Source organism: Chelativorans sp. (assembly GCF_031180965.1).
Classification (GTDB): domain Bacteria; phylum Pseudomonadota; class Alphaproteobacteria; order Rhizobiales; family Rhizobiaceae; genus Chelativorans.
The window spans coordinates 133,505-185,825 of record NZ_JAPSLH010000007.1 but is presented as its reverse complement, the minus strand read 5'-3'; the positions used below and the strand labels follow the sequence as shown (position 1 = coordinate 185,825).

The window sequence follows — 52,321 nt, the reverse complement described above, 5'->3', positions numbered from 1 at the left end:
TAGCCGGTCCCGAGACCATGCGCGCTCTGTCGTCGTTCAAGGTCGCGCCGGAGGAGGTTCCGGGCTCGCTGGGGCCGCTGGAGACCGAAGAGGCGAAGCAGGGCGGTGCGGCAGTCGTCACCGGGGCTGGTATTGAGACCGCGCGCCAGCAGATAGACATTGCGGCGGAACGGCTTGCCGGCGTTCCCGGCCTCGAATGGCTGTCCGGGGCGCTCACCATCATCGCGGTCCTCCTCGTGCTTGGTGGCCTCTCCTGGGCCGCTTACGGCTGGTGGAAAAGCCGGCAGACCGACGAGGGCGACGCCATTCCGGAGGCGGTGTGATGTTCGGCCTTGGAACATGGATCAAGCTGGGTGCGGCGCTCGCAGTGCTGGCGGGTCTCGCCTGGTCGCACACCGCAGCCTACCGCGCCGGCGCCAATGACGAGCGCCGTGCCGCGCTCGAGCGCTCCGTCGACCTTCTCCGCGAAAGGAACTCCACCGATGAGACAATTCGCAATCTGGACGATGCTGCTCTTTGCCGGGCTCTCGGCGGCCGGATGTCAGACGACGGCACCTGTGAGTGAGTGCGACGGCTGGCGCAAGCTGACGCCGGCAGCACCGACGCGCGATTTCATCATCCGCAATGACCGACCCTTCGCAGAACATGTGGCGGCTCACAACACGTTCGGGGCGGGGAGAGGATGCTGGAGATGATCGTTCTTCGCCTGGCGACAGGCATCCGTGAGCACTTTCCTCAGCGTGTTTCGGAATGGGTGCTGACCGGCGCCATACTCGGCTGGGCCGCGGTTCTCTCCGGTGACGGAAACACCTTCGCGAATGCGCCCTCCTTTTCCGAACTGGCGCGCATGGCGGATGAGGACACTTGGGCCGTGATTTGCCTCGTGGTGGGGCTGCTGCGCCTCACCGCGCTGGTCATCAACGGCACCTTCCGAGCTTTCCCATACTCGCCGCACATGCGCGGGCTTGCCTCTTTCGCGGCCTGCATCTTCTGGGGACAGGTTGCGTTGGGCATGATGCTGGCGTGGCTCAACCATGGCGCAGCCGGGACCGGTATGGTGATCTACCTCGCCGCCATGGCGCAGGACGCGTGGAACCTCTTCAGAGCATGGGCAGACGTCGGTGCTTCACAGCAGGCGAGGGTGGTGAAGCGCGATGAACCTGGACTCTGAACAGATCGTCCCGATTGCCCAGCTCATCGGCTACGGCGTGCTCGGGATCCTCGCAGCCTTCGGCTTGTGGTGGGGCCAGCGCCGGAAACCGCCCGAAGAGCAAACGATGGAAATCGCGGGAGCGCTGATCGATAGTGGCGCGGTCAAGCAGCTCGCGGCGGCAATCGAAGCCAACAATGTCGAGCAGGTGCAAAACCGTCAGGCGGCGGAGCGCAACCGTGCCGTGCTTCACACCATCTGCGAGAACTCCGAAGACTTGGCGCGGGAGATCGGAGAGCTCCGCCGCGAGATGCGCGAGCTCGGGAACGCGATCCGGAAGCGGTGAAACTTTTCCCCGGCACTTCAGTTAGGATGACCGGAGCCCCTCACCCCGGGATCCCTTTCAGTACCAATTCGCCCCGCTGGCTCCGGCCGGCGGGGCTTTTTTCGTTTTGGAACATCCCTCGCGTTCTGCCGTTCCGGGTGCATGCACGAAGAAGCAGCTTACGACGAGGAATTCCAGGCATCGTTGCCCCGGTCGGCGACCATGGAAGGCGATGACCTTACGGTAGCCGATGTGCGCTCAGACGGCTTGGTGATCGTGACTGACGGGGAGAGATCGGCGCCCTACACGCCCCTTCAAGGGGAGCCGCTAGAGGGCAGCGATCTGAAGATAGTCCCCAGGTATGTCGAGGCGGGAGCCTTCACAGAGGCAAACTGCGTCTCGCTGACCGACGGCAGGAGAATTGCCGTCTATGTCCCGGTTCGGTCTGCTTGACCGCTCATTAGGAATGCAGTTGGTTTTGCGGCGGCTGCGCATCGGACGGCTGCATGCACTCGCGGATGTTTCTCAGAACCGCAATGAACTCGTCCAGATCGTCGCGGGTGAGGGTGACTGTCGCGCCGTCGAGCTCGGGAAACTGCAGGGCGACTTGCGTGTCGTCCTTGTTCAAGAATGCGTTCAGGGTGATCATCTCAGCCTCCGCTTTGGCAGACGAGCAATGGTGAAGGCATCCGGTCTCATCCCTCGGTCAATGTCGCGCCACGTGACCGGAGCGGCGACCGGAAAGCCGGACCTCGCCCGTGGCGAATAGGTGCCGATCGCGGTCGTGCCCCGGCCATTGCGGAGATAGTCGATGAAGAGCTTCCCGCGACGCGCAGCCTGCGCGGAAGTGGTGTAGCGGTCGTCTGTTCCGGCGAACTCCTGAGCCAGTCGCTTGGCGTAGGCATGCACTGCGTTGTGCGTCATCTTCTCCGGCAGCGGCGCCATGAGATGAACGCCCTTGCCGCCGGTCAGCTTCGGCCATGTCGCGAAACCTTCCTGCTTCAGCCGATCGCGCAGGTTCAGCGCGGTCTCGACCACGAACTCCCACGCAATGCCCTCGCCGGGATCGAGGTCGAAAATCAGCGTGTCCGCATGCTCTATGTCGTCGATCGCCGCCGCCCAGGGGTGCACTTCGACGACACCGATGTCGACCAAGCCCAAGAGGCCGGCAAGATCGTCCACCCACAGCCGCACGCCTTCGCCGCCCTCGCGCTTCTGGATGCGCAGCTGGTGCACCTCCGGCGGGATCGGGGGGAGCGGCCCCTTGTGATAGAACGTGGTGCCGTGAACGTGCCGCACCAGCTTCAACGGCCGGCCGCCGAGGAATCCCAGTGCGCGGTCCGCCACCCGCGTCCAGTAGTTGGCGAGCTGCTCCTTTGACGGCACGACCGCGTCCGGCAGCAGCTGTAGAATGTTCTCCTTGGGCACGCCGCTACGGGTTGCCGCGACTTTCGGGGCCTTGCGTACGGGCGCCTGGCTCTCCTCTACCAAACCCTTGAAGACCGCCTCCCGTAGCAGGCCGTCATCCGTCTCTGCGCCATACGCAATGTCGGCCTCGACAATTGGCTCGACCCAGGTGGCCTTCGGCTTCTTGATCGGATGAGACAACGGGCTCTTGCCGGTGATGTGCGGGTCGAGCCTTTCCCTGATTGCCCGCGCGGCGGCCATTGTGTAGCCGGTTTCAGCCTTGCCGGCATAGACCAGGCGGTCTTCCTCCCATCGGCCGAGATAGAGCGAGGCAATCCGGCGCGGGCGCGCGCCCAGCTTCTCCACAAATGCGATGATCGGGAAAGAGGCCCGTTTGGCGCATTTGGCCTTGATCCAGATTTCCTGCCGCCCTGATCGGTAAGGCGCGTCCCGACGTTTCGAGACGATGCCCTCCAGGCCCAGTTTGCAGGCGTGCCGGTAGACCTGATCGCCTTCCTCCAGCTCGAGGAAATCGACATAGGCCAATGTGCCGGCCTGCTCGCCAAGGAGGTCCTTCAGGAGGGCCTTCCGATCGACCAGCGGGAGGTCGCGCAGATCATGTCCGTCGAGGTAGAGCAGATCGAATGCCTGGAAGGTCAGGCGGGTCGAGCTTCGCTTTCCCAGCTCACGCCGCAGAGCCTGAAAATCCGGCAGGCCAGTCTTGCCGAAGACCGTCGCCTCTCCATCCATGATCAGCTGGCGACCAGCAAGGACCTTTGCCGCTTCCGCGATCGGCGCGAAGCGCTCCGTCCAGTCCAGGCCTGTGCGGGTGTAGACCCTCACCTTGCCGTCATTGACGTGCAGCTGCGCCCGGTACCCGTCGATCTTGATTTCATGCACCCAATCATTGCCGTTGGGCGGCCGCTTGCGCAGCGTTGGGTGGCATGGTTCTATGAAGCCGGGGAAGGGCGCTCGTTTCGCGTCGCGGTATTGCTCCAGCCAAGACGGCGGCCGGTGCGCCGGTTCAGATCGAACCGCCCGCTCCGCACGAAGGGCACTTGTACGCCGCCCGATCGCCAAAACTCGAACTCCCGGTACTCAAAACAGACCGGACTCAATCTTCGATGGGGTGATTCGTTCCGGGGGGGGGGCGCTCAGCGCTGCCGCTTTGACGGATCGAAGGGTGGGTTCAGGATCTGCATGAGCTCGGCTCGCGCCTCTATCCAATCACGACGCTCCTCCTCGGTCGCCTCTTCCCACTTCTTTCCCTTGAGCGCTTCAAAATCCCTGATCACTGGCTCATCCTGTGTCACTTGCTCTTCCCCTCCAACTCAAAGCGGGTTGACCGGCTCTATGCATTTCGGACCCTTCGCCTTGTTCGAATTAACCTCCCGGCCGACGCGGTAGAACCGCAGCTGAGAGTCGATATTCCTTTCGAACAGCAGCGGCTTCAGCGTCTCGCCAGGCGTGGAAGGGTCCAGCCATTCGTCATAAGCGGCCGGGTCCAGAATGGCGGGCTGACGATCATGCAGCTGCGAGATCGGCTCAGCCGCCGCCATGGTGATGATCGTGCAACTCGTCACGTCCAGCCTCTTGTTATAGGCCCAGAGGCCGGCGAAGCTGAACGGCTGATGATCTGGCAGGTGAATGTGCCAGGGGTCGCGGCCGTCGTCGCCGGGGTTCTTTGTCCACTCATAGAAACCATCGGCTGGGATCAGACAGCGCGTCGTCCTCCATGCATCCTTGAAGGCGCCGGAGCTGTCGGCCGTCTCGATCCGCGCATTGAACATGGCTGCCTTGGGCATCTCCTTCGCCCACCATGGCACCAACCACCAGCGGCCCAGGTGAAGCTTTTGCGCGCCGTTCTCGCCGGCTGTGACGAAGGGCACCTCGTCAGTAGGGCAGACGTTGTAGTTCGGCTCGTCATTGCGCTGCTTTTCCCAGTCGAGCGTCAGGCGGTAGAGGCCGTGGATCTCGGACCAGGTGAGGTATCGGGTGAAACGGCCGCACAAATGTCACTTCTCCCACAAAATTGTTACCTTGCCGGTCTCCGGGTCCACCCCTCCGGTCTTTGCCGTCCAGACGATTCGCCCCTTCTCGCAAAGTTGAACGATCGAATAGGAGCGCATTTGGAGCGCCTTCTTGTAGGCGACATATCCTATGCCGAAATTGGCGCACTGGGCCAGTTCCTCGACAATCTCGAAATTCTCGTCAACCGAATAGACGGAAGCAGGCCAGTCCTGCCGCGGTGGCCGTAGGGGCATATGCTTCTCCCCTCTAGGCTACGTGCTGCGTTTTCGTAACAACCGATATGGTAACTGATCCGCCCTTGTGACCGCACCGCTCGCAGCGGATCGCATTCCTGAGCCTGTCGTCTCCGATACAGGAATAGTCCGGTCCGAAGGTGGCGATCATCTCCTTCAGGTCCAGCACCTTGTGGTGGCCGCAGAACGCCGAGCCACAATGGGCCGTGAGCTGCATTTCGTGGTCGACCAAATCCTGAAGGGTGCGGATGATGTAGCGGCGCATGACCGTTCCTCGTGTCTTTGGGCGCCGCAATGAAAGGGATATATTCCTGTTTTGTTCCGGGTGTCAACCGCACCAGCTGACACGCTTCCCCGGCCGCCAGGGCAGGGCATAGCCCTCGCGCAGAAGCACTTCGCCGACGTCCTCTCCGTTCGGCATCCTCACCCACACCAGCGGCCGGCGGTACCGGTCGCGCACCCCGCTGTCCTCGATCCTCACCTCCTGCCGCAGCAGTTCCTCGAGGCGGCGCTTCGCCTGCTCGCCGAGGAAGCGCTCGGCTTGGCACTGCGCGTTCCCGATCTCAGGCGTGTCGATGCCCGACTTGTTCGGCTGGCCGGGGCCGAGCAGGCGCATGTTCTCGCCGTCGCAGCGGATGCTATCTCCGTCTATGGCCATGAGCGAAGCGCAAAAAATGATCGTTGCGGCGGCGCTCATCGAGTCGGCCTTATCGGTGGCGCATCAGAATTGAGGTGTCTCCACGAATCCCCGCGGAGGGCCTGCCGGATCGCAGAATCGGACACCCCTCTAGATCGCGCTCGCTCGATCGCTTCTTTCTTCCCCGCCCGCATCGCCCTTACCTCATCGGCGCGTAAGCGCGCGCGTCCTGCCATCTCGCCGCGAGCTTGGCGCTCCTTCTTTTGACGGTCAAGAAGGTTCACGGTGTTCGTAGCGAGGAACAGGTGATCCGGGTTTACACAGGCTGGGTTGTCGCAGGTATGGCAGACGAGCAGGTTGCCAGGCTCGTGGTCACAATAAAGTCGAAAGGCAACACGATGCGCCTTGTCGACCACGCGTGCTGACCCTTGGCCGGAACTGAAATGGCCGTAGCCTTTCCCGTGTTTGGTTCCGGTCCATTGCCAGCAAGTACCGTCGGGTCCGTGCCCGGCTGATTTGTCGACCTTCTCTTCAAAGCGGCAAAGCTCGCTGCAGTGGACCGACTTGGGCTCGTTGGTTCGGTAGATGACGCCGCAATGCACACACGACTGGTCGCGCATCCGGCCGGTGTTCCCATATCTTTTTAAAGCAAGCCAGTGGTTGCGGCACACCGTTTGTGTGCAATAGGCGGCCTTGCCGCACCCTTCGACCGAGCAGAGGCGGGTCATAGCGCCTTCCCGGCATACCACTCTAGTGCCTCTCGCTCTTCACGCGACAGTTTAGATAGCGCTGCGTCGCGGAGCCTCTTGCGTTCTAGTCCTCTCGCGCGGTGCTCCTTCATCATGGCATAATCAGCGTCCGCCGGAACCGACCATGTGAAGCTCTCCCAGCGCGCCGTGTTCGGCTTGTGCGGGCCAACAAGGCTGATCTCGACAGGCTCGAACACGCTTCTGTCCGGCGCGTGATCCGCTGCGTAGCGATCGATCTTGGACTGGTCTTCCGGACTTGCTGCTCGTGAACCGTCATGCCGGAGCATGTCCAGCGGGAACGGCCATGCCCCTCGAACCGTGTAGCAAACTTCCTTCATGTTCTTGCCTCCTTAGGTGATATCTTCTATTTAGGTGATATCAGGTATCGCCGTCAATAGGTGATATCTCTTTTGGAGGCGAGATTGACCGAATTGTTGATATCAGGTAGCCACCGACCGGTGGGCAGGAAGCAGATCAATCACGAGCAGATGCCGGCGCGCTTCCCGGAAGGAACGCTCGCGCGAATGGATGCCGTATTGAAGCCGAAGGAGAAGCGTTCCGACTTCATCCGTGAAGCCGTCGAACGCGAACTGGAACGCCGGGAAGCTGAGCGGGACTCTTAGTCCACAGCGGCGAGGTGTAAGCAGGTGATGACGGTGGCGGCGGCGAGGGTCAGCATGCCAAAACCTTCCCAATCATTGCGGAAACATTGCGTGGCCGGATGGGGAGGTCTGTAGCTTTCGGGTAAGCCGTTGATTTTTCTGGTCGGAGTGGCAGGATTTGAACCTGCGACCCCCTCGTCCCGAACGAGGTGCGCTACCAGACTGCGCTACACTCCGCGACCAGACGGCGGGCTTATAGCCGCCGCACAAAGCCTTCGCAAGCCGAAAGGTCGGCAGGCGACGATTCAATAAGGGCTGGAGACGTCGCCCGTCTCCACATAGACCGACTTGATCTGGGAGTAGTGGTCGAGCGCCGCAAGGGCGTTCTCCCGGCCGATGCCGGAACTTTTCATCCCGCCGAAGGGAAGCTCCACCGGGGTCAGATTATAGCTGTTGATCCAGCAAGTGCCCGCCTCAAGCTGTGCGATCACCCGGTGCGCGCGCGCCAGATCGCGCGTGAAGACGCCCGCGGCAAGGCCGAATTCGGTATCGTTGGCGCGCTTGATCGCCTCTTCCTCGGTCTCGAAGGAAAACACGCACATCACCGGACCAAAAATCTCCTCGCGCGCGATGCGCATGTGGTCCTGCACGTCCGTGAAGATGGTGGGCTCGACGAAGAAACCGTTCTCGAACCCCTGAAGGCGAGGGGCGGAGCCGCCAAGATGAAGGCGCGCACCCTCCGCTTTGCCGGTTTCGATGTAGGAGAGAACCCGGTCGCGCTGCGCGGCGGAAACGAGCGGGCCCAGATGCGTCTCCGGATCGAGCGGGTCGCCCAGCCGGATGGCGCGGGTCCGCTCGGTAAGCCGCCCGAGGAACCGGTCATATATTTCCTTCTGCACGAAGACGCGCGTTCCGTTCGAGCAGATCTGGCCGCTGGAATAGAAATTGCCGAGCATCGCGCCGCCGACCGCGTTCTCCACATCGGCATCGTCGAAGACGATGAGCGGCGACTTGCCGCCGAGCTCCATCGTGGCCGCCTTCATATGTTCTCCGGCGAGCGCCAGGACCTTCTTTCCCGTGGCGACCGAGCCGGTGAGCGATATCTTTGCGACGCCCGGATGGCTGGCGAGCGCGGCTCCCACCTCGCCGGCGCCCTGGACGACGTTGAAGAGGCCGTCGGGAAGGCCGGCCTTGGTGAAGATTTCAGCCAGCGCCAGCGCCGAGAGCGGCGTGTTTTCCGACGGCTTGAAGACCATGGCATTGCCGGCGGCAAGTGCCGGCGCCGCCTTCCAGGCCGCGATCTGGATCGGATAGTTCCACGCCCCGACGCCCACGCAGACGCCGAGCGGCTCGCGCCGCGTATAGCCGAAGGGGCCGCCGAGCTCGATATGGTCGCCGTGATGGGCCGCGACCGCGCAGCCGAAAAATTCGAGCGCGTCGGCGGCGGAAGCGGGGTCCGCCACGCGCGTCTCCTGGATGGCCTTTCCCGTATCGAGCGTCTCGAGCCGCGCCAGCTCCTCATTGCGGTCGCGCAGGATCTCCGCCGCGCGGCGCAGCACGCGGCCGCGCTCCGTGGGCTTCAGCCGCGCCCAGGAGGCCTGCGCCTCGCGCGCCGCCTCGACGGCGAGCTCGACGATATTGGGAGTGGCAAGGTGCAGCCGGGCGATGCTTTCCGCGGTCGCCGGATAGATCACCTCAAGCGGCTCTCCTTGGGTATCCTCAACGAAACTGCCGTTGATGTAGTGCGAGGCCTTCGGCTGTGCGCGCATTACTCGCCCTCCTTCAGCGGTCGGAAACCTGCCAGCGCGGGTTGATCCAGGGCTGCAGATTTGCAGGAGGCAGCAGCGCTTTGTCCAGAATATGGTCGGCCGCCTTCTCGCCCACCATGATCGTCGGCGCATTGAGATTGCCGTTGGTTATGCGCGGAAAGACCGAGGAGTCGGCCACGCGCAAGCCCTCGACGCCGATAACCCTCAGTTCGGGGTCAACGACGCTCATCGGGTCGTCGCGGCGGCCGATCCTGCAGGTGCCGCAGGGGTGATAGGCGCTCTCCACATGCTGGCGGACGAAGTCGTCCAGGGCCTCGTCCGATTCGACGTGCTTTCCGGGCGAGATCTCGTAGTCGCAGAACGCCTCGAAGACCGGCTGCGAAAAGATCTCGCGCGTGAGGCGGATGCAGCGGCGGAAGTCGATCCAGTCCTCCTCATGCGACATATAGTTGAAGCGGATTTTGGGCGCTTGCCGGGGGTCGGGCGAGGCAAGCGTGACCGAACCCCGGGATTTCGACCGCATGGGCCCGACATGGGCCTGGAAGCCGTGGATCTTTGCGACGGCCTTGCCGTCGTAGCGCATCGCCGCCGGCAGGAAGTGGTACTGGATATCGGGATAGTCGACGCCGGCGCGCGAGCGCACGAAGGCGGCTGCCTCGAAATGATTGGTGGCGCCGAGCCCGGACTTGAAGAACAGCCACTCCGCGCCGATCAGCGCCTTGGAGAAGAGGTTGAGCCTGGAGTGGAGCGTGATCGGCTTGCGGCAGGCCTGCTGGATATAGAGCTCCAGATGGTCCTGCAGGTTTTTCCCCACGCCGGGCCGATCCGCCACCACGTCCAGCCCCAAGCCGCGCAGTTCCTCCGCTGGGCCGATGCCCGAGAGCATCAGGAGCTTGGGCGAATTGATGGAGGAGGCGGCAATGATCACCTCACGCCGCGCTTTAACCACTTGAATCGAGTTGCGAGCTTCGATCTCGACGCCGGTGGCGCGTTGATTCTCGATCCTCACCCGCCGCGCGAAACCTCTGACGAGACTCACATTTTTTCGCTTGAGGGCCGGGCGCAGATAGGCGTTGGCGGCTGACCAGCGCCGGCCCATATGGATCGTCTGCTCCATCGGCCCGAACCCTTCCTGCTTCGAGCCGTTATAGTCCTCGGTGATCTCGAAGCCTGCCTCCCGGCCCGCCTCGATAAACGTCTGGTAGAGCGGGTTGAGGCGCGAGCCGCGCTGGACGTGGAGCGGCCCGTCCGTGCCGCGCCAGCCTTCCTCGCCGCCCTTCACATTCTCCATGCGCTTGAAGTAAGGGAGCACGTCCGCAAAGGCCCAGCCCTTGGCGCCCGCCTCGGCCCAATGGTCGTAGTCGCGCGCATGGCCGCGCACATAGACCATGCCGTTGATGGAGGAGGAACCGCCCAGGACCTTGCCGCGCGGCGTGGCGAGCGTTCGGCCGCCCAGATGCGGCTCAGGCTCGGTGCGAAAACCCCAGTCGTAGCGGCGCATGTTCATCGGGAAAGAGAGGGCGGCAGGCATCTGAATGAAGGGCCCCATGTCGCTGCCGCCATATTCGATGACGATGACCGAATGCTTGCCGCTCTCGGAAAGCCGGTAGGCGAGGGCGCAGCCCGCCGAGCCTGCGCCGACGATGACATAGTCGGCCTCAAGCATGGCGGCTGCCTCCAAGGCGCAGCGCGAGATAGTCCTCGACCAGGGCTATGGCGGACGCGGCGTCCGGCGCGCCGTCCTTGAGCGCGTGGCGGATATAGAGCCCGTCGACGAGCGCGGCGATGCCTTCGGCGGTGCGGGCGGCTTCCGCCGCCGGCATCAGCGGCCTCAGCGCGAAGAGGAGGTTTGAGTTGAGGCGCCGGGCATAGATGCGCAGGAGGCGGCGGAGCGATGGCGAGCGCTGCGCTTCGACATAGAAGGCAAGCCAGGCGGCTATGATCTCCGGACGGAACTGCTTTGGCGAGAAGTTGACCTCGATGATGGCGCTTATGCGGGCCGCGCCAGACAGGCCGGCCACCGCCTCCCGCAGGTCCCGCCCGAGCTCCGCCAGGATGTGCCGCATCGCGGAGAAGAGCAGGTCCTCCTTCGCGCCGAAATAGTGATGCGCCAGCGCCGGCGTGCCGCCGCCGCGGCCGGCTATGTCCGACATGGTGACATCGAGCGAGCCGCGCTCGCCGATTGCGCTTATGGCGGCGTCTATCAGAGCGCGGCGGCGCAGCGGTTCCATTCCGATCTTCGGCATGGGTAAAGCTTATTTTTGATTGAGCCATCAATCAATAAAAAATCGCGGAACTCTTCGGACCCTCTGCGTGCGCTGCGGCTGAAACCAGGGGAAAACCTGGCTGCGGCCGTGCGGCCGCTTCATGTAGCACGACGAAACACCGCCGATATGCTATCCAAGAGGCGAGCGGAGGAGAGGGTGCGTGGCAGGGCTCTCCCATAGGACAGCGCTGAAATGACCGAGGTGGCCCTCGTCACCGGCGGCGCCTCGGGGACGGGGCTTGCCGTGGCCGAGCGCCTGCTGGGCGATGGCTGGAAAGTGGCGATCGTGGATGCTGACCGGGCGGCGCTCGCCGAGGCGGAGGACATGCTCGCCGGCGAGGAGGCCATCTTTCTCGCCGCGGATGTGACGGACGAAGACGAGATCGCGGAGATTTTCGACCAGGCGGTGGACGCGTTCGGGCCAGTCACCGCCCTCGTCAATGCTGCCGGCCTTCGCCGGGAAGCACCATTCGAGGAGATCAGTGCGGAACTGTTCCGTCAGATCCTCGAGGTCAATCTTGTCGGCTCCTTCATCGCCGCCGAAGCCGCGCTGGAGCGGATGGGTGATGCGCTCGCCGTCGTCAATCTCGTCTCGGTCAGCGGCCTGCGGGCCAATAGCGGCCATGCCGCCCTGGGAGCCTCGCAGGCGGGCGTCAGGATGATGGGCGAGGTGATGGCGCTGGAGCTTGCAAGCCGTGGCGTGCGCGTCAACGCCGTTGCCTGCGGGCTCGTCGAGGCGGCAGACAGCCCGGCTCAGTTCGGGGCCGAGGGCGCCTGGCTCGAACGCACACCGCAGCGCCGCGCCGCAAGGGCGGCGGAGGTCGGTGCTGCGGTGGCCTACCTACTTTCCGCCGAGGCGGGCGCCGTGACCGGTCACACGCTCGTGGTGGATGGCGGCTTTTCCGTTTCCGGCTTGCTGCGCGACGGCTGAGCGGCCGCCGGCCACAGATCGATCCGGCCAAGGCCGGGAAGCTTTATCGCCGGATGCAGGAAGTCGAGGCCCGCCACCAGGCCGAGGAAATTGAACTCGAGGCCGAGATCGAGGCCAAGCGCGAGTCCCGCATAGCCGCCGAGCGAGAGGCGGAAATCCGACCAGTCCGCATCATGCTCGAAGACCAGCCAGCCGGGCCGGAAGTCGCGGCCGATGGCGTTGGGCGGCATCAGCGCGCCGAGTTCCGGCACTTGGCTTACCACATGGGCGACGAAGGAGTTGGAATTCGGGCCGGGCCAGATGGAATAGTCGCCGCGCGCGGCATAGGGATAGCTTTCGATCGCCGCGCGCATCTTCGGGATGAGGCGCTCGGCGTCGGTGCCGACAAGCGCCTTCACCACATACGGGCGGTTGGAATACCAGTGTCCGTCAGGCGGATAGGCGTTGCGCCGCACCGGATTGCCCCATCCCACTTTGTCGTAGCGCTCGTAGTCCGCGCCCCCCGGCTTGAGCACGATCCAGGTATGGACGGCGAGCGCGCCCTTCAGCCCGCCGGTGCGGGCGGCCAGCACATAAATGGCAGGTTCCCGGCTTTCCGTGGCGGGAGGAAGCAGGCCGGAGGAGCTCCACTCGGCATCGCGCCAGGAGCCGGGCCGGTCCTGCAGCGCCCACCAACCGGCGAAGCTGCCGGCCGGCAGCAGGAAAAGGACCAGGATAAGGCTGAGGAGGAGCTTGATTTTACGCACGGCGCTCGATCTTAAGTGGCTTCAACGGCGGATCGGATTGCAAGAAGTTGGTGAGAGAATGGCGAACCCGGTGCTGGTCGAAGTGCTGCGCGGCGGGGTGGTGGAGAGCCGCCATCGCGGCGCGGTAGCCGTGGCCGATGCCGACGGCAGGCTGGCACTCGAGATCGGCGATGTGGGTAGGCCTGTCTTTCCCCGTTCGGCCGTGAAGGCGATCCAGGCGCTGCCGCTTCTTGAAAGCGGTGCCGCCGATGCCTTGGGCTTCGGGAACCGCGAGATCGCGCTCGCTTGCGCCTCCCACTCAGGGGAGCCCGCGCATACCGAGTTGGCGCGCACAATGCTCGCAAAGGCTGGGCTCGACGAGGACGCCTACGAATGCGGCGCCCATTGGCCGACGGGACACAAGGCCCTCATCGAGCTTGCGCGATCGGGCGGCGAGCCTGGGCAGATCCACAACAACTGCTCGGGAAAGCATGCCGGGTTTCTCTGCACTTGCGTGCATCGGGGCATCGACCACCATGGATATGTGGGCCACGCTCATCCGTTGCAGGAGATGGTTCGCGAGGCGCTGGAGGATGTGACCGGGGCCGCGCACACCAGCGACATGCGAGCTACAGACGGCTGTTCCATCCCCACCTATGCGGTGCCGCTGAAGAACTTGGCGCAGGGCTTTGCGCGCATGGCGACCGGCGCGGGACTGTCACGCGGGCGGGCGGCCGCCGCCAGGCGGATTCTTTCCGCCTGCATGGCCGAGCCTTTTTATGTGGCCGGCACCGGGCGGGCCGATACGGCGATGATGGAGGCCGGGAGGGGGCGCATCTTCACCAAGACCGGCGCGGAGGGTGTGTTCTGCGCCGCTATCCCCGAACTTGGACTGGGCATTGCGCTCAAATGCGACGACGGGGCAGGGCGGGCGGCGGAGGTGATGGTGGCCGCCGTCCTGCGTCTCCTGCTGGCCGCGGATGATCCGCTGCGGGCGGCGCTTGCCGTCATGGCCCGGCCGGTGCTGAAGAACTGGCGGGAGATCGAGGTGGGCCTCATGCGCCCCGCTGGCGCCTTGGCCATCGCGGACTAGCCGGCGCGGTTTCCCCGCACCGTCAGGTGGGCAAAGCCGCTTTCCTCCTGCAGCGCCAGATCCCGGGTCACGGCTTCCGCCCAGCGGTGGCCGACAATGGCGCCGCGCTCGGCGCCTTCGATGATGTTGTCGGTGATGAGCGCCGAGCCGCTGCCCTCGACCACGGAGACGCCGATGCCGAGGCCCGCCTTGCGGATGACATTGCCGGTCGCGATCACGTTGCGCAGGAAAGGACCCCAGCCGATCTGCATGGCCCAGGCGGGCGCGTTCTCGATGACATTGCCGGTGACGGTGCTGTCCGCCTCGACGGAGATCCCGCAACCGAAGCCGGGCGGGCTCGGCTCGTACGGCCCTTCCGTGGTGAGATTCCGGACGATGTTGCCGGTACAGGTCGCCATTCGCCCGCCCTCGTTGAAATTGACGATGGAAATGCCGTTGGCGGCGCCGTCGACGATGTTTCCTTCGATCACCGCCCCCTCGAAGGAGAATTCGCTGTAGATGGCCGTTTCGCCCGAGCGGAGGCAATGGTTGCCGCCGATCAGCACATTGCTGCCGCTGTTGGAGCGGATGGCGGAGAAGGCGCAGTCGGCGATATGGTTGCCGGTGACAGCAACGTCATGGGCGAGATAGACATTGATGCCGTTGCCATGCTGTCCCGTGCCGCCATTTTCGGCCCTGACCCGCCTGACGCGGTTGTTCGTGACCATGGAGCCGTCGCTGCCCGCCTGCCAGCGGTGGACGAGAATGCCGCCGTTGCCGCAGTCCGACACCGAGTTCCCGTCAATCGCGATTCCCGTCGCGTCGATCGAGTGGATGCCGATATCCGCTGCGTGAGAGACATCCGTCCTCTCGACCCGCCCGGCCGCCCGCTCCAGCCGGATGGCGCTTCCGCCGCTGTCGAGGACGGTGCAGTCGCTGATGGCGACATGCTCCGCGCCGCGCAGATCGAGAAGTGCCTTGACCTCGCCGGCAAGAGCCGCATGCGCGCCGTCGAGCACCAGCCCCGCGAGGGTCAGGTGCTCGATCTCCCGGCCGCTGAGGAGCGCGCCGCCGCCATTCACAATCCGGCTCGCGCCGGCAACGCCGAAGAGGCGCACGCGCGGGGGCAAGTCGATATCGGAGACGATATAGTTGCCCGGCGGCAGGAAGATCGGCATGTTCTCCGCGCTGGCCCGCTCCAGCATTCTTGCGAAGGCGTCTCGCTGGTCATCGGCGGCACCGGGTCGGACGCCGAATTCTTCCGCATTGATAGAGCCGCGGATTGACCGGAACAGCGCCTCCTGGCCGAAAGCTGCCCGTGGCGCCGCAAGGCCGAGAACGGCAAAGCCGGCGCTGGCTTTGAGGAGATGGCGTCTGTTCATCGCGTACCCCGTAGCTGCCGAAACGAGGATAGGTGCCGCTACTCCTCTTCGCGCCTCACCGTATAGTCGCGGAAGAAAGCGGCGGCGCCTTCCTCGTCGATCTCGCCTGCGGCGAGCATCGTGACGAGCTGGATCACGTCCTCCTGGCTTGCCTCGAGGCTGAGGCCGTTGAAATAGAGGAAAAGATCGGCAGCCGCGAAGCCGGTCCGCTTGTTCCCATCCACAAAAGGATGGTTTTTCACGATTCCGTACAGATATGCCGCGGCAAGCTCGCAAAGATCCGGCTGGCCGTAAGCTTCTTTGTACAGCGGCCGGCTGAGTGCGGATTCGAGCGCGCCTTCGTCCCGCAGACCTGCTGCGCCTCCGTGGAGCCGCAACTGCTCCCGATGGAGTGCCTCCACGAAGGCGCGGCTGTGGAACTCCGTCACTTGGCCAAAGCCCGATAAGCCACCTCATACTTCTTCATGCGTTGCCGAGCGATCGACATCTTGCGCTCGAACTCCTCCGGATCGTCCGCGAGGGGGCGAAGGCGCAATTCGTGACCTTCCTCCAGCACATTCAGCACGTCGCCGGCTTTGAGGTTGTGCCGGTCGAGCAGTTCTTTCGGCAGGATCACGCCTTCGGAATTGCCTATTCTGCGGATGGTGACGTTCATCGCTCTGCTCCAGATGTTATAACACATGATATAACATCGGAGGTTCACTCGGCAAGGGGACGATGGCCGGCTGGACGATGCGCTGTGAACCCCAGGCGCCTACTGGGTCTCCCGTTGCGGCAGGTCCTCAAACGCGCTGGCCGCCCACGGGATGGCCGAACGGCACCACATCTGCCGCTTCGGCGAAAGCCCACGGCGCTGGTTGATGCTGCCCCAGCGGATGCCCCAGTCGCCCTGATCGGGATCCTCGCCGCATACGAAAACCGGCGAGCCGCATTCGGGACAAAAATACTGTCGGCGCTTCCGGCCGCTTTCCCCCGTCTTGGTATAGACCCTGGGCGGATTTCCGGTGAGGCGAATATCGCTGCGCGCAGCCTGCACCGAGACGCGGTAGGGCGAGCCCGTGAGCCTCTGGCAGTCGTCACAGTGACAGATATGGACGCGCTCCGGGTCGATCTCCGCCTCGTAGGTCACGTGACCGCAATGGCACTGCCCGTCGATCTTCATCGCTCTCCTCCGGGTTGCCCAAACTCTATCAGAGCCAGCCCTTCCTGCGGAAGAAGATCAGCGGCAGGATTGCCGAAAGCACCATGGCGATCAGAGCCGCGGGATAGCCCCAGACCTCGTCGAGTTCCGGCATGAAGTGAAAATTCATGCCGTAGATCGAGGCGATGAGCGTCGGCGGCATCAGCCCGACGGCGGCCACCGAGAAGATCTTGATGATGGCGTTCTGCTCCACCGTGATGAGCCCCACGATGGTGTCGAGCAGGAAGGTGATCTTGTTCGACAGGAAATCGATATAGTTCTCGAGCGAGCGCGTGTCGCGCTCCACCGAGGCAAGCCGCGAGCGTGCTTCCTCGCGGAGCGGCCCGTTTTCCATATTGGCGATGACATAGGCGAGGAGCCGGCCTATCCCCGACAGGCTCTCCCGCACTTTCGAGAGGAAGGCGCCCTGGCTGCCGATGCGCGTCAGGATGCGCCGGAACTCCTTCGTGCTCATGGGGCGCTGCTGCTGGTGGCGGTGCAGGATCATGTTGGAGGCGGACTCGATCTCCTCCGTGACGTGTTCGAGGATATCCGCGAGCCGGTCGGTGATCGCCTCGAGCAACCCGATCAGGACCGACAGCCCGGTGCAGTCCGCCTCCACGAGCCCATTTCCCGGCTTGGTGGCGCGGTTGAGGAAAATCGAGAATGCCTTGGGCTCGCTGTAGCGAACCGTTACCAGCCGCTTGCCGGCGAGGATGAAGGAGATTGGCGAGATGACGCGATGCTCGTTGACCGCGTGCAGGATGGGCGCTGTGAGGTACTGAACCTTTTCTTCCATGTAGAAGCGGCTCGATTCTTCGATCTCCACCATGTCCTTGTCGGTGGGGATCGGCGCGCCGATCCATTTCTCGACCGTCGTGTCCTCCTCCGCGGAAGGATTGAGCAGGTCGATCCAGAGCGCGCCTTCGGGAAGCGGCTCGCCCGGCTTTATTTCGGCGCCCCTGAGCCGGTCGCCATCGGTGGTGTAGACTTTGATCATCTGCTGGGTACCGGAACGGAGAAGTGGGAGACGCTTTATGCAGCCGAAAGGTTTCGCGCGGGATCCAGCAACCTGTCGACCAGCCGCTCCGCCGCTTCGGCAATCACGGTGCCGGGCGGGAAGATTTCGGCCGCGCCCGCTGATCGAAGAGCATCGAAATCATCGGGCGGGATGACGCCGCCGACTGCGATCAGGATGTCGTCGCGGCCGAGCCGCCTCAGCGCCTGTTTCAGCTCCGGCACCAGCGTGAGATGCCCCGCGGCGAGCGAGGATACGCCGACGACATGAACGTCCCTCTCGTCCGCCAGCCTCGCCACCTCGTCCGGCGTCTGGAACATCGCCCCGACACTCACCTCGAAACCGAGGTCGCCGAAGGCCGTGGCGATGACTTTCTGGCCCCGGTCGTGGCCGTCCTGGCCGACCTTGGCGACGAGGATGCGCGGCGGGCCGCCGGTGCGCTCGCGGAAAAGGGCGACCTTGTTTTCGGCTCGCAGGACGGCCTCATTCTCGCCCACTTCCTTCCGGTAGACGCCTGAGATGGTGCGGATGTCGGCTACGTGACGGCCGAAAACCTTCTCCAGCGCGTAGGAAATCTCGCCCACCGTCGCCTGGGCGCGCGCGGCGCGAATGGCGAATTCGAGCAGATTGGCGCCGCGCTCCGCCGCCTCGGTGAGTTCGCCCAACGCCGTCTCCACCCGCGCCACGTCGCGCGTGCCCTTCAGCTGCTGAAGCTTTGAGAGCTGGCGCGCCCGCACCTCCGCATTGTCCACCTTCAGCACATCGACCGTCACGTCCTCCTCGGGACGGAACTGGTTGACGCCGATGACGGGCTGCTCGCCGGAATCGATATGCGCCTGGGTGCGCGCCGCCGCTTCCTCGATGCGCAGCTTCGGCACGCCTTTTTCGATCGCCGCCGCCATGCCGCCGAGGCTCTCCACCTCCTCGATATGGGCGAGCGCGCGGGCGGCAAGGTCATGCGTGAGGCGCTCGACGAAGGCCGATCCGCCCCAGGGGTCGATGATGCGCGTGGTGCCGGACTCGACCTGCAGCACGAGCTGCGTGTTGCGGGCGATGCGGGCGGAGTGGTCCGAGGGCAGGGCCAGCGCCTCGTCGAAGGAGTTGGTGTGCAGCGACTGCGTGTGCCCCTGCGTCGCCGCCATGGCCTCGACCATGGTGCGGACGATATTGTTGTAGGGATCTTGGGCGGTGAGGGACCACCCGGAGGTCTGGCAATGGGTGCGTAGCGCCAGCGAGCGCTCGTCCCGCGGCGAAAAATTCTTCTTGACCAGGGCCGCCCAGATGAGGCGCGCGGCCCGCATCTTCGCCACTTCCATAAAGAAATTCATGCCGATCGCCCAGAAGAAGGACAGACGTGGCGCGAAGCGGTCGATGTTGAGGCCCGCGGCGAGACCCGCGCGGATATATTCGATGCCGTCGGCGATCGTGTAGGCAAGCTCCAGATCAGCGGTCGCGCCAGCCTCCTGCATGTGATAGCCGGAGATCGAGATGGAGTTGAATTTCGGCATGTGCTCCGCCGTGTAGGCGAAGATGTCCGAGATGATCCGCATGGACGGTTTTGGCGGATAGATATAGGTGTTGCGGACCATGAACTCCTTCAGAATATCGTTCTGAATGGTGCCCGCCAGGTCCTCCTGGGCAACGCCCTGCTCTTCCGCCGCGACGATATAGAGCGCCAGGATCGGCAGAACCGCGCCGTTCATGGTCATCGAAACCGTCATCTCGCCCAGCGGGATGCCGTCGAAGAGCTGGCGCATGTCGAGGATGGAATCGATCGCGACGCCCGCCATGCCGACATCGCCCGCCACGCGCGGGTGGTCGCTGTCATAGCCGCGATGGGTCGCAAGGTCGAAGGCGATGGAGAGGCCCTTCTGGCCGGCCGCCAGATTGCGCCGGTAGAAGGCGTTCGATTCTTCCGCCGTCGAAAACCCGGCATATTGGCGGATCGTCCAGGGCCGCTGGACATACATCGTGGGGTAGGGGCCGCGGATGAAGGGAGGCAGGCCGGGATAGGTGTCGAGATAGGGCAGATCCGTGATGTCGGCCGCACCATAGGCGCGGCGGATGGCGATGCCCTCGGGCGTCTTCCAGCGGCCTTGCGGCCAGCCGGGCTCGATCCCCGCCGGCGGCGACCAGGCGACGGCGGAAAAGTCCGGGATCATGCGGGCTCTCCAAGGCCCTCGTCGATGCGGGCCGCGGCAAGCGGGATGCAGGCCACCGCGCCGTCGGTCGGGATGGGCTGGCGCTCGGCGGAGAGCGTCGTGAATGGCCGCTCCTGTGCGAGCTTGTAGAGCGTGGTGCCGACGATGTTGCGGTTGCCCTCGCGAAACTCGGCAAGGCGCCTTGCCCGGGCGGCGTCGATGCGGCTCTGGATATGCCCGTGGGCAAGGCTGCGCAGAACCCCGCCCTCCTTCTCGATCTGGCGGAATTCTTCCCACGCCTTTTCGCACAGGCTGTCCGTCAGCGCCTCGATCGCGCCGGAGGCGGCCGCCGGATCGGCGACGAAGTCGAGCCGGCTCTCGCCGGCAAGGATCAGCTGCGCGTTGCGCGCGAGCCGGCGCGCAAAGCCGTCCGGCAGGCCGTGCGTGATGGTGTGCGGCAGAACGGAGATGGAATCGGCACCGCCGCAGGCGGCCGCGAAGGCGGCGATGGTGGTGCGCAGGATGTTGGTTTCCGGATCGCGCGCCGTCATCATGCGGTAGGAGGTCTCTGCGTGGACAGTGGCGGGCGAAGGTCCTATGGAGCACGCCTCCAGCATGCGCGCCCAGAGCTTCCGCAGGGCGCGGATCTTGGCCATGGACAGGAACTGGTCCTGGTCCACGCTCAACGCGAAGCCGATATGCGGGACCGCATAGACAAGCGGCTGGCGCGCCTCCTCGAACATCCTCAGATGCGCGACGGCGGAGGCGAGCATGATGCCCAGTTCCTGCGCCTCCGTCGCGCCGGCATTGTGGAAGACGCGCCCGTCCGCCTCGAGCAGGATTCCCGGCAGCGAGAGAGCGAAATAGCCGGCCAGCGACGGCGGCATCGAGGCTTCCAGCGCTTCGATGGACATGCGCAGCCGGCCCGTTCCGGCGAAGAGCGAGGCCGGATCGATGCCGAAGGAGAGGTTGAGCCGCGCCGGATCGGCGCGCTTCTTCGTCAGGATGTCGACCAGCCAGTCCACGGAGGCGCGGCTCTGCGGATGGACGTCGATGCGCAGGTGGATGTCCTTGAGCGGCAGGTCGGCAAGGGCGGTCTCGAGCACCTCCGGGTTCGACGGAAGGCCATAGCGGAATGCGTTGGGCGCGCCGGCAAAGACCAGCGACAAGCCCTGCGCCCCCTGCGCCAGGTCCTCCCTTGCTTGAGCATTGGCGCGGACGGGATCGGGATCGTCCATGCGCTGGATGAGCTTCCATGGCGAGGCCGGATCGCGGCGGGCGAGCGGCGAGGGGTTGGAGCTGCGCTCGTAGAGCGGCTCGACAGGGATCCCGTCGTCCGTGTGGCGGATCAGGGATTCATAATCGGTATCCTTGCCCAGTGACCTCGCGACAAGCTCCAGCCACTGCCCTCGATCGACAGCGGGGAAATCCGCATTGCTCAGGATCGAGCGATCCATCAAGGCTCCCTTTCTGCGCACCACGGGCCAAGTTTAGGATGACCTCACGCCTGTCGCAATGCGCCGTTTCGCCCTCGCATCCTTTTCTTCCGGCGATGTGCAGAATGTGCAGCTGCCGGAAGAATGCGTTGTGCGGCGATGCCGCTCTGACTATACCGGATCGGTGCTGCGGCGGAGAACGAGGAGGGGCCATGACGGCGGACGATAGCATTTTCATCGGTGCGAGCCGGCACAAGGACGACAGCTATCAGCGGGCGGAAAAGCTGCTGCTCGGCTATGGCAACCGGCACGGCCTGGTCACCGGCGCCACCGGCACCGGCAAGACCGTGACGCTGCAGATCCTTGCCGAAGGCTTCTCCAAGGCCGGCGTGCCGGTCTTCGCCGCCGACATCAAGGGCGATCTTTCCGGCGTGGCGATGCCGGGCGAATTGAAGGATTTCCTCGTCAAGCGGGCGGCCGATGTGCGGCTCGACCCCTATCAGCCAGAGCAGTTCCCGGTCGTCTTCTGGGACCTTTTCGGCGAGAAGGGCCATCCCATCCGCGCCACGGTCTCGGAGATGGGGCCGCTGCTCCTCTCCCGGCTCATGAACCTCTCGGAAGCGCAGGAAGGCGTGATGAACATCGCCTTCCGCATCGCCGACGAGGAGGGCCTGTTGCTCCTCGACATGAAGGACCTGCAGGCGCTGCTGTCGAACATCGCCGAGCGGGCGGATGAGATCGGCGCGCGCTACGGCAATGTGTCGAAACAGTCCGTCGGCGCCATCCAGCGCTCCCTCCTGATCCTGGAGCAGCAGGGCGGCGAGCATTTCTTCGGCGAGCCTGCCCTGCGCATCGCCGACCTGATGCGCACGACGAGCGACGGCCGCGGCGTGATCAGCGTGCTTGCGGCTGACAAGCTGATGATGAATCCGCGGCTTTACGCGACGTTCCTGCTGTGGCTTCTGTCGGAACTGTTCGAGGAGCTCCCGGAGGTCGGCGACCCGGAAAAGCCGAATCTGGTCTTCTTCTTCGACGAGGCGCATCTCCTCTTCGACGAGGCGCCCAAGGCGCTCATCGACCGGGTGGAGCAGGTCGTGCGCCTGATCCGATCCAAGGGCGTCGGCGTCTATTTCGTTACGCAGAACCCGCTCGACGTGCCGGAGACGGTGCTGGCGCAGCTCGGCAACCGCATCCAGCATGCGCTGCGCGCCTATACGCCGCGGGAGCAGAAGGCGGTGAAGACGGCCGCCGAGACCTTCCGTCCCAACCCGGAATTCGATTCCTTTGAGGCGATCACGCAACTCGGCACTGGCGAGGCGCTGGTCTCGACCCTGGAGGAAAAGGGTGTCCCCTCGATGGTGCAGCGGACGCTCATCCGCCCGCCGTCCTCGCGCCTCGGCGCCATCACTGATGCCGAGCGGCGCTCGATCATGCAGGCAAGTCCGATGGCCGGTCAGTATGATCAGACGGTCGACCGCGAATCGGCCTTCGAGATGCTGCAGAAGCGGACGGCCGCCAAGGCCGCGCAGGCCGAACAGGAAGCGCAGGGAGGCGGGCAGCAGAGCGGATCGGGGTGGACGCTGCCGGATTTCGGAAGCTCGAGCGGCCGTCCCGCCTCGCGCGGCCGTGCCAGGAGCTCCAGCCGCCAATCGGTCACGGAAGCTGCCGTCAAGTCCGTGGTGCGCTCGGTAGGAACCACGCTCGGCCGCGAAATCATCCGCGGACTGTTGGGAAGCCTCAGGAGAAGGCGGTAAGAGAAGAGGGGAGGCACGGAGCTCCCCCTCGATCGATAAAGCGTGCCGTTCAGGAGAGCCGAAGCGCCCGACGCGCTACACCGCCCGCAGCCCGCTGGTGACCAGCACGGGCGTCCCTTCGGGAACCCGGTCGAAAAGGTCGATCACGTCCTGATTGATCATGCGCACGCATCCCGAGGACACTGACTTGCCGATGGTCCACCATTCCGGCGAGCCGTGGATGCGGTAGAGCGTGTCCTTGCCGTCCTGGTAGAGGTAAAGGGCGCGAGCGCCGAGCGGGTTCATGATCCCGGGATCCATGCCACCCAGCCATCGGCCGGTCGCCTTGTCATAGGTCGTGCGGTATCTCTCCAGCTCCGGCTGCCGCAGGATCATTTCCTCCGGCGGATGCCATCTCGGCCACATGGTCTTGCGCTCGATCTGGGCGCGGCCGGCCCAGGCAAAGCCCTCGCGGCCAAGGCCGACGCCGTAACGCAAGGCGCGGCCGCCGCCGCGGACGAGATAGAGGAAGTGCTGCGCGGTATCGACGACGATGGTGCCCGGCGCTTCCCCGGTAGGGTCAAGGACCTCCTGGCGCAGATAGCGCGGATCGATCTTCTCCACCGGAACGGCGGGGATTTCAAAGCCGTTGTCGACAATCGCGCCGTACATCATGGATGCGGCCTGCGGGGCGAATGGCGGCGGCGGTGGGGCCGGCCGATAGGCGATCGGCGGCGGCTCCGACGGCACATTCGCACAGCCGGACAAGACCGCGACGCCGGCGAGGGCGCCCGATAGGAATGCGCGGCGGGATAGGGTGGAGGGTTGATCGGATTCGGACATGTTCTCTTGGTCTTTAGGGGATGCGGCCCCGTCGCAGGCCGGACGCGGATGAAACGCGAAAGACTCTTTGCCGAGGAGACTCGTCATGGTGAATCCAACCTTGTGGCGCTCGACGCAAGGTGGAGAAACGGGCGCGAGTCCATATTGTTCGCCCGCTATTGCAATTCTGCAACGCTTCTCAGGTCACGGTTTCGTCAGCGCGCCGTGAGCAGGCCCTCGAGCGAGGGAAGGACCAGTTGCGGCTGGTGCCGGACGTATTCGTCCGGTTGGCCGCTGCGGTTGATCCAAACCGTGCGGAAGCCGAACTTCGTCGCGCCCGCCACGTCCCACCGGTTCGACGACTGGAAGGAGATCGTATCGGGATAGACGCGGAGCGCGGTAGTCACCAGCTCGTAGACGGCCGGATGCGTCTTGAACCTGCTCACCATGTCGGCGGAAAAGATGTCGTCGAAGAGCGTGTCGAGGGCGGCCGACTTCACCGCTGCTTCGAGCATGGCTGCCGAGCCGTTGGAAAGGATCGCGAGCCGCGCGCCGCCGGCCTTCAGCGCGGCGAGAACGGATGGTACCTCGGGATAGCAGTCGAGCCGCCAGTAGGCATCGAGCAGCTTCTGCCTGAGCGCCGGATCGACCGAAGGCACCTTCCGGAAAGCGAAGTCGAGCGCACGTTCGGTCAAGGTCCAGAAGTCGGTATAGTCCTCCATGAGGGTTCCGACCCATGAATATTCGAGCTGCTTGGCGCGCCAGATTTCCGACAGGAGTTGCCCCTCGGGGCCGGCCTCCTCCGCGTGGCGGCGCACTGCCGCATGCACGTCGAAGAGCGTGCCGTAAGCATCGAAAACGAAAGCAGAAAACCGCATACGCTCTGGGTCCTGAAAGGGGCACTTTGACCGCATAGGCCATTGCCGGTCAAGCACCCTGGACCGACGCTTTGCGCGACCTGAAGGTTGACGGGGCGCCCGCAGGCGCTATCCCTGATGTTCAGGAGAGCAGCCATGAAGACCGTACCGCCTGCGCAATCGGTGACCTGGACCTTTCTCGACGGCGACTGGCATGAGGGCAATGTGCCGATCGCCGGCCCGCGCACCCATGCCATCTGGCTCGGCTCCTCCGTGTTCGACGGCGCGCGCTGGTTCGAGGGCGTGGCGCCGGATCTCGACCGCCATTGCCGGCGCGTCAACGCATCCGCCCGGGCGCTCGGACTGAAAGCCACGGTGCCGGCCGAAGACATGGTGGCGCTTACATGGGAGGGGCTGAAGAAATTCGACGGCAGGACCGCCGTCTATATCCGCCCCATGTATTGGGCCGAGCAGGGAGGCTATATGAGCGTGCCGCCCGATCCCGAAAGCACGCGCTTTTGCCTTTGCCTTTACGAAGCGCCGATGATCCCGTCCTCGGGCTTTTCCATTGGCGTTTCTCGCTTCCGGCGCCCGACCTACGAGACCATGCCCACCAACGCCAAGGCCGGCTGCCTCTATCCGAACAATGGCAGAGCGATCCTGGAGGCCAAGGCGCGCGGCTTCGACAATGCGCTCGTGCTGGACATGCTGGGCAATGTCGCCGAGACCGGCACCTCCAACATCTTCATGGTCAGGGACGGGCAGATCTTCACGCCCGCGCCGAACGGCACTTTCCTTTCCGGCATCACCCGCGCCCGCGTGATGAGCCTTCTTGCCGAAGCGGGCATGCCGGTAATCGAGAAGAGTCTCAGCGTCGAGGATTTCCTCGGGGCGGACGAGATTTTCTCGACCGGCAACCATTCCAAGGTCGTCCCGGTGATCCGGATCGAGGACCGCGAACTGCAAGCGGGCCCAGTGGCCCGAAAGGCGCGCGAACTCTACTGGGAATGGGCCCATTCGACCGGCGCAGGGTGACCTGCTAAGAGGGCGCCGCGGCGCTGTTGCCAAAACCGGTCCCGCACCCCATCTGGGATTGTGTATTCCAACCACTGTTTTTGAGGGAGACCAACATGGCCTTTGAACTGCCGGACCTGCCCTATGACTATGAGGCGCTGCAGCCTTACATGTCGCGGGAAACGCTGGAATTCCATCACGACAAGCACCACAAGGCCTATGTGGACACCGGCAACAAGCTGGCGGCCGAGGCCGGGATGGACAATCTCTCGGTGGAGGAGATCGTCAAGCAGTCCTATGGCAAGAACCAGCCCCTCTTCAACAATGCCGGCCAGCACTACAACCACATCCATTTCTGGAAATGGATGAAGAAGGGCGGCGGCGGCAAGAGCCTGCCCGGCGCGCTGCAGACCGCCATTGACAGCGATCTCGGCGGCTATGACAAGTTCCGCGCCGATTTCGTGCAGGCCGGCATGACGCAGTTCGGCTCCGGCTGGGCCTGGCTGGCGGTGAAGAACGGCAAGCTCGAGATCATGAAGACGCCGAATGGCGAGAACCCGCTCGTCCATGGCGGCACGCCGATCCTCGGCGTCGATGTGTGGGAACATTCCTACTATATCGACTACCGCAATGCGCGGCAGAAATATCTGGAAGCCTTCGTCGACAACCTCATCAACTGGGACCATGTCCTGGAAATGTATGAGCAGGCACGCGGCTAGCCCGGTAGGCCAGACGACCTGAAGAAACCCGGCCGGAAGGCCGGGTTTTCTCATGGATGCGCGTGGACGCGCTCACCCGCCGGTCGGAAACATTCCAACCGAATGAAGGACTTACTCACGAAAGCGTGATCGAAGGACGCCAAGATTCCCAATGGCCGCGGCCGAAATCGCGACTATGGTGGCGCAGGGGAATTCTTGGAGCTTCGCACATGAAGAAAGTCGTGCTTTCCTTCGCTGCCGTCCTTCTGTCCACCGCGGCGGTGACCGCCGCCGATGATCCCATTTCAGTGCGCAAGGCGCTGATGCAGGCCAATGCGGCCGCAGCGGCGGTCTCCGGCGCCATGATGAAGGGCGAACTCGAATACAATCCCGCCGTCGCCAGGGCGGCGATCGCGAATTTCAACGCCTCCGCCATGGCACTGGGCGATTTCTTCCCCGAGGGGTCGCAGACGGGCGGCAACACCACCGCCGCGCCGGCGATCTGGGAGAATCCCGAAGCGTTCCAGCAGGCGGTCGCCAAGTTCCAGACCGACGCCGCCGCGGCCATGCAGGCCGCAGGTCGCCAAGGCCCGGCAGACCTTGCCGCTTTCCAGGCGGCGGTGACGCCGGTGCTCTCCAACTGCAGCTCCTGTCACGAGGACTTCCGCGTCCAGAATTAAGGCACGATGCGCCGCGTCCTGCTCATCCTGGCGGCCGCCATCATCGTGGCGGGCGCGGCGTTCTGGTTCTTGACCGAGCCGGAACTGCTCGACGGGTCGGCTCTTTCCGGCCTGCAGCCTGGCGACCCCGCGCGCGGCGAACGCTTCTTTTTCGCGGGCGGCTGCGCCTCCTGCCATACAGCACCCGGCGAAGGCGCGACTGAGCTGCAACTTGGCGGCGGCGGGGCGCTGGAGACGGAGTTCGGCACCTTCATCGCCCCCAATATCTCGCCGGACCCGGAGAACGGGATCGGCGCCTGGAGCGAGGCGGATTTCGCCAACGCCATGCTGCGCGGCGTCTCGCCGGACGGAGAGCACTACTATCCCGCCTTTCCCTATACGTCCTACGCCCGCATGGAGCCGCAGGACGTCATCGATCTCTTCGCCTTCATAAAGACGCTGCCGCCGGTCGCCGAGCGCGCGCCCGACCATACTCTTTCCTTCCCCTTCACGCTGCGGCGTGGCCTCGGCCTTTGGAAGCGCCTCTACATGCATCCGGAACCGGTCATCGCGTTGGACGCGAACGCGTCTGAATCAGTGGTGCGCGGCCGCTATCTGGTCGAAGGGCCCGGCCATTGCGGCGAGTGCCATACGCCGCGCGATTTCGTCGGCGGCCTGAAATACGATCAGTGGCTTGCCGGCGGGGACGCTTTCGAAGGGGAGGGCCGGGTGCCCAACATCACGCCAGGCGGGGGCATCGGCTCCTGGTCGGAAGGCGACATTGCCTACTATCTGGAAAGCGGCTTCACGCCGGATTTCGATTCCGTCGGCGGCTCGATGGTCCCCGTGCAGAAGAATATGGCCCGTCTTCCGGCCGAGGACCGGGAGGCCATCGCTGCCTATCTGAAGGCGGTGCCTGCGGTGGAGGAACAAGGGAATGAGCAATAGGGAATTCCGGTTCTCCGCCTGAATTGTCTAATCGTCTAGACGACCGGCAAGTCTCGTGGTTTCGCCCTACTGCCCTACTGCATCTTCCCCACCACCTTCAGCATGAAGGCGTAGCTGAGCGCCGTTTCCTCCAGGCGTGAGAACCGGCCGGAGGCGCCGGCATGGCCGGCTTCCAGGTTGACGCGCAGGAGGATGGGATTGCGCCCGGTATTGTGGTCGCGCAGGCGCGCCACCCATTTGGCCGGCTCCCAATAGGTCACGCGCGGGTCGGTGAGACCCGCCAGCGCAAGGATCGCCGGATAGGCCTGGTCGCGGATATTGTCGTAGGGCGAATAGGCGGCGATTGTCTCATAATCGCGCTTGCTGGCGATCGGGTTGCCCCATTCCGGCCATTCGGGCGGCGTGAGCGGCAGCGTCTCGTCGAGCATTGTGTTGAGCACGTCGACAAAAGGCACCGCCGCCACAAGTGCGCAGAAATCCCTTGGCGCCATATTGGCGACGGCGCCGATCAGCATCCCACCGGCCGAGCCCCCTTCGGCGATGAGCCTGTCGTGGCTGGTATAGCCGAGTTCGACCAGGTGCCGGCCGCAGGCAATGAAGTCGGTGAAGGTGTTCTGCTTCTTCTCCCGCTTGCCGTCGTCATACCAGGAGAAACCCTTGTCCTTGCCGCCGCGGATGTGGGCGATGGCATAGACGAAGCCCCGGTCGACAAGGGACAGGCAATTGGTGCGGAAGGAGGCGCTGATCGTTGCCCCATACGCGCCGTAGCCATAGAGCAGGCAGGGAGCCGAGCCGTCGAGCGGCAGACCGCGCCGATGGACGAGCGAGATGGGGACGAGTTCGCCGTCGGGCGCCGGCGCCATCAGGCGGCGCGTGACATAGTCTTCCGGGTTGTGGCCGGAGGGGACTTCCTGCGTCTTCAGGAGCACGCGCTCGCGCGTGCGCATATTGTAGTCGAATTCCTGAGCCGGCGTGGTCATCGAGGAATAGGAGAAGCGGAAGACGTCCGTGTCATATTCGTAGGAGCCGTAAAGGCCGAGCGAATAGGTCTCCTCCGGGAAGGCGATGACGTGTTCCTCGCCCGTGGCGCGCTCGCGCACGACGATGCGCGGCAGGCCCTCCCAGCGCTCGAGCCGGACGAGGAAGTCCCGGAAGGCGAGAATTGACATGATCAGCCGCCCCGGCTCGTGCGGTACGAGCTCGCGCCAGTTGGCGGGCGAAGGATCGGCCGCCGGCGCGGTCATGATCTTGAAATCCTTGGCGCCGTCACGATTGGTCAGGATGAAGAACTCCTCGCCCGCGGGCTCGATGTCGTAGAGCACGCCAGGCTGCCGCGGCGCGACGATGCGGGGCGCGGCCTCGGGGTGGTTCGCCGGCAGGATGCGATATTCGCTGGTCTCGTGATCGTGGATCCTGATGAATATCCAGTCGTCCAGGCGGCTGCCGAACACGCTCATGAAATAGCCCGGGTCCGTTTCCTCGTAAACGAGCCGGTCCGCGGCGGGATCGGCACCCAGCGCATGAAAGAAAATCTTCGACGGCCGGTGATTGTCGTCGATCCTCGCATAGTAAAACCCGCGCGAGTCGGCCGTGAAGGTGCCGGAGCCGCTCGATCCTTCGATCCGCTCCTCAAGGTCGCGCCGGGACGCGAGATCGCGGATGCGCAGGGCGAAATATTCCGATCCCTTGTCGTCGCTGCTCCAGAGGAGGTAGCGGTGGTCGGGCGAGTGGCTGATTCCGCCGATATTGAAATAGCTTTTCCCCTCCGCTTCCACGTCGCCGTCCAGGAGGATTTCTTCCTCGCCGCCCTCGCGCGCCGTGCGGAAGAACCGCGGATGTTCGCCGCCCTCCCGATAGGCGCTGCCATAGGCGAAGGGCCCGTCCTTCATCGGCACGGAGCTGTCGTCCTCCTTGATGCGGCCTTTCATCTCGGCGAAGAGCAGCTTCTGGATCTCCTCCGTTTCCGCCATCATTGCCTTCTGATAGGCGTTCTCGGCCTCCAGATGGGCGCGGATATCGGCGGCGAGCGCCGCCGGGTTCCTGAGCACCTCCTGCCAGTTTTCCGCCCGCAGCCAGCCATATTCGTCGGTCCGCGTGATGCCGTGGCGCGTGTCCTGGCGCGGGCGCTTCTCGGCGATCGGCGCGGGGATGGACGGGAACTCGAACCTAGCAAGCATGGATGGGTACTCCTGGAACTTCCGGAACATGGCACCATTTCCTTCGCCGCCGGTGACGGCAGCCGGCGGTGTTGAGAGATCGGCTTGTGCGGTTTGGTATTGCGAAGGCCAGATCAGCCTTCGTCGAATTTCAGGGCGTGGCCGTTCATGCAGTAGCGCAGGCCGGTCGGGGCCGGGCCGTCTTCGAAGACGTGGCCCAGATGGGAATCGCAGTCGGCGCAGCGCACCTCCGTGCGTGTCACGAACCACGACCGGTCCTTGTGCAGGCTCACCGCATCCTCCTCAACCGGCGCGTAGAAGCTCGGCCAGCCTGTGCCTGAATCATATTTGGTCTCTGACGTGAAAAGCGGCCTTCCGCAGGCAACGCAGCGATAAAGACCCTTTTGCTTATTGTCCCAGTAGGGGCCGGTGAATGCGCGTTCCGTGCCGTGCTTGCGCGTGATGTGGTACTGCTCGGGGGTGAGCTCCCGGCGCCATTCATCATCGGACTTCTGAACTTTCAGTCGTCTCTCGCCAGCCATGATCTTCTCCATTCCGATTGCCCTTATTTAGGCCTTGTCGGTCCGGTTTGCAGCCCCCGGCGCCGCACTGTCGCAGCACGCGGAGATGGCCTCTTGACGCACTCGCCTTGCCCGAGGGGATTTGAACGTCTATGTCACGACCTCGATCAGATGGATACAAAGCGTGTCCTGGCTCAAGGGGCGCAATGACGGCTAAGGGGAACCTATGGCGGACGGGCAGTGGCTGACTTTTGTTGCGCTGATCCTGCCCTTTGCCGGCGCCGCCGCCGCTCCCTTTCTCACCCGTGCTCTCGGCCATAACGCAGCTTGGGTGCTCGCCCTTGTACCAGTCTTCCTGTTCGTCCACTTCGCCGGCTTTCTCGGCGCGATTGCGGCTGGCGATGCGGTGGGCGGGGGTTATTCCTGGATCGACAGCCTTGATGTCGACTTCTCCTGGTACCTGGACGGGCTTTCCCTCACTTTCGCGCTGCTGATTTCAGGCATCGGGACGCTGATCGTCCTCTATTCGGGCGGCTATCTCAAAGGCCACCGGCAGCAGGGCCGCTTCTTCTCCTTCATCCTGATGTTCATGGGGGCGATGCAGGGGCTGGTGGTGGCCGACTCCTTCCTGATGCTCTTCGTCTTCTGGGAGCTGACCTCGATCGCCTCGTTCCTGCTGATCGGCTTCGATCATGGGCGCGAGGCGGCGCGGCGCGCCGCGCTCCAGGCGCTGATCGTTACTGGCGCCGGCGGGCTGTCCTTATTGGCAGGGCTGCTGGTAATCCGGAACGCCACCGGGGCCAACTCCCTGTCGGCGCTGCTTCAGGTGGGCGACGGGCTGCGCGAGGCGCCGCTCTATCTTGCGGCTCTTCTCCTGGTGCTCGGGGGCGCTTTCACGAAGTCGGCGCAGTTCCCGTTCCACTTCTGGCTGCCCAACGCGATGGAGGCGCCGACGCCGGTCTCCGCCTATCTGCATTCGGCGACCATGGTGAAGGCGGGCGTCTATCTCCTCATGCGGCTCAACCCGGTGATGGGGGAGACGGCGCTCTGGGAAACGGTCCTGCCGGTCTTCGGGGGGACGACGCTGATCGTCGGCACGCTTCTGGCGGTGCGCCAGACGGACTTGAAGCTGATGCTCGCCTATACGACCGTCGCCTCGCTCGGGCTGCTCGTCATGCTGACCGGCTTCGGATCGGAGGTCGCGGTCGAAGCGGCGGTGCTCTACCTCATTGCCCATTCCATGTTCAAGGGCGCGCTCTTCATGGTCGCCGGCGCCGTCGACCACGAGACGGGCACACGCGATCTGACGAAGCTCGGCGGCCTGCGGCGTGCGATGCCGATCACCTTTGCCGCCGCCCTCCTCGCCGCCATGTCCATGGGCGGGCTGCCGCCCTTCTTCGGTTTCCTGGCCAAGGAGGAGATCTATGCGGGTATCGGCACCGGCGGCAGCTGGAGCCTCTTTTTCACCGCCGTCTCGCTGATCGGCAACGCGCTGATGTTCGCCATCGGCTTTGCGGTCGGCCTGAGACCTTTCACCGGCGAGACGGTGGAGACGCCGAGACACGCCCATGAGGGGCCGGTCCTCCTCTGGCTGGGGCCGGTGGTGCTTGCGGCGGCGGGGCTGCTTGCGGCGCTGTTTTCCGGCTTCAGCCACTATTTCCTGTCGAGCCCGATGGCGAGCGCGGTGACCGGCAGGCCGGTGGAGATCGCCATTTCGGTTGTCCCCCATATCGGCCTGCCGCTTCTCCTTTCCGCCGTGACCATCGTCCTCGGCATCGGCGCCTATCTGACGCTCGATCCGGCGCGCCATGCGATGGCGCGGCTGCTCGCCGCCATCGGATGGGGGCCGGACAGAGGCTTCGACCAGTTCGTGCGCGGCACCATCCGCCTGTCCGTCTTCGTCACGCGCATCGTGCAGAACGGTCGTCTGGACATCTATATGACCGCGACCTTCATCGCGCTTGCGCTGTCCCTGCTGGTGCCGATGATCAGGTTTGGCGAACTGCCGTCCTGGCCGGTCTTTGTCCCCCTGCGCTTTTACGAGTGGACGGTTCTCGTCATTGCCCTGATCGGCCTTGCCGCCGTGGTCTATGCGCGCGATCGGCTGACGGCGATCGTCTCATTGGGCATCCAGGGCTTTGCCGTTGCCCTGCTTTTCATGCTGCTGGGCGCGCCGGATCTGTCCTTCACCCAGTTCATGGTGGAGACGCTTTCCGTTGTCATCCTCGCGCTGGTGATGACCCGGCTGAGGCTTTCGCCGGCGGACCACCGCCCGCTCGGGCAAAGGACCCTAGACGTTTCTGTCGCGGCGCTGTGCGGCACGGCGCTGGGGCTGCTGCTCCTTCGCGTGAGCCAGCTGCCCTTCGATCTCGCGCTCAGCGACTTCTTCGCGGAAAACGCTCGCGTGATCGCCCATGGGCGAAACATCGTGAACGTCATCATCGTCGATTTCCGTGGCCTCGACACGCTCGGCGAGATCGCGGTGGTGATGATCGCCGGGCTCGCCATCCTGGCGCTGGTGCGCATCCAGGCGGGCAAGCCCGCGGCCAAGCCGGCGGGGAGGGACTGAGATGCGCACCCTGATCTTCCGCACCACGGCGCCATACCTCACGGCCCTGATGGTGCTCTTTTCCATATTCGTCCTCCTGCGCGGCCACAACGAGCCGGGCGGCGGCTTCATAGGCGGGCTGATCGCCGCCTCCGCATTCGCCATCTACGGAATCGCCTGCGGCGTCTCTCCCGTGCGGCGCGCGCTTTACTTTCACCCGATGGCGATCTCCGCCTTCGGGCTTCTGGTCTCGGCTACGTCCGGGGTCGTGTCCCTGTTCTTCGACGTGCCCTTCCTGACCGGACTCTGGACCACCATCGACCTGTTGGGCCTACCGGTCGATTTTTCGACCGTGATCCTTTTCGATATTGGCGTCTATTTTGTCGTGCTGGGCTCGATCACCTCCATCGCACTGGCGCTCGAGGAAAGGGAGCACGCCTGATGGAAGCGATCCTGGCCGTGGTGGTCGGCATATTCTTTGCCGTTGCCATCTATCTGATGCTCTCGAGACACATCATCCGTATTCTCCTCGGCATCACCATCTTCGGCAACGCGGTGAACCTCACCATTTTCACCATGGGCCGGGTGGTGCGCGAGGTTCCGCCGATCATCCCGGTCGATCTCGACGTGCCGGCCGGGGTCACGGCCAATCCGCTGCCGCAGGCGCTGATCCTGACGGCCATCGTCATCTCCTTCTCCTTCTTCGCCTTCCTGCTCGTGCTTGCTTTCCGCACCTATCAGGAACTCGGCACCGACGACACGGACGGCATGCGGGTCGCCGAGCCCGAGGGCGAAGAGCTTCCGCCGCTGGGGTACTGAGCGACATGGCCGTTGGAGCAACCGAAGCAATTGATCTGTCGCGCGCCATGGTGCTTGCCCCCACCGGCGCGGCCGACTGGCTCGTCGTGGCGCCAGTGGTGATCCCGCTGCTGGTGGGTGCGGTGCTGCTCATGTTCCGCCATGAGACCAAGCCGCAGGCCGGCGTGGCGCTGGCGGGACTGGCCGCCACTTTGGTCGGCAACATGCTGCTGCTTGCGCGCATTCTCGATGAGGGGCCGGTGGTGATGACCATGGGGCGCTGGCTGCCGCCCTTCGGCATCTCCTTCACGGCGGACATCCTCGGCGCATCGCTTTCGCTGGTGGCAACGCTCGTGGCGCTGGTCTGCGCGTTTTACTCGACCACCGATATCGGCACGATCGGGCGGCGCTACGGCTTTTATCCTTTCCTCATGCTGATGATGGCCGGCGTCAGCGGCTCCTTCCTCACCGGCGACATCTTCAACCTCTATGTCTGGTTCGAGGTCTTCCTCATCTCCTCCTTCGGGCTGCTGGTGCTGGGCTCCGAGCATCGCCAGCTCGACGGCACGACGAAATATGCCATCCTCAACCTGATCGGCACGACATTCTTCCTGACCGCCACCGCGCTGCTCTACGGCGTCTTCGGCACGCTCAACATGGCCGACATCGCGCGCAAGGCCGACAGCGTGCGCGAGGCCGCGCCTCTGACGACCTTAGCGATGTTCTTCCTGCTCGCCTTCGGTATGAAGGCGGCGGCCTTTCCGGTGAATTTCTGGCTGCCGGCCTCCTATCACACCCCGCGCATCGTGACCGCCGCGCTGTTCGGCGGCGTCCTGACCAAGGTGGGTGTCTACGCGCTCCTGCGAACGCTCGTGATGCTGTTCCCGCCGGAGCGCGCCATCCTTTCCGGTGTGATCGCCTGGGTGGCGGCCGGCACCATGGTCATCGGCATCATGGGCGCGCTGTCGCAGACGGACCTGCGCCGCGTGCTGGGCTTCGTCGTCATATCCAGCGTCGGCATCATGCTGGCGGGGCTCGCCCTGGGAAGCGCCGAGGGGCTGGCCGGCAGCATCTTCTATGCCTTCCATTCGATGATCGTCATGGCGGCGCTCTATCTGCTCGCCGGCGTCATGAACGGCATCGGCGGCAGCTATTCGCTGCGCACGCTTTCGGGGCTTTATTCCGCCCATCCCATGATCGCTGCCTTCGCGCTCCTGCTGATGCTTTCGGCGGCCGGCCTGCCGCCCGCTTCCGGCCTGTGGCCGAAGGTGATGCTGGTGCGCGCCTCGCTGGACGTCGGCCAGCCATGGCTTGCCTTAGCCGTGCTTGCCACGGGATTCCTCACCACGCTTGCCCTGGGCCGTGTCTTCATCCTCGCCATCTGGCGGGAAAGGGCCGATGCAGCGCCCATGGCGGCGGCATCGACGACCCCGCTTCTGGGGTATCTGGCGCTCGCTGCGCTGGCACTGCCGATGCTCTTCATGGGCGTCTATCCCCAGCCTGTGATCGAGCTCGCGGAACGTGCCGCAGCCGGCATCCTCGATGCCTCGGCCTATATCGATACGGTGTTCCCGGAGGGCGCGCGGCCATGAGGCTCCCGCTGATGAACCTGCTTCTGGCGCTGGTCTGGACCGCGGTGACCGGTTCCCTGTCCCTCGCCAACATGATCTTCGGCCTCGTACTCGGCGCGGTCGCGCTCTATCTCATCCGGGAGCAGGTCGGCTCGCTCGGCTATTTCCGCCGCTCCAGCAAGATCATCGCGCTGACCTGCCTTTTCCTTTACGAGCTCGTCCTTTCCGCTTGGCGCGTCGCGATGCTGGTGCTTTCGCCACGCATGGAACTGCGGCCGGGCATCTTCTCCTACCCGCTCACCGTCGACCGCGACTTCGAGATCACCCTTCTGGCAAATATGATCACCCTGACGCCCGGCACGCTCTCGGTGGACGTGTCGGAGGACCGCAAGCTGCTCTACGTGCACGCCCTCGACTGCGCCGATGTGGAGCAGCTGCGCAAGGACATCGCCGAGGGTTTCGAGCGCAGGATCATGGAGGCGTTTCGATGACCGGAGAGGGATTCCTTGCATTTGCCGAGCTTGCCGCGCTGGGTATATTGAGCCTTTCCTTCCTGCTGACGGTGGTGCGCGTCCTGCGCGGACCGGCTTTGCCGGACCGGGTGGTCGGGCTCGACATGCTGGTGGCGATCGCTATAGGCTTCATTGCCGTGATCGGCATCCGCACCGGCTATACGCTCTATCTCGACATCGCGATTGCGCTCGGGCTGGTCGGGTTCCTGGCGACGGTAGCCTTTGCCCGCTTCGTGATGAGCCGGCGCTACGAGGAGGAGTTCGTCGCGCCGGACCCGCTGGGCATCTATGCGGAGAAGGCCGATGATTGAGCTGATCCAGAACCTGCTTGTCGGCACGCTGATCCTGATCGGAGCGCTCTTCGCGCTGGTCGCTTCCATCGGCCTGCTGCGCCTGCCGGATTTCTACACGCGCATGCATGCGGCCTCCAAGGCAGGCACTCTGGGCTCCGGCCTCATGCTGATCGCGCTCGCGATCTATGCCGAGGATCACGCCACGGTGACGCGCGCGCTGGCGGCCGTTGTCTTCTTTCTACTGACGGCGCCGATCTCCGCTCATCTTCTGGCCAAGGCTTCCTATGGCGCCGGCTACCGGCTCTGGAGCGGATCGGTGCATGACGACATGGCGAAGATCGCGAATCAGCAGCCAGATGGAAAAACTTGATCAGTTCTTCACCCCGCCAAACTATTCTCCGCAAAAATATCCATCGGAGGATGTTTCCGCCGCTGTGTGCCTTCCGAACGGGTGGATTCACGACATTTCCAAGCTAGTCAGCTGCAAAAAAACCGTGCTCTACATGATTTTTTATAGGTTTGGCGGAAAGCCGCAGGAGCACGCTCTTCAACGCCAGTGGAAGCAAGTATAACAATATTAAGCAGGCGGCCTCTGTGAAAAAAAATGTGAGTTGACGGAGCGAATTGAAGTGTGAATAACCCCGCAACTACGGAGGTCCGCGCCATATGATCAGAACGAATGGTGTTAAGTTGCGGTGGCCTACAAAGGATGCGAGTGTGGATCAGGATTTAGGTTGGGGCAGGATAATGGATATGGATGAGCAACATACAAAAAGCGACGAGACGCTTATGGAACTGACTGCGGATGTTGTTGCTGCTTATGTAAGCAACAATCCCGTTCCGGTGGCGGAGCTTTCGAATCTTATCGCGGACGTGCATGCCGCCCTTGGCCGTGTGACCCGCAACAGCGAACCGGCGCCTGCCGAAAAGCAGAAGCCGGCGGTAAATCCGAAGCGTTCGGTGCATGACGAATACATCATCTGCCTGGAAGACGGCAAAAAGTTCAAGTCGTTGAAGCGCCACCTGATGACCCACTACGGTCTTACTCCGGAGCAATACCGCGAGAAGTGGGGCCTTGATCCGAACTATCCCATGGTGGCGCCGGCCTATGCCGTGGCCCGCTCGCAATTGGCCAAGAAGATGGGGCTGGGGCGCAAGCGCAAGACCAAGTGACGTTTTCGACCTGAGCTTCAAGCGGCGCCTCTCAAGGCGCCGCTTTCATTTTGCGCCGGCGTATGCGCGGCGGCCTCGGGCGCCTTGTCTTCTCGTCGCCCAGTGGGTCCAGGCGATCATATGCCTGTTTCAGGGCAATGTGCCGGTTAAGATCGTAGCTCCAGTGGCGCCGGGCACCCTTGAGCCGCTCACGCTCGATCAGCCGGCGAAGCCGGGCAAGGATCGCCGCCCGTTCCGTCCCCGTTGTCTCGAGGGCGGCTGACAAATCTATTCCCGAGATGAGGAAGAACGCGGCGCATTGGCGCGCCTGCGCGACCTCTTCCTCCTTCGCCCGGCGAAAAAGCCTGGCTTCCAGCTGCAGCGACATCTCCATAACGGGCTCCTGTTTTTGACAGGGCGAGTGTCGCCGCGCGTCGGGGGGTGGGGATAGATTCGGGGCAAAAATCCGGGGCCAAAGAAAAAAGAAGCCGCTGAATCAGTGGCTTGACCTCACCGTCGAAAAATATTCGTTCTCTTTTTGTTCACACCCCATGCGAGGCTGGATATAAGGAATATATTCCTCTCGAACATGGGATGTGTTCCGTGCAAGCCACCGCAAGAAAAATCCAGTCAGATAAGGAGCCGATCGGGTTTCTCGGAACCCAGAGTCCGTTCCCGCGCAAGCTCAGCCCCGTCAGCGATGAGCGGGTGATCGATATCTGCGAATGCGTGATGGATATCGTCGCCGCGGTCTTCAATGTCAGCGGAAAGGAGCTGAGGCGGCCAGGCCGATCCTCGACCGAGGTCGCGCGGGTGAGGCAGATGGGCATGTATGTGGCCCATGTGGTGCTGCGCCTGTCGATGAACGATATTGGCCGCGGCTTTGGCCGGGACCGCACGACCGTGCTGCATGCCTGCCACACGATCGAGGACTTGCGCGACGATGAGGACTTCGACCGCATCATCCATATGACGGAGCAGGTGACGGCGGCGGCATTCCGGCACATGGAGGTCCTGCGATGAAGCGGTCCTCAATGGATGCGAAGCGCGCCGAGAGAGAGAAGCTGCGCGTGGTGCGGTTCCTCGCCGGCGGCGCAGCCCTGCCGCGGCCTTCGGCCAAGGAGGGCACCATGCTCCTTGACGGCGGCGAGCGCGGGATGATCTCGGCCGCCGTGGCGACGCTCGCGGCACTGGCGCGCAGCGGCGTCGTTGAGGAAGCGGAGGGGCGGCTGACCCTTTCGCCGGAGGGGAGGGCTTCGGCCAGGCGCGAGCAGGCTCCGGACGAGCCTTTCCTGGCGCAGCAGATCGAGATCGGCACCCGCCGGATCCTTGCTGACGGCGCCGAGCGGACCGTGCGCGCCAACCTGTCCGAATCGCCGCTGGCGCAGCTTGCGCGCCTGCGCATGCGGGACGGAAAGTCGTTCCTGGAGGACGGCGAATTCCGCGCCGGCGAGCGGCTTCGCGCCGACTATACGCGCGGGCAGATCATGCCGCGCCTTGGGGCCAACTGGAGCGAAGCGGTGGCGAGCGGGCGGCGCGACGGCCGCGAGAACGGGATTGCCGACCTGACCGACGCGGCGCTCGCCGCGCGCCAGCGGGTAGACAACGCGCTTTCCGCCGTGGGTCCCGAGCTTGCCGGGGTGCTGGTCGATGTGTGCTGCTTCCTGAAGGGGCTGGAGCGCGTGGAGATGGAGCGCGGCTGGCCGGTGCGTTCGGCCAAGGTGGTCCTGAAGACGGCGCTTGCCGCGCTCAACCGCCACTACGAGCCGCATCGGCCGCGCCGCCGCGCGATCCTCCATTGGGGGGCCGAGGGATACCGGCCGAACCTGCGCTGAACCGGAAGCCTACGCCGCCGTCATGGCGGCGCTGGCCTCCTCCTTCATGCGGCGGACCATGGCGCGCAGCCCGTTCGCCCGCTGCGGCGTAAGGTGCTCGTCAAGGCCGAGGGTGCGCATCGTCTCCTCGGCATCGGTGGCGAGGATCTCGCTCGCGCGCCTGCCGCTGAACAGCGCCAGCATGATCGCGACCAGGCCGCGCACGATATGCGCATCTGAATCGCCGCGGAAGGTGATGACCGGGTCCGGTCCCTCGCCGATCTCCGTGTAGAGCCACACCTGGCTCACGCAGCCCCGCACCTTGTGGGCCTCGTTGCGAGCGGCCTCGGGGTAGGCCGGCACGTCGTTTCCGAGCTCGATGATATAGCGGTAGCGCTCCTCCCAGTCGTCCAGGAAGGCGAAGTCGTCGCGGATCGTCTCGATGCTGGTGCCCATGGCCCGCATATAGTGCCTCACCGCCGGGGCGTCACGGAAAAATCCGGCACGTGGCAGCTAGCCGGCCGGCGAAGCCTCGCGCTGCGCCGGGATGGGGATTGCGGGCGCCGTCTCGGGCAGTGCCGCGTCAGGTAGAACTGCCGCTTCGGGCGGCTGGCCGCTGTCGCCGACGGACTGGGCAAGCCGCACCGCCTCCGTCGCCCTTGCGACAATGGTGGCCAGCGCAGCCCTCGCCGTGGCGCAGACATCCGGCTGGCGCTCGCAAATGCCCGCGAGATCAAGCACCGCATCACGCGCGGCGAAGAGGGCCTGGATCGGGCCCACCTGCTGTTGCTGCTCGCCGGCCGTTTCCCCGACGTCGATCGGCAGTATCAGGAACAGAAGGGAAAGCCCCGCTGCTGAGCGGACAAGAAGTCCCATGTCTTTCTTCCCACCGATTCCGTTGCGGCGCGCAGGTGCCTCAGGGGGCAAGCTCCGCGCGCCCGAGCGCTCCATCAATTGCGTAAAATTCGCCACGAATCCGTAAAGAAAGCCGGAAAACAGCATTTTCATCGAGTTCTCCTCGATTCCCAGCGGGTTCGTTACCCCTCGCTAACCAGCTAAGCTGTTCGAGAGGCTCTGAATTCCGCTTTTCGGCCGTTTTCAGCCCTGCTGTTGCGCTGCCTTCGAAGGCGCGGTTCCGGGCGACCCTTTGTTAACCATGGCAGCATTCAACCGGGCAGAACTTGCAGCTCCGCTGCGTTTTGGCCTTTCGGCACGGCCTCCAATGCGGGCCATTTATCCTTTCCTTAAAGGGTGAGTGCGAGGGTCGGAGCGAGAAGAAGAGCCCGGTGAAGCGGACAGACAGAGCGCGTCGAATTGAGCACGAAAGCCTCCCTTCCCGTCCATTTGCCCCAGGGGCTGAAAGCCGCCTGCGCGCGCCTTCTCCACCCGTCCGTGACGGGGGGCGAGGAACGGGCGCGGCAGCTGCGGCTGGTCGAGGTTCTGCTCGCCGGCGCGGTCCTGGCGGCGTTGGCTACGGCCGAGGTCGCCGTTCGGCGGGTCGGCGCGGCGGACGCGCTTGCCTCCATCGCCCTAGTGTTCGGCATCGGCCTGCTCGCCCCCTTTGCGCTGATCACGACGGCCAAGCGGCGGATGGTCGAGCCGCTCGCCCTTTCCTTTGGCGCAATCTGCCTTGGTCTCCTTCTTGCCGCCGGCGGCGGGCTTGCCTCGCCGCTTGCGGCCATGAGCGCGGCGCTGGCGCTGGAATCGGCATGGGTGGGCCGTTCGCGGCGGGCGATCGGCTTCGGCATAGCCGCCGCGGCGGCGGCGCTGGCGATCGGCGCAGCCTTGCCTGCCTTCTTCTCCATCGGCATATCCGCAGCCTCCGCCTGGCAATGGATGGTGCCGCTGGCCTATGCCTTGACCATTCTTGCGCGCCTGCCGCTGGTTCTCGGGACCGAGCGCCGGGAGGCGGCGGAGGAACCCGCGCCGGCGCTGGAGGACATCATCGGCGCCGCTCTCCTTCGGCTGCAGGAGACGGGGGAAGTGACCTCCGTGTCCGGAAGGGCCGAGCCGCTGCTCGGCGTCGCGCCGGAAATGCTTCTGGGGTCAGGTTTCTTCGACCGGATCCATGTTGCCGACCGGGTCGCCTGGCTGTCGGCGCTGAGCGATCTCCGGGAAGGAGCGGAAGCGCGGACGATGCGTGTCCGCGTCCGCGTTCCCGCCGAGCCGGGAATCCCGAGCCACGCCGCCTATCGCAGCTTCATATGCGAATTCCTCGGCAAGGCCGGGGAGGGCGGCTTCCTGGTCATGCTGCGCGACGATGCCGCCACCGCGGCGCTGGAAGAGGCGCTCGCCTCGGCGCGGCGCACGGCAGAAATGGCGGTGCTGGCGCGCGACCAATTGCTCGCCTCCGTCAGCCACGAACTCAGGACGCCGCTCAATGCGATCGTCGGCTTTTCCGATGTGCTGGCGAACGAGATGTTCGGCAGGTTCGCCAACGGGAAGCAGCGCGAATATGTGGAGCTGATCCGCGAGGCGGGCGGCCACCTGCTTTCGGTCGTCAACGCGATCCTCGACGTTTCGAAGCTGCAGTCGGGCGCCTATGCGCTGCAGACCGAAGCCTTCCGCTTCGAAGACGCGGTGCGCCTGTGCATGGCCATGACGGCGCAGCAGGCGGAAGCCAAGTCGGTTCATCTTGCGACGGAGATCGCGGAGGATGTCGGGACGGTGCATTGCGACCGCCGGGCGGTGCAGCAGGTCTTGATCAACCTTCTGTCCAACGCGGTTAAATTCACGCCCGCCGGCGAGGTCAAGGTCAGCGCGCGGCGCTGCGGCGACCGCCTGGAATTCACCGTCAGCGATACGGGGATCGGCATCTCCGAAGAGGATCTGAAGCGAGTCGGGAAGCCTTTCATGCAGGTGCGTAACGACTATACGCGCCAGTATCAGGGAACGGGCCTGGGGCTGGCCCTGGTGAAGGGGCTGGTGCGGCTGCAGGGCGGCGGCTTGAGCATCGAGAGCGCGCCGGGCGCCGGCACGCGGGTCCATGTCTCATTGCCGGTGCTGCCGGCGGAGGAGCGGGCGGAATGGGAGGCAGAGGCCGCAAAAAGCGGGGCGAACTGGAATGGCGACTGGTACGATGACGCGCTACGCAAAACCGCCTAGTCCGCGCGGGCGTCGCGGAGGCTGGCTGCGCAGCGCAATCTCGAGCGCGGGCGCGGGAGTGGCCCGCAACCCGGTGGCGGTGGGCGGCACGACGGCCTTTCTGGTCTCTCTGGCATTCATTTCCGCCAACGCGGTCTTCTACCAGCCGCAGGTGCATCCAAGCGCTTTCCTGTCCACCCGCGTGCTTGCGTCGGGGCTTGCCCGCGCGGAGCTGCCCGCCGAGGCCACCCCGCGGCCCGCTCCGCGCGAAGAGCGCGCAGCTGCTCCGGAGCAGGAGCAGTCTTCCGCAGAACCCGCACCGGAGTCCACCGGCTCCGTGCCCGAGGCCGGCGGCGATGCCACGGTGCGGGCGGTGCAGTCGGTGCTGAGCGATCTCAGCCTCTATCGCGGTCCGATCGACGGACTGCCGGGCCCGCAGACCAGCGCGGCCATCACGACTTACCGGCGGATCGTGGGCCTCGAGCCGAATGGCGATATCGACGCGGCGCTGCTGCAGCAGCTGGGTCTTGCCGGCAGCGCGACGCAGGCGAAAGCCTCCACGGCCTCCGAGAGCCGCCCCCAAGCAACGCAGGTCTCGACAGGCGAGGTGCAGACCGCCTCCGTCGAGGCGGGCGATGCGCTGGTCCGCCGCGTGCAGGCGGGCCTCAAGGCATTCGGCAACGACGCCGTGGAAACGGACGGCGTGATGGGCACGCGAACCCGCGAGGCGCTCCGCGAGTTTCAGTCGCTGTTCGGCCTGCCCGTGACCGGCGAGCCGGACGAGGCCTCGGTCGCCAAGATGCGCGAGATCGGCCTCATCAACTGACGACGCCTCGTGAGAGGGAAGCATGCGGGTTACCAGCGAATTGTGGGTGTCGGCGCTGGTGAGGCGTGTCTTCTCCGACGGAGGCTTTGCCGCGGTCCGCCGCAAAGGCGCCCGGGAGGCAGGCGCCATCTTCATCCTGCACCGCACGCGCATCGGCGAACTGGAGCTATACAGCCCCGCGCCGCAGACGAGCTACGACGCGGCCCGGCCGGGCGAGAGACAGTTCGTCTCCGTCCTGGTGACCGGCGAGGAGGAAGAGGTGGAAAAGCGCCTCGCCCGCGAACTGCGCTTCGATCCAGACGTCTGGGTGGTCGAGGTCGAGACGGCGGCGGAGCTTTCCGGCTATTTGACCCTTGTCAGCGACTGAGCGGCCGTGGCCCGGTCGCTCCGGTCCTGCTGCCGCCAAGCCTGAACCTTCTCCAGGGCCGCTGCCGCCGGGAGGGCTTCGTAGCGGACGTGAAACAGCCGGATCGCCGCCGGATTTGTCACCTGCGCCGGGTAAGCCGCCGCGGCGAGGACGAAAGCCTGTTCCGGCGAAAGCTCGAGTGCCCTCAAGGCAAAAAGCAGGTCTGAATAGGTGACGCCGTCGATGAGGCTGCGGGCGCGGGCGACCGTGAGGCCGAGCGCGGCGGCAAGGGCCTCGGCAAACCGGCGCGTCTCGCCGGAAAGCGCCGCTTCGCGGATGGCGGGGTACGGGTCCGCCGGGGTCGAGGAGAGCGGGGCAGAGCCTTCTTCCTCCTCGCCCGCGCCGTCCTGCATGAGGATGCGGAGCTGACCGCGCACCGCTTCCAAGGCGTTGCCGGCCTCTTCGGGCGGGGTGGCCGCGGCTGCAGGGGGCGGGTCGGTTTCCGCGCGGGCGAGCAGGGCGCGGATGAGCGCTGCGACCACGGGATTGAGCTCGTCACGCCGGGCGATGGCGCGGGCATGCGGAACGCCCTGCCGGGCGATCAGCGCGATGAGATCGACGTCGCTCAGCGCGCGCGAGCGGACGAGGAGAGGAGCGCCGATCTCGACCGACTCCTCGGCCAGCCGGCGGACGAGACCGCGCGGCGCCGCGTCGCACTCGCAAAGGGCCGCGGCAGCAAAGCGGCGCGTTTCTGCGGGGATGACGTCTAAAAGCCCCAGTGCAAGATCGTCAAGCTGGGCCGCCTCGTCGCGCGTCGGCCGCGGCAACGCGCAGAAGGCCGACACGGCGGAACGAAATATACGCTCGCAGTGGCGCGGTCCCCTGCCCAAAGCAATATGCCTGAAATCCGCGGCTGACACGCAGCGATACGCCTAACGCTTGAGAACACGACGCTCCGGGCAAAATGCCGGCCGGTGAAAGGTAGCGCGAATGCGTTAGCGGGCCATTAACCGCAAAATTAAGCATAGTGTTCACTACTCCGCCCCTGCGATAAGGAACTGTTAACCAAACCATGTGTTTATCGCGGTGGGCCGCGTTGCGTGTCCGGGCCAGACGCGAGCGGGACTTAGACGCATGGCGATGATCCTAGGTTTCAGGCCGAGAACGGCGCAAAAGCCCGACCGGGCGCCGCCCGAGGGCGGGGCTACGATCATCATTTTCCCCGGGGTGCGCTACGAGCGGCTTGATGGCCGCGACGACCGGCGCGGGAGCGCCGCCGGCATGCGGCGCGAGCGCAAGCATCGCCGCAAAGGCTGACCTGCTAGAGCGGAATGCTCAGATTAGGTCGCGCCTTCGCTCATTGTTTCTTTGGCCGAATTTGTGCAACGGCAGGTGATTTCGACTTGCCCTTGAATTCTCTAGCCGACCGGTCGCGGGGTACAGCTGAGGCCGCTGAAGAACCTGCCGACCACCCCCTGCCACGTCTCGTCCGGCACGAAGGCGCGCACGAGAACGATCCCTTCCTCCACGCCGGTCTCGATGAAGACCGATTGAGCAAATTCTGCGGGCAGCTCGCCGCGGATCCGCTGCATCTGGCCGGGATCGAGGGCAACGACATCCAGCGCACCGTCGGCTGCCGTCCGGTCGCTGATGCTGAAGACGTTGAGCCCGTTGCTGTCGTAGATGGACATGGACCAGAAGGGCACCGCACCTTCCGCCTCAACGTGGACCGGGCCGTCGGCAAGATCGAACCGGCAGGCGGCGGCGGTGAGGAACGGATTTACCGGGGCGGGGATTTCGCCGCCGAGCCGGTTGGGGCCGAGACGGACCATTGCATAGGGCGGCGCCGCCGCCGACAGCCTCGACCAGATGTCCCGCTCCGAATGGGCGGGCAGCATGAAGAGGATGGCGATGTGGACGATGCCGGCCCCCAAAAGGCCGAGGAGGAGGGCGTAGAGCAGCCTAAGCATCGCAACGCACCTGGAGGATGTCCGGCATTGCGAGTTCGCCGAGCGACACGCCGGTCGAGACCGGTGTGTCGAGCAGCGTGAAGACGAGCTGCATCGGCCCGCTGCCGGTGACCGCGAGCCAATTGTCCGGCGCCGGGTGCGGCGAGATCGTGATCGCGAAGGGAACGCCCTCGCGGTGCAGGATCATGCCGGAATGAAGCGCCGCCTGGCGGCGACCCTTGGGCGCAAGGGGCATGCCGGAGGGATCGGCCGCGTGCAGCGTCCACAGCCGCGCCGCCGGGATCGTGCCCTCGATGCGATAGGTGCAGGCGCGCCGCAGCGCGCGTTCGGCGGAATCGCGCGATGCGGTGAAGACGAGGCCTTCGGAGCGGCCGAGGGGGATGCCGCCTTCACGCGTGAAGCGGGCGCGCGAATAGGGATCGGCCTCCGGCGTGCCCGCATCCGGGAATGCTGTCCACGGCCCGGCGGCGACGGCGCCGACCGGCGGCACGTTTTCCAGGATCATCCAGGCGCTGGCGGCCCCTCCGCCGATGGCGACGGCGAGCGTGACGAGGGTGAGGAAGACCGTTTTCAGCATGGAGCGCTGCAGAGAGGTTTGCGGATCGGTGAGGCGTGTCGCACCCGACAGGCCGGAGGTCAATGACCTGATTGAGCCGGGCGGAAGATTGCTCGCGGGGCTTCCGACCACACTGGATCGGGAAGATGATCAAAGGGCCGAGAGGGCTTCGGGCCCTTGCGCCGCCTTGAGCGCGGGAGCGGAGCGGAAGAGCTCGGCCATCTGGTCGAGCACGTCGCGTGTGGCAAGCGGCATGGAATGGGCCGGCCGGCGCGATCCGGCCTCTTCCCCGCCAGCCCCTCCCGCAGCTTCGGCGACCGCCTTGCCGTCCGGCGGCAGCATGGGGTTTTCGATGCCGACGATGGGCTTCAGCTCGATATTCTGATGCGCATAGGCCATGAAGCGCTGCCAGACCATGGCCGGCAGCGTGCCGCCGGTCATCTCGTTGGTCGGGCGATAGTCGTCATTGCCGAGCCAGACCGCGGCCACGTAGTTGCCGGTGAAGCCGACATACCAGGCGTCGCGATAGGATTGCGCCGTGCCCGTCTTGCCGGCGGAGCGGATGCCGGGGAGGGCGGCGCGGCGGCCCGTGCCCCATTCGGGCACGGCGACGAGCATGGTGTTCATGTAGGAGACCGCCTTCTCCGAGAGCACGCGGCGCGGCGGGGGGGCGTCCTTCCGGACATCGTAGATCACTTCGCCCGAATGGGTGGTGAGCTGCACGATGCCGTGGCGCGTGCCGGTATAGCCGCCATTGGCGAAGACGCTGTAGCCGGTGGCCTGGTCCATGACCGTGACGTCGGAGGAGCCGAGCACCATCGTCTTGTGGCCGTTGAGCTCCGTCTCGACGCCCATCTCGCCGACGAGCCTCTGGATGACGGGGATGCCCAGGTGATCGCGCGCAAGCCGTACCGGCACGGTATTGTGGGAGCGGGCGAGCGCAGTCATGAGGTCGACACGACCGGCGAAGCTGCGGCCGTAATTCTGCGGCGACCAGTTGCCCCAGGAGATCGGCGCGTCGGAGACGACTGATTTCGGCGTGAAGCCCGCTTCCATGGCGGCCGCGTACACATAGGGCTTGAAGGAGGAGCCGGGCTGGCGCAGCGCGCGCGTGGCCCGGTTGAACTGGCTCTGGCCGTAGTCGCGCCCGCCGACGAGCGCGCGCACAGCCCCGTCCGTGTCCATCAGCACGATGGCGCCTTCCTCCACGTCATAGTCCTTGCCGTATTGGCGCAGGTGGAATTCGAGCGATTCCTCCGCCGCCTCCTGCAGGTCGAGATCGATGGTGGTGCGGGCGATGAGGGCGTGCGTGGCGCCCTTCGGGACGATCTTCTTCACCTCCTCGAACGCCCAGTCGAGGAAATAATCCGGGGCTTCGCGATTGCCCCTGTCGACCGCGCTCGCCGGGTTGAGGCGCGCCGACAGGACCTGGCCTTCGGTCATGAGGCCGGCCTGGACCATGTTGGACAGCACTTCGTTGGCCCGCGCCCGCGCGGCCGGCAGGTTGATATGCGGCGCATAGCGCGCCGGCGCCTTGAAGAGGCCGGCGATCATCGCCGCCTCGGCCAGCGTCAAGTCCTTCACCTGCTTGTTGAAATAGAAGTCGGCAGCCGCTGCGATGCCGAAGGAGCCGCCGCCGAGATAAGCCCGGTCGAGATAGAGCTGGAGAATCTCCTTCTTCGACAGGTTCGTTTCCAGCCAAAGGGCGAGGAAGGCCTCCTTGATCTTGCGCTCGACCGTCCGCTCGTTGGTCAGAAACAGGTTCTTTGCGAGCTGCTGGCTGAGGGTGGAGCCGCCCTGGACGACGGAGTTGGCGCGCATGTTCACCGCCGTGGCGCGCAGGAGGCCGATGAAGTCTATGCCGAAATGCTCGAAGAAGCGCCGGTCCTCGGTGGCCAGCACCGCCTTGATGACATGGTCCGGCATCTCGTCGACCGGGACGGAGTCGCGCTGGCGGATGCCGCGCTGGCCGATCTCCTGGCCGAAGCGGTCGAGGAAGGTGACGGCATAATCGTCCTGCGCCCGCCAGTCGCCCTTCGTCTCCTGGAAGGCGGGCATGGCGAGCGCCAGCATGACGACGGCCCCCACGGCGAGCATGGTGCAGCCTTCGCTGAAAAGCTCGGCCGCCGCGCGCTTGGCCCCGTAGACGCGGAAGCGGCGGGAGAAGATGGTGAGGTTTTCCCAGAATTCCGAGGCCTTGAAGCCGATCTCGTAGAGGCTGGAATCGATCCACGCGTCGATGTCGAGGAAAACCGTGGCCCTCGGCGCCTTCCCCTTTCTCGATCTGCGCTTCTCTTCCATGTCACTCGCCCGCCGGCCCATACCCACAGCTGAAGCATCTGTCGCGGAACGGCGCTACGACAAGATGTGTATCGAACACAGACCTATCAAGTTTAATAATCCCGTAGCGGCAATCCGGGTTCAAGTTAAGGGGCCGCAGCCGTGATATTTTTGCATAGGAAAATAGTCCTTGACAGCGTGACGGCGGTCTGGTAGGGTTCAGGCATCGTCGGAAAAGTGGGTCCGGCGCAGGTCGCTCAGGCGCCTTGCCGCCCCGCACATCCGAGACCCCCAACCACCCGTGAATTTCGGCAAGCGCTGCGCCCCCCGGCCAGCGCTTTTTTCTTGTCCGGAGGTGAACCGTGCGAAACAGATCGGCGGCCGTCCAGAGGGCGGCGGTTCAGGCAATGGCCGAGGGCGCGCGCGCCAACCCTGCCGCTGCTGGCGCAGGCGAGCGGATGTACCGAGAAATATCTGGCGCGGCGCGCGAAAAAGGAGGGCTGGCGCCTGGCGCCCCTTCTTTCGGACGCGGATCCGGAAGCCTTAGACAGGCGGCTGGTCGCGCTCTCGGATCGGCTGATCGGCGACCTCGAGACGGCGAGCGCCGGAGGGCGGGCGACCGGCGCCTACGACAAGAGCCAAATCGACGCGCTGTCCTCGATGCTGAGGATGGTCGAAAAGCTAGGCGAGATGAACCGCCTGCCCGAACGCGCCGCAGACAAGCAGAAAAGAAGCGATGCAGACCTGGCCGCCGCACTCTCCCTCATCGATGCCACGCATCGTGGAGCTTGCTTGCGAGCTCGCCGCCGCGATGGTCGCGGGACAAGCTGACGGACAGGCAGGCGTTCAAGGCGGCGGGAGATACCGGTCGTCACCTTCCCCATGCTGCCGGAAGCGGGGCCGGCTGGCGGCCGATAGCCGGATCGGCTGACCCGAGCCCGCATGCGCAGCCGGACTGCGCATGCGGGATCCGGGCCGCCGTTGCCTGTGGCCAGCCGCGCAATTGTTCATTCCCCATTCAGCCCGCTTCGGCTACACAAAGGCCATGAAGAACATCCGTCTCATAAGTGCAGGTGGGGTCGCGGCGTTTGCGTTGCTTCTGGCAGGAGCGAGCGCACATGAAGAGCCGTCGGCCGGAGCCACGACGCTTTTGGCGCAGGGCGGAGCCGACTGCTATGCCATCGGTCAGCAGGTGGCGGCCGAGCAGGGAGGCACGCTCGCCGGCGCTTCCGCGGAGTCGCGGGGCGGCTCGGTGGTGTGCCGGATCGTCGTCCTTGTGCCGGCTCGGGACGGCGAGAGGCCGCGGCGCATGGAAATCACCGTTCCGGCGCGGTAAAGTACCAAAACTTCTTGATTCACTTTCGACGTGTGGCGGCTTAGGCGGTTGAATCCATGCGCATTCTCGTTGTCGAAGACGACAAGGACCTGAACCGGCAGATCTGTGCCGCGCTGGAGGATGCGGGCTACGTGGTCGATCGCGCCTTCGACGGCGAGGAGGGGCATTTCCTGGGCGACACCGAACCCTATGACGCGGTGGTGCTCGACATTGGCCTGCCGCAGATGGACGGGATCAGCGTCCTGGAGCGGTGGCGGCGCGACGGGCGCACGATGCCGGTGCTCATCCTCACCGCGCGGGACCGCTGGAGCGACAAGGTTTCGGGAATCGACGCCGGCGCGGACGACTACGTCACAAAACCCTTTCACATGGAGGAAATACTGGCTCGGCTGCGGGCGCTCATCCGCCGCGCCGCGGGCCATGCCTCGCCGGAACTCCTCTGCGGGCCGCTGAGGCTCGACACCAAGGCCTCCAAGGCCGACATCAACGGCGTGCCGCTGAAGCTCACCTCGCATGAGTACCGGATGCTCGCCTATCTGATGCACCACAAGGGTTCCGTGGTGTCGCGGACGGAACTGGTGGAGCATCTTTACGACCAGGATTTCGACCGCGACTCCAACACGATCGAGGTGTTTGTAGGCCGGCTGCGCAAGAAGCTGGGCCTTGATCTGATCGAAACAGTGCGAGGCATGGGCTACCGCATGCGCGAGCCGCATGGCTGACGCGGCGCCGGCCGCAAGAAAGAGCCCGCTGGCGTCGATCAAATCGCGGCTGAGGACCTTGCCGCGCACGCTCACCTTTCGCGTCGTCGCCTTCTCTTCCATCTGGGCCATCATCGCGCTTGTGGTGATCGCGACCGTGATCTCGGCGCTTTTCCGCCAGGTGAGCGAGCGCGGCTTCGACAATGTGCTTTCGGCCCACCTGTTCAACCTGATCGCCTCGGTGAGCGCCACCGAGGACGGCCGGCTGGTGGGCAGCCCCAATCTCGGCGACCTGCGGTTTTCCGAACCCTTGTCGGGATGGTACTGGTCCGTGGAACCCGCATCGGAGGCGCTGCGCAACCGGCTGCAGTCGCCCTCGCTGGTCATGCCGGTGGCTTCACCTTCGGCGGAGGCGGTGCCGTTCGACCGCGGCTTCCGGCGCAAGTACCTCGCCGAAGGGCCGGGCGGCGAGCAGATCGAGGCGCTGGAGGCGGAGATCGTGCTCGACCAGATCGACCGGATCGCGCGTTTCCGCGTCATGGGCAACCGCAGCGAACTGGAGCAGGAGATTGCCGATTTCGCCGGCCGGCTTTTTGCCTATCTGGCGATCTTCGGCCTCGGCATGATCGCCATCAATGTCTTCGCCATCCTGCTCGCGCTGAAGCCCCTTGGCAGCATCCGCCTTGCCCTCGCCAATATCCGCTCCGGCACCGCGGAGCGGCTCTCTGGCGACTTCCCTCGCGAGATCGCGCCGCTGGCGGAGGAGACCAATGCGCTCATCGAAAGCAACCGCCGCATCATCGAGCGTGCGCGCACCCAGGTGGGCAATCTTGCCCATTCGCTGAAGACTCCGCTTGCCGTGCTGATGAACGAGGGCCGTGCGCTGGGCGGCGAGAAGGGAATCCTGATCGCCAGCCAGGCCGAGGCGATGCAGAAGCAGATCGACCACTATCTCCAGCGTGCCCGCGCGGCGGCGCAGCGCAACACGCTCGCCTCGCGCAGCCCGGTCAACGAGACGCTGGCGAGGCTGGCGCGGGTCGCCGAGAAGCTGAACCCGGACAAGCGGCTGCATTTGGAGCTGCCGCGGGCGGAGGTTGTCTTTGCCGGTGAGCGGGAGGACCTGGAGGAGATCACCGGAAATCTCGTGGAGAATGCGATGAAATGGGCGAGCGGACGGGTGGTCCTTTCGCTCGACCCGACAGGAGGGGCGGGCGAGCGCCGCTTCCGCATCATCATCGAGGATGACGGCCCGGGAATTCCCGAGGAACAGGCCCGTCAGGCTCTGAAGCGCGGACGCAGGCTCGACGAGAGCAAGCCGGGGACAGGCCTTGGCTTGGCCATCGTCGCGGATCTGGTGAAGGAATATGGGGGCACGTTGGCGCTGGAGCGTTCCCCCCTCGGGGGCCTGCGCGCGGAGGTGTCGCTTCCTTCGCCGTGAGAGCTTTCCGCGGCAGCCCGTGGACAAAATTCCGTCAAACATGGTCTATAGGCGCGGGCGTCTTTAGGCGAGGGGCTGGAGCAGCAATGAAGATTCTGGCGATTGCCGTTATGGGGGCGGCGCTGGCGCTTGCCGGCTGCGCCGCCGATGGTTTGCCGCGGTCCGTCGACGTGGCGGCAAGGCCCTCGCCGAATCAAACTCCGCAGCCCGCCATCGGCGGGATCACCGGCGGGGGGCTGATCATGCGCGAGCTTGGCGCCGATCTTGGCCGGCGCGAGCGCCTGGCGGCGATCGATGCGGAGTATCGCGCCCTCGAAACGGCGCCGGCCGGCCAGCCGGTGACCTGGCAGGGCGGAGGAAACGGGCGCAGCGGCACCGTCACGGCGGCGCAGCCTTACCGAGTCGGCTCGCAGGATTGCCGCCCCTATTCCCATTCCGTCATCGCTGGCGGAACGACCCGCACGGCGCGCGGCACGGCATGCCGCAATGCCGACGGAAGCTGGACGCTGCTCGACTGACCGCCGGCGGCGGGCCCCGCCAAAAGGACGCAGCGCTCGGGAGTTGGCACCCGCGGCCGGAATGGATATTGAAGACCCATGTTTTTCTGGCTCCTCGCAGCACTCCTGACGCTTGC

62 protein-coding genes and 1 tRNA gene (1 of these 63 only partly in view) are annotated in these 52,321 nt (G+C 65.0%); 31 read left to right on the top strand and 32 right to left on the bottom strand.

The features are described from left to right. The 4 genes from RIN79_RS08200 to RIN79_RS08185 all read left to right on the top strand — a co-directional run. A partial coding sequence (locus RIN79_RS08200; protein ID WP_309084145.1) for a hypothetical protein occupies positions 1–323 on the top strand: 323 nt, incomplete at its 5' end. Next, positions 323–565 carry a hypothetical protein gene (locus tag RIN79_RS08195; RefSeq protein WP_309084144.1) on the top strand — a complete coding sequence of 81 codons (243 nt, stop codon included), beginning with the start codon at positions 323–325 and terminating at the stop codon, positions 563–565. The genes RIN79_RS08200 and RIN79_RS08195, both read left to right, overlap by 1 nt. A 126-nt stretch (positions 566–691) precedes the next feature. Next, complete coding sequence (locus tag RIN79_RS08190) at positions 692–1,171, top strand: hypothetical protein (RefSeq protein WP_309084143.1); 480 nt, start codon at positions 692–694, stop codon at positions 1,169–1,171. Then, positions 1,155–1,496 (top strand): hypothetical protein, encoded by a 342-nt coding sequence (locus RIN79_RS08185; RefSeq protein WP_309084142.1) that lies wholly within the window; start codon positions 1,155–1,157, stop codon positions 1,494–1,496. Before RIN79_RS08190 ends, RIN79_RS08185 begins: the two co-directional genes overlap by 17 nt. 439 nt (positions 1,497–1,935) lie before the next feature. On the opposite strand, the gene RIN79_RS08180 is transcribed toward RIN79_RS08185, so the two are convergent. The 9 genes from RIN79_RS08180 to RIN79_RS08140 form a co-directional block, all read right to left on the bottom strand. Further along, the gene (locus RIN79_RS08180; protein WP_309084141.1) at positions 1,936–2,124 is read right to left on the bottom strand and encodes a hypothetical protein; all 189 of its coding nucleotides are present in this window, start codon (positions 2,122–2,124) and stop codon (positions 1,936–1,938) included. Further along, positions 2,121–3,881 carry a DNA ligase D gene (ligD, locus tag RIN79_RS08175; RefSeq protein ID WP_309084158.1) on the bottom strand — a complete coding sequence of 587 codons (1,761 nt, stop codon included), beginning with the start codon at positions 3,879–3,881 and terminating at the stop codon, positions 2,121–2,123. The genes RIN79_RS08180 and ligD overlap by 4 nt, the downstream gene beginning before the upstream one ends. Before the next feature lie 155 nt (positions 3,882–4,036). Beyond that, entirely contained in the window at positions 4,037–4,177 is a 141-nt protein-coding gene (locus RIN79_RS08170) for a hypothetical protein (protein WP_309084140.1), read from the bottom strand. A gap of 36 nt (positions 4,178–4,213) precedes the next feature. Then, positions 4,214–4,894, bottom strand: a complete 681-nt coding sequence (locus tag RIN79_RS08165) for an SOS response-associated peptidase (protein ID WP_309084139.1) — start codon at positions 4,892–4,894, stop codon at positions 4,214–4,216. A gap of 3 nt (positions 4,895–4,897) precedes the next feature. After that, positions 4,898–5,146: a hypothetical protein gene (locus RIN79_RS08160; protein ID WP_309084138.1), complete on the bottom strand. Its 249-nt coding sequence runs from the start codon at positions 5,144–5,146 to the stop codon at positions 4,898–4,900. A gap of 13 nt (positions 5,147–5,159) precedes the next feature. After that, positions 5,160–5,411, bottom strand: a complete 252-nt coding sequence (locus RIN79_RS08155) for a hypothetical protein (protein WP_309084137.1) — start codon at positions 5,409–5,411, stop codon at positions 5,160–5,162. Positions 5,412–5,474: 63 nt separating this feature from the next. Then, positions 5,475–5,843: a thermonuclease family protein gene (locus tag RIN79_RS08150; protein WP_309084136.1), complete on the bottom strand. Its 369-nt coding sequence runs from the start codon at positions 5,841–5,843 to the stop codon at positions 5,475–5,477. Continuing rightward, on the bottom strand, positions 5,840–6,511 hold the full coding sequence (locus RIN79_RS08145) for an HNH endonuclease signature motif containing protein (protein ID WP_309084135.1): 672 nt from the start codon (positions 6,509–6,511) through the stop codon (positions 5,840–5,842). The genes RIN79_RS08150 and RIN79_RS08145 overlap by 4 nt, the downstream gene beginning before the upstream one ends. Further along, on the bottom strand, positions 6,508–6,870 hold the full coding sequence (locus RIN79_RS08140) for a hypothetical protein (protein ID WP_309084134.1): 363 nt from the start codon (positions 6,868–6,870) through the stop codon (positions 6,508–6,510). The genes RIN79_RS08145 and RIN79_RS08140 overlap by 4 nt, the downstream gene beginning before the upstream one ends. A gap of 84 nt (positions 6,871–6,954) precedes the next feature. Here RIN79_RS08140 and RIN79_RS08135 point away from each other — a divergent pair, with 84 nt between their 5' ends. Then, entirely contained in the window at positions 6,955–7,155 is a 201-nt protein-coding gene (locus RIN79_RS08135; protein ID WP_309084133.1) for a YlcI/YnfO family protein, read from the top strand. Between the two features lie 139 nt (positions 7,156–7,294). Here the strand turns inward: RIN79_RS08135 and RIN79_RS08130 are convergent. From RIN79_RS08130 to betI, 4 genes are all read right to left on the bottom strand, one after another. Further along, positions 7,295–7,371, bottom strand: a tRNA-Pro gene (locus RIN79_RS08130). Positions 7,372–7,439: 68 nt separating this feature from the next. Then, on the bottom strand, positions 7,440–8,903 hold the full coding sequence (gene betB, locus RIN79_RS08125; RefSeq protein WP_309084132.1) for a betaine-aldehyde dehydrogenase: 1,464 nt from the start codon (positions 8,901–8,903) through the stop codon (positions 7,440–7,442). Positions 8,904–8,916: 13 nt separating this feature from the next. Next, the gene (betA, locus tag RIN79_RS08120) at positions 8,917–10,569 is read right to left on the bottom strand and encodes a choline dehydrogenase (protein ID WP_309084131.1); all 1,653 of its coding nucleotides are present in this window, start codon (positions 10,567–10,569) and stop codon (positions 8,917–8,919) included. Next, positions 10,562–11,149 (bottom strand): transcriptional regulator BetI, encoded by a 588-nt coding sequence (gene betI / locus RIN79_RS08115; protein WP_309084130.1) that lies wholly within the window; start codon positions 11,147–11,149, stop codon positions 10,562–10,564. The genes betA and betI overlap by 8 nt, the downstream gene beginning before the upstream one ends. A gap of 213 nt (positions 11,150–11,362) precedes the next feature. On the opposite strand from betI, the gene RIN79_RS08110 reads away from it, so the two are divergent. Next, complete coding sequence (locus RIN79_RS08110; RefSeq protein WP_309084129.1) at positions 11,363–12,100, top strand: SDR family oxidoreductase; 738 nt, start codon at positions 11,363–11,365, stop codon at positions 12,098–12,100. Here RIN79_RS08110 and RIN79_RS08105 read toward each other — a convergent pair. Further along, positions 12,043–12,846, bottom strand: coding sequence for a DUF3750 domain-containing protein (locus RIN79_RS08105; RefSeq protein WP_309084128.1), 804 nt, complete (start codon positions 12,844–12,846; stop codon positions 12,043–12,045). The genes RIN79_RS08110 and RIN79_RS08105 overlap by 58 nt on opposite strands. A gap of 58 nt (positions 12,847–12,904) precedes the next feature. On the opposite strand from RIN79_RS08105, the gene RIN79_RS08100 reads away from it, so the two are divergent. After that, on the top strand, positions 12,905–13,918 hold the full coding sequence (locus RIN79_RS08100; RefSeq protein ID WP_309084127.1) for an asparaginase: 1,014 nt from the start codon (positions 12,905–12,907) through the stop codon (positions 13,916–13,918). Here RIN79_RS08100 and RIN79_RS08095 read toward each other — a convergent pair. The 7 genes from RIN79_RS08095 to RIN79_RS08065 form a co-directional block, all read right to left on the bottom strand. Beyond that, positions 13,915–15,279, bottom strand: a complete 1,365-nt coding sequence (locus tag RIN79_RS08095; protein ID WP_309084126.1) for a TIGR03808 family TAT-translocated repetitive protein — start codon at positions 15,277–15,279, stop codon at positions 13,915–13,917. The genes RIN79_RS08100 and RIN79_RS08095 overlap by 4 nt on opposite strands. Before the next feature lie 38 nt (positions 15,280–15,317). Continuing rightward, positions 15,318–15,707 (bottom strand): type II toxin-antitoxin system death-on-curing family toxin, encoded by a 390-nt coding sequence (locus RIN79_RS08090; protein WP_309084125.1) that lies wholly within the window; start codon positions 15,705–15,707, stop codon positions 15,318–15,320. Further along, complete coding sequence (locus tag RIN79_RS08085; protein WP_309084124.1) at positions 15,704–15,934, bottom strand: AbrB/MazE/SpoVT family DNA-binding domain-containing protein; 231 nt, start codon at positions 15,932–15,934, stop codon at positions 15,704–15,706. The genes RIN79_RS08090 and RIN79_RS08085 overlap by 4 nt, the downstream gene beginning before the upstream one ends. Positions 15,935–16,033: 99 nt before the next feature. Continuing rightward, positions 16,034–16,441 (bottom strand): GFA family protein, encoded by a 408-nt coding sequence (locus RIN79_RS08080; protein WP_309084123.1) that lies wholly within the window; start codon positions 16,439–16,441, stop codon positions 16,034–16,036. Positions 16,442–16,469: 28 nt separating this feature from the next. Next, complete coding sequence (locus RIN79_RS08075; protein WP_309084122.1) at positions 16,470–17,459, bottom strand: magnesium transporter CorA family protein; 990 nt, start codon at positions 17,457–17,459, stop codon at positions 16,470–16,472. 35 nt (positions 17,460–17,494) lie between these two features. Beyond that, positions 17,495–19,639, bottom strand: coding sequence for a methylmalonyl-CoA mutase (scpA, locus tag RIN79_RS08070; protein ID WP_309084121.1), 2,145 nt, complete (start codon positions 19,637–19,639; stop codon positions 17,495–17,497). Beyond that, the gene (locus tag RIN79_RS08065; RefSeq protein WP_309084120.1) at positions 19,636–21,075 is read right to left on the bottom strand and encodes a methylmalonyl-CoA mutase family protein; all 1,440 of its coding nucleotides are present in this window, start codon (positions 21,073–21,075) and stop codon (positions 19,636–19,638) included. The genes scpA and RIN79_RS08065 overlap by 4 nt, the downstream gene beginning before the upstream one ends. 191 nt (positions 21,076–21,266) lie before the next feature. Between RIN79_RS08065 and RIN79_RS08060 the strand changes: the two genes are divergently transcribed. Next, entirely contained in the window at positions 21,267–22,808 is a 1,542-nt protein-coding gene (locus RIN79_RS08060; protein ID WP_309084119.1) for a DUF853 domain-containing protein, read from the top strand. Between the two features lie 75 nt (positions 22,809–22,883). Here RIN79_RS08060 and RIN79_RS08055 read toward each other — a convergent pair whose 3' ends face one another. Both RIN79_RS08055 and RIN79_RS08050 read right to left on the bottom strand, forming a co-directional pair. Next, positions 22,884–23,630, bottom strand: a complete 747-nt coding sequence (locus tag RIN79_RS08055; protein WP_309084118.1) for a L,D-transpeptidase — start codon at positions 23,628–23,630, stop codon at positions 22,884–22,886. Between the two features lie 194 nt (positions 23,631–23,824). Further along, on the bottom strand, positions 23,825–24,487 hold the full coding sequence (locus RIN79_RS08050) for a haloacid dehalogenase type II (RefSeq protein WP_309084117.1): 663 nt from the start codon (positions 24,485–24,487) through the stop codon (positions 23,825–23,827). 135 nt (positions 24,488–24,622) lie between these two features. On the opposite strand from RIN79_RS08050, the gene RIN79_RS08045 reads away from it, so the two are divergent. The 4 genes from RIN79_RS08045 (at position 24,623) to RIN79_RS08030 (ending at position 27,785) form a co-directional block, all read left to right on the top strand. Further along, on the top strand, positions 24,623–25,501 hold the full coding sequence (locus RIN79_RS08045) for a branched-chain amino acid aminotransferase (protein WP_309084116.1): 879 nt from the start codon (positions 24,623–24,625) through the stop codon (positions 25,499–25,501). Positions 25,502–25,596: 95 nt separating this feature from the next. Beyond that, positions 25,597–26,199, top strand: a complete 603-nt coding sequence (locus RIN79_RS08040) for a superoxide dismutase (protein WP_309084115.1) — start codon at positions 25,597–25,599, stop codon at positions 26,197–26,199. Between the two features lie 209 nt (positions 26,200–26,408). Continuing rightward, a complete protein-coding gene (locus RIN79_RS08035) occupies positions 26,409–26,858 on the top strand; it encodes a cytochrome c (RefSeq protein WP_309084114.1) in 450 nt (149 codons plus the stop codon). A gap of 6 nt (positions 26,859–26,864) precedes the next feature. After that, on the top strand, positions 26,865–27,785 hold the full coding sequence (locus tag RIN79_RS08030; protein WP_309084113.1) for a cytochrome c: 921 nt from the start codon (positions 26,865–26,867) through the stop codon (positions 27,783–27,785). Between the two features lie 74 nt (positions 27,786–27,859). Here RIN79_RS08030 and RIN79_RS08025 read toward each other — a convergent pair whose 3' ends face one another. Both RIN79_RS08025 and msrB read right to left on the bottom strand, forming a co-directional pair. Then, the gene (locus RIN79_RS08025; protein WP_309084157.1) at positions 27,860–29,962 is read right to left on the bottom strand and encodes a S9 family peptidase; all 2,103 of its coding nucleotides are present in this window, start codon (positions 29,960–29,962) and stop codon (positions 27,860–27,862) included. Between the two features lie 113 nt (positions 29,963–30,075). Continuing rightward, positions 30,076–30,483, bottom strand: coding sequence for a peptide-methionine (R)-S-oxide reductase MsrB (gene msrB / locus RIN79_RS08020; protein ID WP_309084112.1), 408 nt, complete (start codon positions 30,481–30,483; stop codon positions 30,076–30,078). Positions 30,484–30,688: 205 nt separating this feature from the next. On the opposite strand from msrB, the gene RIN79_RS08015 reads away from it, so the two are divergent. The 8 genes from RIN79_RS08015 to RIN79_RS07980 all read left to right on the top strand — a co-directional run bounded on the left by RIN79_RS08015 (position 30,689) and on the right by RIN79_RS07980 (position 37,357). Beyond that, entirely contained in the window at positions 30,689–33,031 is a 2,343-nt protein-coding gene (locus tag RIN79_RS08015) for a putative monovalent cation/H+ antiporter subunit A (protein WP_309084111.1), read from the top strand. A gap of 1 nt (position 33,032) precedes the next feature. Further along, positions 33,033–33,452, top strand: a complete 420-nt coding sequence (locus RIN79_RS08010; RefSeq protein WP_309084110.1) for a Na+/H+ antiporter subunit B — start codon at positions 33,033–33,035, stop codon at positions 33,450–33,452. Continuing rightward, on the top strand, positions 33,452–33,829 hold the full coding sequence (locus tag RIN79_RS08005; protein WP_309084109.1) for a Na+/H+ antiporter subunit C: 378 nt from the start codon (positions 33,452–33,454) through the stop codon (positions 33,827–33,829). Before RIN79_RS08010 ends, RIN79_RS08005 begins: the two co-directional genes overlap by 1 nt. Positions 33,830–33,834: 5 nt before the next feature. Next, on the top strand, positions 33,835–35,400 hold the full coding sequence (locus RIN79_RS08000; RefSeq protein WP_309084108.1) for a Na+/H+ antiporter subunit D: 1,566 nt from the start codon (positions 33,835–33,837) through the stop codon (positions 35,398–35,400). Continuing rightward, the gene (locus tag RIN79_RS07995) at positions 35,397–35,870 is read left to right on the top strand and encodes a Na+/H+ antiporter subunit E (protein WP_309084107.1); all 474 of its coding nucleotides are present in this window, start codon (positions 35,397–35,399) and stop codon (positions 35,868–35,870) included. Before RIN79_RS08000 ends, RIN79_RS07995 begins: the two co-directional genes overlap by 4 nt. After that, entirely contained in the window at positions 35,867–36,202 is a 336-nt protein-coding gene (locus RIN79_RS07990) for a cation:proton antiporter (protein ID WP_309084106.1), read from the top strand. The genes RIN79_RS07995 and RIN79_RS07990 overlap by 4 nt, the downstream gene beginning before the upstream one ends. Next, complete coding sequence (gene mnhG, locus RIN79_RS07985; RefSeq protein WP_309084105.1) at positions 36,195–36,554, top strand: monovalent cation/H(+) antiporter subunit G; 360 nt, start codon at positions 36,195–36,197, stop codon at positions 36,552–36,554. Before RIN79_RS07990 ends, mnhG begins: the two co-directional genes overlap by 8 nt. A gap of 383 nt (positions 36,555–36,937) precedes the next feature. Further along, entirely contained in the window at positions 36,938–37,357 is a 420-nt protein-coding gene (locus RIN79_RS07980) for a MucR family transcriptional regulator (protein WP_375165893.1), read from the top strand. A gap of 31 nt (positions 37,358–37,388) precedes the next feature. Here the strand turns inward: RIN79_RS07980 and RIN79_RS07975 are convergent, their stop codons facing one another. Next, positions 37,389–37,730: a cytoplasmic protein gene (locus RIN79_RS07975; RefSeq protein ID WP_309084104.1), complete on the bottom strand. Its 342-nt coding sequence runs from the start codon at positions 37,728–37,730 to the stop codon at positions 37,389–37,391. 209 nt (positions 37,731–37,939) lie between these two features. On the opposite strand from RIN79_RS07975, the gene RIN79_RS07970 reads away from it, so the two are divergent. Next, a complete protein-coding gene (locus RIN79_RS07970; protein WP_375165892.1) occupies positions 37,940–38,359 on the top strand; it encodes a helix-turn-helix domain-containing protein in 420 nt (139 codons plus the stop codon). Next, complete coding sequence (locus RIN79_RS07965) at positions 38,356–39,171, top strand: DUF6456 domain-containing protein (RefSeq protein WP_309084102.1); 816 nt, start codon at positions 38,356–38,358, stop codon at positions 39,169–39,171. Before RIN79_RS07970 ends, RIN79_RS07965 begins: the two co-directional genes overlap by 4 nt. A 9-nt stretch (positions 39,172–39,180) precedes the next feature. Here RIN79_RS07965 and RIN79_RS07960 read toward each other — a convergent pair whose 3' ends face one another. Then, positions 39,181–39,606, bottom strand: coding sequence for a SufE family protein (locus RIN79_RS07960; RefSeq protein WP_309084155.1), 426 nt, complete (start codon positions 39,604–39,606; stop codon positions 39,181–39,183). A gap of 57 nt (positions 39,607–39,663) precedes the next feature. Continuing rightward, the gene (locus RIN79_RS07955) at positions 39,664–40,026 is read right to left on the bottom strand and encodes a DUF5330 domain-containing protein (protein ID WP_309084101.1); all 363 of its coding nucleotides are present in this window, start codon (positions 40,024–40,026) and stop codon (positions 39,664–39,666) included. A gap of 438 nt (positions 40,027–40,464) precedes the next feature. Here RIN79_RS07955 and RIN79_RS07950 point away from each other — a divergent pair, with 438 nt between their 5' ends. From RIN79_RS07950 to RIN79_RS07940, 3 genes are read left to right on the top strand one after another with little or no spacing between them, the layout of a single operon-like run. Beyond that, complete coding sequence (locus tag RIN79_RS07950; RefSeq protein ID WP_309084100.1) at positions 40,465–42,255, top strand: PAS domain-containing sensor histidine kinase; 1,791 nt, start codon at positions 40,465–40,467, stop codon at positions 42,253–42,255. Further along, a complete protein-coding gene (locus RIN79_RS07945) occupies positions 42,215–43,060 on the top strand; it encodes a peptidoglycan-binding domain-containing protein (RefSeq protein ID WP_309084099.1) in 846 nt (281 codons plus the stop codon). Before RIN79_RS07950 ends, RIN79_RS07945 begins: the two co-directional genes overlap by 41 nt. 22 nt (positions 43,061–43,082) lie before the next feature. Then, complete coding sequence (locus RIN79_RS07940) at positions 43,083–43,427, top strand: DUF1491 family protein (protein ID WP_309084098.1); 345 nt, start codon at positions 43,083–43,085, stop codon at positions 43,425–43,427. Here RIN79_RS07940 and RIN79_RS07935 read toward each other — a convergent pair. After that, positions 43,403–44,233, bottom strand: coding sequence for a hypothetical protein (locus tag RIN79_RS07935; protein WP_309084097.1), 831 nt, complete (start codon positions 44,231–44,233; stop codon positions 43,403–43,405). The genes RIN79_RS07940 and RIN79_RS07935 overlap by 25 nt on opposite strands. 307 nt (positions 44,234–44,540) lie before the next feature. On the opposite strand from RIN79_RS07935, the gene RIN79_RS07930 reads away from it, so the two are divergent. Beyond that, the gene (locus tag RIN79_RS07930) at positions 44,541–44,723 is read left to right on the top strand and encodes a hypothetical protein (protein WP_309084096.1); all 183 of its coding nucleotides are present in this window, start codon (positions 44,541–44,543) and stop codon (positions 44,721–44,723) included. A 101-nt stretch (positions 44,724–44,824) separates the two neighbouring features. Here RIN79_RS07930 and RIN79_RS07925 read toward each other — a convergent pair whose 3' ends face one another. The 3 genes from RIN79_RS07925 to RIN79_RS07915 form a co-directional block, all read right to left on the bottom strand. Beyond that, positions 44,825–45,376 carry a DUF1254 domain-containing protein gene (locus RIN79_RS07925; RefSeq protein ID WP_309084095.1) on the bottom strand — a complete coding sequence of 184 codons (552 nt, stop codon included), beginning with the start codon at positions 45,374–45,376 and terminating at the stop codon, positions 44,825–44,827. Then, positions 45,369–45,953 carry a DUF1214 domain-containing protein gene (locus tag RIN79_RS07920; RefSeq protein WP_309084094.1) on the bottom strand — a complete coding sequence of 195 codons (585 nt, stop codon included), beginning with the start codon at positions 45,951–45,953 and terminating at the stop codon, positions 45,369–45,371. The genes RIN79_RS07925 and RIN79_RS07920 overlap by 8 nt, the downstream gene beginning before the upstream one ends. 129 nt (positions 45,954–46,082) lie before the next feature. Beyond that, positions 46,083–48,233 (bottom strand): penicillin-binding protein 1A, encoded by a 2,151-nt coding sequence (locus RIN79_RS07915; RefSeq protein WP_309084093.1) that lies wholly within the window; start codon positions 48,231–48,233, stop codon positions 46,083–46,085. Positions 48,234–49,257: 1,024 nt separating this feature from the next. Here RIN79_RS07915 and RIN79_RS07910 point away from each other — a divergent pair. The 5 genes from RIN79_RS07910 to ccmI form a co-directional block, all read left to right on the top strand. Beyond that, complete coding sequence (locus tag RIN79_RS07910) at positions 49,258–49,548, top strand: hypothetical protein (protein WP_309084092.1); 291 nt, start codon at positions 49,258–49,260, stop codon at positions 49,546–49,548. 56 nt (positions 49,549–49,604) lie between these two features. After that, positions 49,605–50,270 carry a response regulator transcription factor gene (locus tag RIN79_RS07905; protein ID WP_309084091.1) on the top strand — a complete coding sequence of 222 codons (666 nt, stop codon included), beginning with the start codon at positions 49,605–49,607 and terminating at the stop codon, positions 50,268–50,270. After that, positions 50,263–51,687 carry an ATP-binding protein gene (locus tag RIN79_RS07900; protein ID WP_309084090.1) on the top strand — a complete coding sequence of 475 codons (1,425 nt, stop codon included), beginning with the start codon at positions 50,263–50,265 and terminating at the stop codon, positions 51,685–51,687. Before RIN79_RS07905 ends, RIN79_RS07900 begins: the two co-directional genes overlap by 8 nt. Positions 51,688–51,773: 86 nt before the next feature. Continuing rightward, on the top strand, positions 51,774–52,205 hold the full coding sequence (locus RIN79_RS07895; protein ID WP_309084089.1) for an RT0821/Lpp0805 family surface protein: 432 nt from the start codon (positions 51,774–51,776) through the stop codon (positions 52,203–52,205). 78 nt (positions 52,206–52,283) lie between these two features. Next, on the top strand, positions 52,284–52,321 hold the start of the coding sequence (gene ccmI / locus RIN79_RS07890) for a c-type cytochrome biogenesis protein CcmI (protein ID WP_309084088.1). 1,102 nt of this gene lie beyond the right edge of the window; the window shows 38 of its 1,140 coding nt (coding positions 1–38); the start codon lies at positions 52,284–52,286; its stop codon lies off the right edge, out of view.

What these genes read in the sequence shown, in the direction of transcription:
- RIN79_RS08195 (WP_309084144.1), top strand. Translation starts at nt 323, where the DNA reads ATGTTCGGCCTTGGAACATGGATCAAGCTGGGTGCGGCGCTCGCAGTG.
- RIN79_RS08190 (WP_309084143.1), top strand. Translation starts at nt 692, where the DNA reads ATGATCGTTCTTCGCCTGGCGACAGGCATCCGTGAGCACTTTCCTCAG.
- RIN79_RS08185 (WP_309084142.1), top strand. Translation starts at nt 1,155, where the DNA reads ATGAACCTGGACTCTGAACAGATCGTCCCGATTGCCCAGCTCATCGGC.
- RIN79_RS08180 (WP_309084141.1), bottom strand. Translation starts at nt 2,124, where the DNA reads ATGATCACCCTGAACGCATTCTTGAACAAGGACGACACGCAAGTCGCC.
- RIN79_RS08160 (WP_309084138.1), bottom strand. Translation starts at nt 5,146, where the DNA reads ATGCCCCTACGGCCACCGCGGCAGGACTGGCCTGCTTCCGTCTATTCG.
- RIN79_RS08155 (WP_309084137.1), bottom strand. Translation starts at nt 5,411, where the DNA reads ATGCGCCGCTACATCATCCGCACCCTTCAGGATTTGGTCGACCACGAA.
- RIN79_RS08150 (WP_309084136.1), bottom strand. Translation starts at nt 5,843, where the DNA reads ATGAGCGCCGCCGCAACGATCATTTTTTGCGCTTCGCTCATGGCCATA.
- RIN79_RS08145 (WP_309084135.1), bottom strand. Translation starts at nt 6,511, where the DNA reads ATGACCCGCCTCTGCTCGGTCGAAGGGTGCGGCAAGGCCGCCTATTGC.
- RIN79_RS08140 (WP_309084134.1), bottom strand. Translation starts at nt 6,870, where the DNA reads ATGAAGGAAGTTTGCTACACGGTTCGAGGGGCATGGCCGTTCCCGCTG.
- betB (WP_309084132.1), bottom strand. Translation starts at nt 8,903, where the DNA reads ATGCGCGCACAGCCGAAGGCCTCGCACTACATCAACGGCAGTTTCGTT.
- betA (WP_309084131.1), bottom strand. Translation starts at nt 10,569, where the DNA reads ATGCTTGAGGCCGACTATGTCATCGTCGGCGCAGGCTCGGCGGGCTGC.
- betI (WP_309084130.1), bottom strand. Translation starts at nt 11,149, where the DNA reads ATGCCGAAGATCGGAATGGAACCGCTGCGCCGCCGCGCTCTGATAGAC.
- RIN79_RS08110 (WP_309084129.1), top strand. Translation starts at nt 11,363, where the DNA reads ATGACCGAGGTGGCCCTCGTCACCGGCGGCGCCTCGGGGACGGGGCTT.
- RIN79_RS08100 (WP_309084127.1), top strand. Translation starts at nt 12,905, where the DNA reads ATGGCGAACCCGGTGCTGGTCGAAGTGCTGCGCGGCGGGGTGGTGGAG.
- RIN79_RS08095 (WP_309084126.1), bottom strand. Translation starts at nt 15,279, where the DNA reads ATGAACAGACGCCATCTCCTCAAAGCCAGCGCCGGCTTTGCCGTTCTC.
- RIN79_RS08085 (WP_309084124.1), bottom strand. Translation starts at nt 15,934, where the DNA reads ATGAACGTCACCATCCGCAGAATAGGCAATTCCGAAGGCGTGATCCTG.
- RIN79_RS08080 (WP_309084123.1), bottom strand. Translation starts at nt 16,441, where the DNA reads ATGAAGATCGACGGGCAGTGCCATTGCGGTCACGTGACCTACGAGGCG.
- RIN79_RS08075 (WP_309084122.1), bottom strand. Translation starts at nt 17,459, where the DNA reads ATGATCAAAGTCTACACCACCGATGGCGACCGGCTCAGGGGCGCCGAA.
- scpA (WP_309084121.1), bottom strand. Translation starts at nt 19,639, where the DNA reads ATGATCCCGGACTTTTCCGCCGTCGCCTGGTCGCCGCCGGCGGGGATC.
- RIN79_RS08065 (WP_309084120.1), bottom strand. Translation starts at nt 21,075, where the DNA reads ATGGATCGCTCGATCCTGAGCAATGCGGATTTCCCCGCTGTCGATCGA.
- RIN79_RS08060 (WP_309084119.1), top strand. Translation starts at nt 21,267, where the DNA reads ATGACGGCGGACGATAGCATTTTCATCGGTGCGAGCCGGCACAAGGAC.
- RIN79_RS08055 (WP_309084118.1), bottom strand. Translation starts at nt 23,630, where the DNA reads ATGTCCGAATCCGATCAACCCTCCACCCTATCCCGCCGCGCATTCCTA.
- RIN79_RS08050 (WP_309084117.1), bottom strand. Translation starts at nt 24,487, where the DNA reads ATGCGGTTTTCTGCTTTCGTTTTCGATGCTTACGGCACGCTCTTCGAC.
- RIN79_RS08045 (WP_309084116.1), top strand. Translation starts at nt 24,623, where the DNA reads ATGAAGACCGTACCGCCTGCGCAATCGGTGACCTGGACCTTTCTCGAC.
- RIN79_RS08040 (WP_309084115.1), top strand. Translation starts at nt 25,597, where the DNA reads ATGGCCTTTGAACTGCCGGACCTGCCCTATGACTATGAGGCGCTGCAG.
- RIN79_RS08035 (WP_309084114.1), top strand. Translation starts at nt 26,409, where the DNA reads ATGAAGAAAGTCGTGCTTTCCTTCGCTGCCGTCCTTCTGTCCACCGCG.
- RIN79_RS08030 (WP_309084113.1), top strand. Translation starts at nt 26,865, where the DNA reads ATGCGCCGCGTCCTGCTCATCCTGGCGGCCGCCATCATCGTGGCGGGC.
- RIN79_RS08025 (WP_309084157.1), bottom strand. Translation starts at nt 29,962, where the DNA reads ATGCTTGCTAGGTTCGAGTTCCCGTCCATCCCCGCGCCGATCGCCGAG.
- msrB (WP_309084112.1), bottom strand. Translation starts at nt 30,483, where the DNA reads ATGGCTGGCGAGAGACGACTGAAAGTTCAGAAGTCCGATGATGAATGG.
- RIN79_RS08015 (WP_309084111.1), top strand. Translation starts at nt 30,689, where the DNA reads ATGGCGGACGGGCAGTGGCTGACTTTTGTTGCGCTGATCCTGCCCTTT.
- RIN79_RS08010 (WP_309084110.1), top strand. Translation starts at nt 33,033, where the DNA reads ATGCGCACCCTGATCTTCCGCACCACGGCGCCATACCTCACGGCCCTG.
- RIN79_RS08005 (WP_309084109.1), top strand. Translation starts at nt 33,452, where the DNA reads ATGGAAGCGATCCTGGCCGTGGTGGTCGGCATATTCTTTGCCGTTGCC.
- RIN79_RS08000 (WP_309084108.1), top strand. Translation starts at nt 33,835, where the DNA reads ATGGCCGTTGGAGCAACCGAAGCAATTGATCTGTCGCGCGCCATGGTG.
- RIN79_RS07995 (WP_309084107.1), top strand. Translation starts at nt 35,397, where the DNA reads ATGAGGCTCCCGCTGATGAACCTGCTTCTGGCGCTGGTCTGGACCGCG.
- RIN79_RS07990 (WP_309084106.1), top strand. Translation starts at nt 35,867, where the DNA reads ATGACCGGAGAGGGATTCCTTGCATTTGCCGAGCTTGCCGCGCTGGGT.
- mnhG (WP_309084105.1), top strand. Translation starts at nt 36,195, where the DNA reads ATGATTGAGCTGATCCAGAACCTGCTTGTCGGCACGCTGATCCTGATC.
- RIN79_RS07980 (WP_375165893.1), top strand. Translation starts at nt 36,938, where the DNA reads ATGGATGAGCAACATACAAAAAGCGACGAGACGCTTATGGAACTGACT.
- RIN79_RS07975 (WP_309084104.1), bottom strand. Translation starts at nt 37,730, where the DNA reads ATGGAGATGTCGCTGCAGCTGGAAGCCAGGCTTTTTCGCCGGGCGAAG.
- RIN79_RS07965 (WP_309084102.1), top strand. Translation starts at nt 38,356, where the DNA reads ATGAAGCGGTCCTCAATGGATGCGAAGCGCGCCGAGAGAGAGAAGCTG.
- RIN79_RS07960 (WP_309084155.1), bottom strand. Translation starts at nt 39,606, where the DNA reads ATGGGCACCAGCATCGAGACGATCCGCGACGACTTCGCCTTCCTGGAC.
- RIN79_RS07955 (WP_309084101.1), bottom strand. Translation starts at nt 40,026, where the DNA reads ATGGGACTTCTTGTCCGCTCAGCAGCGGGGCTTTCCCTTCTGTTCCTG.
- RIN79_RS07945 (WP_309084099.1), top strand. Translation starts at nt 42,215, where the DNA reads ATGGCGACTGGTACGATGACGCGCTACGCAAAACCGCCTAGTCCGCGC.
- RIN79_RS07940 (WP_309084098.1), top strand. Translation starts at nt 43,083, where the DNA reads ATGCGGGTTACCAGCGAATTGTGGGTGTCGGCGCTGGTGAGGCGTGTC.
- RIN79_RS07930 (WP_309084096.1), top strand. Translation starts at nt 44,541, where the DNA reads ATGGCGATGATCCTAGGTTTCAGGCCGAGAACGGCGCAAAAGCCCGAC.
- RIN79_RS07925 (WP_309084095.1), bottom strand. Translation starts at nt 45,376, where the DNA reads ATGCTTAGGCTGCTCTACGCCCTCCTCCTCGGCCTTTTGGGGGCCGGC.
- RIN79_RS07920 (WP_309084094.1), bottom strand. Translation starts at nt 45,953, where the DNA reads ATGCTGAAAACGGTCTTCCTCACCCTCGTCACGCTCGCCGTCGCCATC.
- RIN79_RS07915 (WP_309084093.1), bottom strand. Translation starts at nt 48,233, where the DNA reads ATGGAAGAGAAGCGCAGATCGAGAAAGGGGAAGGCGCCGAGGGCCACG.
- RIN79_RS07910 (WP_309084092.1), top strand. Translation starts at nt 49,258, where the DNA reads ATGAAGAACATCCGTCTCATAAGTGCAGGTGGGGTCGCGGCGTTTGCG.
- RIN79_RS07905 (WP_309084091.1), top strand. Translation starts at nt 49,605, where the DNA reads ATGCGCATTCTCGTTGTCGAAGACGACAAGGACCTGAACCGGCAGATC.
- RIN79_RS07900 (WP_309084090.1), top strand. Translation starts at nt 50,263, where the DNA reads ATGGCTGACGCGGCGCCGGCCGCAAGAAAGAGCCCGCTGGCGTCGATC.
- RIN79_RS07895 (WP_309084089.1), top strand. Translation starts at nt 51,774, where the DNA reads ATGAAGATTCTGGCGATTGCCGTTATGGGGGCGGCGCTGGCGCTTGCC.